This window comes from Mesobacillus maritimus, from assembly GCF_023715205.1.
GTDB classification, from domain to species: domain Bacteria; phylum Bacillota; class Bacilli; order Bacillales; family Cytobacillaceae; genus Mesobacillus_B; species Mesobacillus_B maritimus_C.
The window spans coordinates 115,343-161,672 of sequence record NZ_JAMBNR010000014.1; the positions used below are offsets into that span (position 1 = coordinate 115,343).

The 46,330-nt window shown below is 38.2% G+C and carries 46 protein-coding genes and 1 rRNA gene (1 of these 47 only partly in view); 33 read left to right on the top strand and 14 right to left on the bottom strand.

The features are described from left to right. The 3 genes from M3182_RS19085 to M3182_RS19095 form a co-directional block, all read left to right on the top strand. Positions 1-347, top strand: partial view of a DUF3231 family protein gene (locus M3182_RS19085; RefSeq protein WP_251559626.1) — the 3' portion only. It extends 703 nt beyond the left edge of the window; only the last 347 of its 1,050 coding nucleotides appear in the window; its start codon lies off the left edge, out of view; the stop codon is at positions 345-347. 475 nt (positions 348-822) lie between these two features. Beyond that, on the top strand, positions 823-1,305 hold the full coding sequence (locus M3182_RS19090; protein ID WP_251559628.1) for a hypothetical protein: 483 nt from the start codon (positions 823-825) through the stop codon (positions 1,303-1,305). Between the two features lie 597 nt (positions 1,306-1,902). Beyond that, positions 1,903-2,391 carry a DUF1097 domain-containing protein gene (locus tag M3182_RS19095; protein ID WP_251559630.1) on the top strand — a complete coding sequence of 163 codons (489 nt, stop codon included), beginning with the start codon at positions 1,903-1,905 and terminating at the stop codon, positions 2,389-2,391. Between the two features lie 203 nt (positions 2,392-2,594). Here the strand turns inward: M3182_RS19095 and M3182_RS19100 are convergent, their stop codons facing one another. Together M3182_RS19100 and M3182_RS19105 are read right to left on the bottom strand one after the other, a co-directional pair. Further along, positions 2,595-3,266, bottom strand: coding sequence for a DUF3169 family protein (locus M3182_RS19100; RefSeq protein WP_251559632.1), 672 nt, complete (start codon positions 3,264-3,266; stop codon positions 2,595-2,597). Further along, positions 3,263-3,469 (bottom strand): helix-turn-helix transcriptional regulator, encoded by a 207-nt coding sequence (locus tag M3182_RS19105; protein ID WP_251559634.1) that lies wholly within the window; start codon positions 3,467-3,469, stop codon positions 3,263-3,265. The genes M3182_RS19100 and M3182_RS19105 overlap by 4 nt, the downstream gene beginning before the upstream one ends. A 425-nt stretch (positions 3,470-3,894) precedes the next feature. On the opposite strand from M3182_RS19105, the gene M3182_RS19110 reads away from it, so the two are divergent. Continuing rightward, the gene (locus M3182_RS19110) at positions 3,895-4,338 is read left to right on the top strand and encodes an SRPBCC family protein (protein ID WP_251559636.1); all 444 of its coding nucleotides are present in this window, start codon (positions 3,895-3,897) and stop codon (positions 4,336-4,338) included. A gap of 476 nt (positions 4,339-4,814) precedes the next feature. On the opposite strand, the gene M3182_RS19115 is transcribed toward M3182_RS19110, so the two are convergent. After that, the gene (locus M3182_RS19115; RefSeq protein ID WP_251559638.1) at positions 4,815-5,387 is read right to left on the bottom strand and encodes a DUF421 domain-containing protein; all 573 of its coding nucleotides are present in this window, start codon (positions 5,385-5,387) and stop codon (positions 4,815-4,817) included. Between the two features lie 736 nt (positions 5,388-6,123). On the opposite strand from M3182_RS19115, the gene M3182_RS19120 reads away from it, so the two are divergent. Together M3182_RS19120 and uppS are read left to right on the top strand one after the other, a co-directional pair. After that, positions 6,124-6,915, top strand: coding sequence for a DUF817 domain-containing protein (locus M3182_RS19120; RefSeq protein ID WP_251559683.1), 792 nt, complete (start codon positions 6,124-6,126; stop codon positions 6,913-6,915). A 135-nt stretch (positions 6,916-7,050) separates the two neighbouring features. Then, complete coding sequence (gene uppS / locus M3182_RS19125) at positions 7,051-7,806, top strand: undecaprenyl pyrophosphate synthase (protein WP_251559640.1); 756 nt, start codon at positions 7,051-7,053, stop codon at positions 7,804-7,806. A 338-nt stretch (positions 7,807-8,144) separates the two neighbouring features. Here uppS and M3182_RS19130 read toward each other — a convergent pair whose 3' ends face one another. After that, entirely contained in the window at positions 8,145-9,068 is a 924-nt protein-coding gene (locus M3182_RS19130) for a DsbA family protein (RefSeq protein ID WP_251559642.1), read from the bottom strand. Continuing rightward, complete coding sequence (locus tag M3182_RS19135) at positions 9,065-9,646, bottom strand: NADPH-dependent FMN reductase (protein ID WP_251559644.1); 582 nt, start codon at positions 9,644-9,646, stop codon at positions 9,065-9,067. The genes M3182_RS19130 and M3182_RS19135 overlap by 4 nt, the downstream gene beginning before the upstream one ends. Positions 9,647-10,362: 716 nt before the next feature. Here M3182_RS19135 and M3182_RS19140 point away from each other — a divergent pair. Both M3182_RS19140 and M3182_RS19145 read left to right on the top strand, forming a co-directional pair. Next, on the top strand, positions 10,363-10,860 hold the full coding sequence (locus M3182_RS19140) for a P-loop nucleotide/nucleoside kinase family protein (protein ID WP_251559646.1): 498 nt from the start codon (positions 10,363-10,365) through the stop codon (positions 10,858-10,860). Between the two features lie 245 nt (positions 10,861-11,105). Further along, the gene (locus M3182_RS19145) at positions 11,106-11,549 is read left to right on the top strand and encodes an SRPBCC family protein (protein ID WP_251559648.1); all 444 of its coding nucleotides are present in this window, start codon (positions 11,106-11,108) and stop codon (positions 11,547-11,549) included. A 210-nt stretch (positions 11,550-11,759) separates the two neighbouring features. On the opposite strand, the gene M3182_RS19150 is transcribed toward M3182_RS19145, so the two are convergent. Then, a complete protein-coding gene (locus tag M3182_RS19150) occupies positions 11,760-12,425 on the bottom strand; it encodes a DUF421 domain-containing protein (RefSeq protein WP_251436612.1) in 666 nt (221 codons plus the stop codon). A 448-nt stretch (positions 12,426-12,873) separates the two neighbouring features. Between M3182_RS19150 and M3182_RS19155 the strand changes: the two genes are divergently transcribed. Together M3182_RS19155 and M3182_RS19160 are read left to right on the top strand one after the other, a co-directional pair. Beyond that, entirely contained in the window at positions 12,874-13,305 is a 432-nt protein-coding gene (locus M3182_RS19155; protein WP_251559650.1) for a GNAT family N-acetyltransferase, read from the top strand. 160 nt (positions 13,306-13,465) lie between these two features. Next, positions 13,466-13,888 (top strand): VOC family protein, encoded by a 423-nt coding sequence (locus M3182_RS19160; protein ID WP_251559685.1) that lies wholly within the window; start codon positions 13,466-13,468, stop codon positions 13,886-13,888. Positions 13,889-14,023: 135 nt separating this feature from the next. Here the strand turns inward: M3182_RS19160 and M3182_RS19165 are convergent, their stop codons facing one another. From M3182_RS19165 to M3182_RS26245, 3 genes are all read right to left on the bottom strand, one after another. Next, positions 14,024-14,416 (bottom strand): hypothetical protein, encoded by a 393-nt coding sequence (locus tag M3182_RS19165; RefSeq protein ID WP_251559652.1) that lies wholly within the window; start codon positions 14,414-14,416, stop codon positions 14,024-14,026. Between the two features lie 630 nt (positions 14,417-15,046). Continuing rightward, a complete protein-coding gene (locus tag M3182_RS26525) occupies positions 15,047-15,226 on the bottom strand; it encodes a Spo0E family sporulation regulatory protein-aspartic acid phosphatase (RefSeq protein ID WP_432806725.1) in 180 nt (59 codons plus the stop codon). Between the two features lie 128 nt (positions 15,227-15,354). Beyond that, the gene (locus M3182_RS26245) at positions 15,355-15,828 is read right to left on the bottom strand and encodes a CBO0543 family protein (protein ID WP_285868840.1); all 474 of its coding nucleotides are present in this window, start codon (positions 15,826-15,828) and stop codon (positions 15,355-15,357) included. Between the two features lie 320 nt (positions 15,829-16,148). On the opposite strand from M3182_RS26245, the gene M3182_RS19170 reads away from it, so the two are divergent. Further along, positions 16,149-16,298: a hypothetical protein gene (locus M3182_RS19170; protein WP_251436620.1), complete on the top strand. Its 150-nt coding sequence runs from the start codon at positions 16,149-16,151 to the stop codon at positions 16,296-16,298. A gap of 150 nt (positions 16,299-16,448) precedes the next feature. Here M3182_RS19170 and M3182_RS19175 read toward each other — a convergent pair whose 3' ends face one another. Next, positions 16,449-16,931, bottom strand: a complete 483-nt coding sequence (locus M3182_RS19175; protein WP_251436622.1) for an FUSC family protein — start codon at positions 16,929-16,931, stop codon at positions 16,449-16,451. A gap of 350 nt (positions 16,932-17,281) precedes the next feature. On the opposite strand from M3182_RS19175, the gene M3182_RS19180 reads away from it, so the two are divergent. Next, complete coding sequence (locus M3182_RS19180; RefSeq protein ID WP_251559654.1) at positions 17,282-17,956, top strand: HAD family hydrolase; 675 nt, start codon at positions 17,282-17,284, stop codon at positions 17,954-17,956. Between the two features lie 307 nt (positions 17,957-18,263). Then, positions 18,264-19,274: a DUF3231 family protein gene (locus tag M3182_RS19185; protein ID WP_251436640.1), complete on the top strand. Its 1,011-nt coding sequence runs from the start codon at positions 18,264-18,266 to the stop codon at positions 19,272-19,274. A 385-nt stretch (positions 19,275-19,659) separates the two neighbouring features. Here the strand turns inward: M3182_RS19185 and M3182_RS19190 are convergent, their stop codons facing one another. Continuing rightward, positions 19,660-19,848: a hypothetical protein gene (locus M3182_RS19190; RefSeq protein ID WP_251436643.1), complete on the bottom strand. Its 189-nt coding sequence runs from the start codon at positions 19,846-19,848 to the stop codon at positions 19,660-19,662. Positions 19,849-19,886: 38 nt separating this feature from the next. Then, a complete protein-coding gene (locus tag M3182_RS19195; protein ID WP_251559656.1) occupies positions 19,887-21,149 on the bottom strand; it encodes an endo-1,4-beta-xylanase in 1,263 nt (420 codons plus the stop codon). A gap of 709 nt (positions 21,150-21,858) precedes the next feature. Between M3182_RS19195 and M3182_RS19200 the strand changes: the two genes are divergently transcribed. From M3182_RS19200 to M3182_RS19240, 9 genes are all read left to right on the top strand, one after another. Beyond that, a complete protein-coding gene (locus M3182_RS19200; protein WP_251559658.1) occupies positions 21,859-22,524 on the top strand; it encodes a GntR family transcriptional regulator in 666 nt (221 codons plus the stop codon). Between the two features lie 109 nt (positions 22,525-22,633). Beyond that, positions 22,634-24,037, top strand: a complete 1,404-nt coding sequence (hydA, locus tag M3182_RS19205) for a dihydropyrimidinase (RefSeq protein ID WP_251436652.1) — start codon at positions 22,634-22,636, stop codon at positions 24,035-24,037. Between the two features lie 126 nt (positions 24,038-24,163). Then, positions 24,164-25,507 (top strand): MFS transporter, encoded by a 1,344-nt coding sequence (locus M3182_RS19210; protein ID WP_251436654.1) that lies wholly within the window; start codon positions 24,164-24,166, stop codon positions 25,505-25,507. Between the two features lie 8 nt (positions 25,508-25,515). After that, on the top strand, positions 25,516-26,259 hold the full coding sequence (locus M3182_RS19215; RefSeq protein ID WP_251559660.1) for a maleate cis-trans isomerase family protein: 744 nt from the start codon (positions 25,516-25,518) through the stop codon (positions 26,257-26,259). A gap of 930 nt (positions 26,260-27,189) precedes the next feature. Beyond that, positions 27,190-27,978: a carboxymuconolactone decarboxylase family protein gene (locus M3182_RS19220; RefSeq protein WP_251436660.1), complete on the top strand. Its 789-nt coding sequence runs from the start codon at positions 27,190-27,192 to the stop codon at positions 27,976-27,978. A gap of 63 nt (positions 27,979-28,041) precedes the next feature. Continuing rightward, positions 28,042-29,097: a TRAP transporter substrate-binding protein DctP gene (gene dctP, locus M3182_RS19225; RefSeq protein ID WP_251436663.1), complete on the top strand. Its 1,056-nt coding sequence runs from the start codon at positions 28,042-28,044 to the stop codon at positions 29,095-29,097. Between the two features lie 212 nt (positions 29,098-29,309). After that, the gene (locus tag M3182_RS19230; protein ID WP_251436666.1) at positions 29,310-29,843 is read left to right on the top strand and encodes a TRAP transporter small permease subunit; all 534 of its coding nucleotides are present in this window, start codon (positions 29,310-29,312) and stop codon (positions 29,841-29,843) included. A gap of 2 nt (positions 29,844-29,845) precedes the next feature. Next, positions 29,846-31,153: a TRAP transporter large permease gene (locus tag M3182_RS19235; protein ID WP_251436669.1), complete on the top strand. Its 1,308-nt coding sequence runs from the start codon at positions 29,846-29,848 to the stop codon at positions 31,151-31,153. A 474-nt stretch (positions 31,154-31,627) separates the two neighbouring features. Beyond that, positions 31,628-32,080 carry a CBO0543 family protein gene (locus M3182_RS19240; RefSeq protein ID WP_251436671.1) on the top strand — a complete coding sequence of 151 codons (453 nt, stop codon included), beginning with the start codon at positions 31,628-31,630 and terminating at the stop codon, positions 32,078-32,080. A gap of 321 nt (positions 32,081-32,401) precedes the next feature. On the opposite strand, the gene M3182_RS19245 is transcribed toward M3182_RS19240, so the two are convergent. Both M3182_RS19245 and M3182_RS19250 read right to left on the bottom strand, forming a co-directional pair. Further along, positions 32,402-33,148: an SDR family NAD(P)-dependent oxidoreductase gene (locus M3182_RS19245; RefSeq protein ID WP_251436716.1), complete on the bottom strand. Its 747-nt coding sequence runs from the start codon at positions 33,146-33,148 to the stop codon at positions 32,402-32,404. 60 nt (positions 33,149-33,208) lie between these two features. Further along, complete coding sequence (locus M3182_RS19250) at positions 33,209-33,964, bottom strand: SDR family NAD(P)-dependent oxidoreductase (protein WP_251559663.1); 756 nt, start codon at positions 33,962-33,964, stop codon at positions 33,209-33,211. Between the two features lie 661 nt (positions 33,965-34,625). On the opposite strand from M3182_RS19250, the gene M3182_RS19255 reads away from it, so the two are divergent. The 11 genes from M3182_RS19255 to M3182_RS19305 all read left to right on the top strand — a co-directional run. Beyond that, positions 34,626-35,693, top strand: a complete 1,068-nt coding sequence (locus tag M3182_RS19255; protein ID WP_251559664.1) for an LLM class flavin-dependent oxidoreductase — start codon at positions 34,626-34,628, stop codon at positions 35,691-35,693. A 135-nt stretch (positions 35,694-35,828) separates the two neighbouring features. Further along, positions 35,829-36,770, top strand: coding sequence for a phosphotriesterase family protein (locus M3182_RS19260; protein WP_251559666.1), 942 nt, complete (start codon positions 35,829-35,831; stop codon positions 36,768-36,770). 142 nt (positions 36,771-36,912) lie between these two features. Further along, a complete protein-coding gene (locus M3182_RS19265) occupies positions 36,913-38,853 on the top strand; it encodes a sigma 54-interacting transcriptional regulator (RefSeq protein WP_251559668.1) in 1,941 nt (646 codons plus the stop codon). Positions 38,854-39,256: 403 nt separating this feature from the next. Further along, complete coding sequence (locus M3182_RS19270; protein ID WP_251559670.1) at positions 39,257-41,368, top strand: acetate--CoA ligase family protein; 2,112 nt, start codon at positions 39,257-39,259, stop codon at positions 41,366-41,368. 217 nt (positions 41,369-41,585) lie between these two features. Further along, positions 41,586-42,821 carry an acyl-CoA dehydrogenase family protein gene (locus M3182_RS19275; RefSeq protein WP_251559673.1) on the top strand — a complete coding sequence of 412 codons (1,236 nt, stop codon included), beginning with the start codon at positions 41,586-41,588 and terminating at the stop codon, positions 42,819-42,821. A gap of 37 nt (positions 42,822-42,858) precedes the next feature. Further along, positions 42,859-43,653: an enoyl-CoA hydratase-related protein gene (locus tag M3182_RS19280; RefSeq protein ID WP_251436694.1), complete on the top strand. Its 795-nt coding sequence runs from the start codon at positions 42,859-42,861 to the stop codon at positions 43,651-43,653. A 36-nt stretch (positions 43,654-43,689) separates the two neighbouring features. Then, on the top strand, positions 43,690-44,220 hold the full coding sequence (locus tag M3182_RS19285) for an NADPH-dependent FMN reductase (protein ID WP_251436697.1): 531 nt from the start codon (positions 43,690-43,692) through the stop codon (positions 44,218-44,220). Positions 44,221-44,262: 42 nt separating this feature from the next. Beyond that, the gene (locus M3182_RS19290) at positions 44,263-44,532 is read left to right on the top strand and encodes a hypothetical protein (protein ID WP_251436700.1); all 270 of its coding nucleotides are present in this window, start codon (positions 44,263-44,265) and stop codon (positions 44,530-44,532) included. Between the two features lie 42 nt (positions 44,533-44,574). Next, complete coding sequence (locus tag M3182_RS19295) at positions 44,575-45,072, top strand: flavin reductase family protein (protein ID WP_251436703.1); 498 nt, start codon at positions 44,575-44,577, stop codon at positions 45,070-45,072. 88 nt (positions 45,073-45,160) lie between these two features. After that, the gene (locus tag M3182_RS19300) at positions 45,161-45,556 is read left to right on the top strand and encodes a PaaI family thioesterase (protein WP_251559675.1); all 396 of its coding nucleotides are present in this window, start codon (positions 45,161-45,163) and stop codon (positions 45,554-45,556) included. 691 nt (positions 45,557-46,247) lie between these two features. Further along, a 16S ribosomal RNA gene (locus tag M3182_RS19305) occupies positions 46,248-46,330 on the top strand; the annotation flags it as partial.

Sequence of the window (46,330 nt, forward strand, 5' to 3'; positions counted from 1 at the left end):
AGGCACTGTTCAAGCGTGGTTTAGATATGACTGATAAAGCAGTAAAGCAGTATAAAGAAAAACTGCATGTTGAACATATTCAATCACCGGTGTATCTTGACCACTTGGTTAAACCTTCTACATATTCTCCTTTTTCCGATAAGATTATGTTGTTCCATAAAGTGGACATGTTTGCAATGAAGATTCGATCATTCGGAAACTCAATGGCTGTAACGGCTAGAAGAGATATAAACTTTTTGTATAGCAGAACTCTTTTGAGCATTGGATTATTTGTTGACGACGGCATGAATATTTTAATTGATAAAGGTTGGGTGGAATCACCACCAAAAGCGTATTACAGAGGTTGAAGTTTCCAATATTATGTGTAAGCCCAGGGGTTGTTGAGGAAATTTGTTGTGAAGAAATTTTTGTTGTTCTTTCCTTTAGCTTTTTGTAGTTTTGCCTTCATTGCTTGTCAATCTCAGATGGATGAGATGACATTATTAGATGGGGGTTCGGATATTTCAATTTCTAAATCTAAAGGTTATGGAGGATTAAATGAAGATTATTTCGTTACCATTCACCGAGCAGAAGTCTATTGACTATTGAGTGGTTTTTAAAAAATGCTAAAAAGCATAATGGATGTTCAATAAACCCTATACAACAAAAAGGGGCTTTTGTTCAGGATGATGGTCGTTGTGGTGGTCATTTTTTCTTGTTGACTTAACGGGCAGGTTTGTTGAAGAAAATTTGGTATATTTTCCATTAAATTAATGAAAGATAAATGGAAGGGGTCACTTAATAAGGAATTCTTCTTTAAAATAATATCAATAAGGTGATTTAATGGAATTTATGAAGTATGAAGGTGAATGGTATGTATGGACGTTAGTAACGATATCGATATTATTTGTATTATTTATGCCTAAAAAAAATTTAACATGGGTAGGCATATTTATTACTTTTGTTTTTTCCGCTGGAATGACTTGGACTTTTGATACGATTTCAATGTCCACATTTAATCTATTTGACCTAGCAAAAAAAATATCCATTGAGTTAAGTGATTCTATTTTAATTGGCTTTGTCCCTGCAAGCATTGCCACTATCTTTGTAAATTTTTATAATCCTAAAAAGACATGGATGTTTGCGTTTGTTTTTACTTTCTTGTGTTTTGTCTTAGAATTAGGTTTAGTCCATTTCGGATATATGAAGAATAACAGTTGGAATACATGGTATGGAATACCAGTGTATTTTATTATTTTTAAATTCTTTTTTCCTTGGTATTATGAACTTACTTTCAAACCACTTAATAAAAATTCCTTAAATTGAAGAGGAGTTCATCTAACCAAGAGTCGTTTGCTGCGGCTCTTTTTTCCTGTTCCACTTAAGCTTTGTGGATAGATGAACTTTAGCGAACGGGTGCTTTTGCTTAGGATGATGGCCGCTGCGGTGGTCATTTTTTGTTGAGTTAGCGAGGAAAGTTGTTTCTATGCTAAAACCTATAGGGGAAAAACCTTGTGAATCTAGTTTGTGAAACAGATAAAATAAATGATTATTCACATGAATAAACCGAAGTTAATTATTCCTTTTTTACATTCTGTTGTTGCTAGTGATAGCCACCAGTGCTTTTCTCATCACCACAGTGATTTGGGCACTTCATCATCTCCTCTTAGCCCACTCCTGTTTTTTTAATCTCTTATATGATCAAGTTTCCATCCAAAAGGTAATGCCAATGGTTGTGGTATAGAAATAATGGTAGGGAATTATTGTGAAATAAAGGGAATCTGAATGTACCTCCCTATTTTTATGGAAATAAAATTACCTTGTGAGTGCTAGAAATATGACAATAAAAATGGTAAGAGATTTGTATTGATTTTTATGGTCAGTATTTTACAATATTAATTGTTCATCAGGAAGGTGGTCATAATGGCTAGTATATTGGCAACAGGATTGTTGTGTGGTTTGTGGACTTTCATTTCTACGCCTCTTGGGTTATTGGGCTGGGCAGGCTTTGCTGGGTGCACCACGTATTTTGCCCTCGGAGCAGGCGGCAGCAAAGATATGGGAAAAGCTATGCTTTGTAATATCGCGGGAGTAGCTTGTGGTATTTTGATTATCATTCTAACGAATATAACGGGAATTCCTAATGGTGCTGCTATTTTCAGCGGACTTGTTACTTGCCTTATGTGTGTATTGGGTGCAAAAGTATTGCCAATTAATTACACGCCGGGAATCTTTATGGGGTGTTTTTCGACGTTTGCTGCTAATGGGGACTGGGTCATTCTTTTGCTTTCTCTGTTATGTGGGGCTGTACTCGGATTCTCTTGTTCGAAACTTGGAGAAATTTTTTCAATTTGGGCCCAGAAGATTTTACCAAAGCATGACCAAATGGTAACGAATAAGTTGAAGCATTAAAGAAAGTATGGTTTAGCTAATAAATTGGTTAGTTGTAAAAGCTTCACGTATGTCATGAACTTATGTGAAGCTTTTTTATTAGGCTCTGTTCGTAAAGATTGTTGCTAACAATATTAAAGAGACAGTTTTTTTGCTGTCTCCGCTACTCAACTAACGCCCCATAAGCAACTATAAAGAATGTCTAAAAGCATCCTATTCGATTCTTAATTACTTGGTTTTAAACTAATTGTATAGCTTACTTGGATTAGTAGTAGCAATACACCAATGCCAATAATGCTAACTAATTGTGAATCACCTGTAAAGGCAGAATAAAACATCAAGATAAATGCTAAAAGAACAAGCCCCCAAGTTACAAGTGAATATAGCTTATACAAACCTTTTAGCATTACATACTTTTCACCATCATCAAATTGATTAAAAAATTCTTGTTCATAGTTTTTTGATTGAGGATTAGGAAAATTAAAATTAGGATTTGTAATCCTAATCATTTTTTCACTTGGAAATAAACTTAAAAACGAAACCACCAATAATATAAGACTCCAGAGAACAATATCTGGTTGGGTATCTCTCAACAGTAAAAATCCTACGAGGGAGGCAGTAAAAGATAAAGAAAGGGCAACTTGAATAGAGGTTAAAGCAGTATAAGCCATTCTTTCTAATGAGACTTGATGAGTATCTTCTACTTTTATATCTACTTTTATTACGCTACTTTTTTCGGCTTTATGTACGTTAAAACGAGCGAACATTAAACAAATAATAACCACTAAATTAGAAATCATCAGTAGATTTGCTTGAAGTAATAGTTGTTCGGAACCAAAAAACAATTTATACAACCCATATACAAAAAAGATAAGATAGATCATTAATATTTTCAAGACAATTCCTCCTCACTAAAAATAAATACATTTTCAATTGGTTCTTGAAATACATTCGCAATTCTTAAAGCAATCAGTAAGGATGGCATATATTCATTTCTCTCAATTAAACTGACTGTTTGCCGAGAAATTCTTGCTCTTTTGGCTAACTCCGTTTGATTAAGACCGTCCCTTGCACGTAATTCCTTGAGCCGAGTTTTCATTTTATCACCTCAAAAATATAGTAAACCATCCTTTTCATTTTGACAACTATAATAGTCAAAAAATAAAAGAATTTTCGGATAAATAAACAGTAGATTTCATGTATCATCAGCCTTTATTTCAAGATTATGAAATCGATTCTTTTAGCTCCTTAATTCCTTGTTCAACTAACCTGTCCGTTACTAGCACACGACTTTATGATAAGTAAAAAAGCAGATGACTCGCATTAGGATGCTACTCCTGAAATAAATGGTCTACAAGCAATAGAGAAAGAATCAATGTTGTACGGGATAAAGGGGACTATTATAAAATTGAATTTATTGTGCTAGGCAGGTTAGTAAAATAAAAACGGTAGAAGTAAAGGGGAGATTACCATTGGGTATAATGGAAGAAGTAATAAATATTCTGAAAGAGAGTTGATTTTGTTATGGATACTCAAGTAACTACGAAAATTAAAATACATAAACCAACTAATGAGGTGTTTGAAGCGATAGTAGACCCTGTAAAAATCGGGAATTTTTGGTTCTCATCGAGTTCCAATAGATGGGAACAAGGCAAGTCCGTGATATTGAGATATGATGAATACGAAGCAGAAGGGGCTATAAATGTATTGGAAATCGAGGAAAATAAAAAAATTGTGTTTTCGTGGGGTGGAGAATCTGATGAAGAAACGGTTGTTACAATTACACTAAAAGAGTTGGATAATGCGAGTACAATTATTGAGGTGAACGAATCAGGTCTTAATGAAGACGACCCTGAAATAGTAAACAAAATGCTAGGACAAAAAGAAGGTTGGGTATATATGTTAACTTGTTTAAAGGGATTTTTGGAAAATGATGTTAGTGACTTGAGAGCATCATTAATCCATTAGTGTTATCGGGGGCAAGAGTTGAAGAGCGGAGCTGTCATTGTGGCAGCTTTTTATTGTGCTAACGGGGCAGGTTAATTAAAGAAGAGAACAAAACTTGGTTTGTTATTTTGTATCAGTTCCATATGCGAACGAAAAAACTCAACCATCGAACATTATTAGCTGAAGTTTTAAAAATTTAAGATATGTAAACAACGTCAATATCAAACCTCGCAACATCATTCTAAGCCAGATTCACAGGAAGATAGCCGATATTCTATACGCTTTAGAGAAACCATACACCTTAACAAATTCATTCAAACGAAAGATTAACGCAGCCTCACTTAATGAAAAAAAGCCATGTCAAGATAATAAAATAAGCTGCTAAGCCATTTCTAAGGAGTAGCAAAAGGCCCTAAATAAAAAATAGGGTGGAAATAAGTCCACTCATGCAGTCGACCATCCAACCTATTCCTCATCCCGCCGATGGATATTGATTTTTAATTTTTTTCATCGACATAAGCCAAGAGAATATCCTTGACCTTCACATCTTGGTTATCAAGGTGCTCCATCAGCCATTCTTTGGATTTGCCAAGCAATTTCAGATTGCGGTGCTGAATTCGCCCGTCGACAATCACGCTAATCGGTAGTCCTTCGTCTTTGATCGGAATCTTCAAATGCTGGACGGTGACAGGGGTATTTTCCGCCTTTGGAATCACGCTGACTTCGCCAATCGGCTCGAGCAGGGCATACTCAATATCCGAGAGCTTAGGGTAACCTTTGCTGCGGAGAATTGACAGCAGCTGGGCATAAGACAAACGGGATTTCTCCATATTGTCCTCCACAATTTCCCCGTGCTTAATTAAAATCGTCGGCTCACCGAGGAAGAAGCGGTTTCCCCATTGCCACAAGGTCGCCTTTGAAAACAAGATGTGGAAAATGATGAGAACAGCCAGCGTCGAAATCGTTGGATAAAACTCAGTGGAGATCAGCGGTTCTGCGGCCACCGTCCCAACAATAATGATCGCCACTAAATCATAGGGAGTCATCTGAATGATCGTCGACTTTCCCATTAACCTCATAATCACAATTGTCGCAAGATAGAGGACAAGAATTCTGAGGATGAAGGTCATTTCTGTCACCTCGGGGGAGTACTGTAATAAAGATAAATTTCCCTAAACTTGTGTGTTTATTCAAGTGGGTTTCTGTGGAAAGGTCGTAGGGCTAGACGATCCTCTTTTTTGTAAATGAATTTCTTAATTAAATGGAAATAAGGTATTTTGATCATTAAAGGGAATATAAAACAAATTCAAGTGATTTCACTTTACACACCTAACTTTGAGCATTCTGTCGAATACTTTTGGAGCAAGTGAATAGATTCTCTCTTACCAAACGGACGGTTCTGCAATGGTAAGTTTAGCGTTTGCTGATGGAAGTACTGAGTTTGTTTTAAACGATAGTTAAAACTTAAAAGAGCCTGATATTGAAGTATTAGTTGAAGATGTGAATGAATTCTATAAGTATTCCGCTGTAATGAGGAATGCTTTTTATTTTGTCTAAAATCAAAATGATAATCAACAAACAATAATATTTTAATCAAAATCAATAATATTTTATTGTAAAACGATAAAATATATGTTAAATTCAACTCACAATAAATATGTGAGGTGTTCTTTATGATGAAACGAAGATCAACATTCTTTTTAAAGGTAGCTGACAGAAGTAATGAAAGCATTAATTATGGAGGATAAAAGGTACGCTTCTCCCGCTTGCAAGAGGAAGCGCTTGAACCTTTGCTTTGTACAAATCATGAGACCTATAAAACAACTTATTCATTTTGGGTGGGTGCAGGTAATATCCTGTTTGTTCCCTGGCGTTATTTTTCTCTCTTTGGCTATGACTAAAATTTTGCCACTTCCCTTACTGCCACGGTATGACTGGCTACTCATCATCTTCCTTTTGATGCAGTGGTGGATGGTACATACTGGTCTTGAAACACGTGATGAACTTAAGGTAATCACCGTTTTCCACCTGATTGGACTTGCGCTTGAAATTTTCAAAACACATATGGGCTCATGGTCTTATCCAGAGGAGGGATATTTCAAACTATTTGGAGTGCCCTTGTATAGTGGATTCATGTATGCAAGTGTAGCAAGTTATCTTTGCCAGGCCTGGAGGAGGATGAAGGTTGAACTAGTTAAGTGGCCACCATTTATGGTCATTGTCCCTCTTGCAGCTGCAATCTATTTAAATTTTTTTACGCACCATTATTGGATGGACATTCGTTGGTGGTTATCTGGTCTGGTTATCATCGTCTTTTGGAAGTCATGGGTCATTTACGAAGTGAATGGTACTTTTTATCGAATGCCACTTGCATTATCTTTTGTACTCATTGGCTTTTTTATCTGGATTGCTGAAAATATCGCAACGTTTTTGGGGGCTTGGGAATATCCAAACCAAACGGATGCCTGGAATCTAGTTCATTTAGGAAAGGTGAGTTCATGGCTTTTATTAGTGATCGTTAGTTTTCTGATTGTAGCCACGTTAAAACAGGTTAAGAAGAAAAATTCCACTAAGATAAAAAATTTAAATGTGAATTAGTCATCTCTATTAAAATGGACTCTTTTAAATCTATTCATCATCTGAATCTATACTGTGACCGGATCCCCGATTACTTTCCTGAATTGGATAGGGAGGGAATGGAGGAAAATAACATGTTGGGAGGAGGAAAATTCAATGAACATCCCTTTTTTCACTAATAAACCATCGGAGGAATCCTTCCGTTATTTGGAGGGAAATAAACCAAATCATATCGCTATTATTATGGACGGTAATGGACGCTGGGCGCAAAAGCGGGGAAAGGCTAGAGTTACGGGCCATAAAGAAGGGATCTCTACCGTCGTGAAGATTGCTAAGGCGGCAGTCAAATGCAAGGTGAAGGTTTTGACCCTTTATACGTTTTCCACGGAAAACTGGAAACGTCCGAAGACCGAGGTCGATACGATCTTGAGACTTCCGAAGGAGTTTCTGCATCTATATTTACCAGATCTTATGGCTCATAACATACGCATTGAAACAATTGGTGAGACAGAACATCTTCCGGCCCATACACGTGAAGCCATACGATATGCAATGGAGCGCACCCGGGATAATGACGGTCTTCAGCTTAATTTTGCACTCAACTACGGAGGCAGACACGAGATTATAAATGCCATGAAAAAGATGCTCGCTGATCTAAACGGTGCGAATTTGTCGCTGGATGAACTAGATGACCAGCAGGTTTCAGAATACCTGTATACAGCCGGTATGCCAGACCCTGACTTGCTTATTCGCACTGGGGGTGAAAAGCGCTTAAGTAACTTTCTGCTTTGGCAGCTCGCATACACTGAGTTCTGGTTTACCGATGTCCTTTGGCCGGATTTCTCCGAGAAGGAGTTTCTTCAGGCGGTCGAAGAATATCAACAGCGGAAGAGACGTTTTGGCGGATTATGAGGTGGTGAAAGGGAAGGACCGGAACGGTCGCTCCTTGTGTTACCAAGCAGAATCATTTAGCGATAGTCAATAAACATAAAATCAATATACAGAACTCCGGTAAAGTGGTAATCCTTCAACAAAACGTAGCTTCTTCCTAGTGCGACTACCGAACTACTTGTGAAAAGGTCTTAAATGAACGGGTGCAAGAGTTGAAGAGAAGAGCTGTCATTTATGGCGGCTTTTCTTATTGTGCGAAGAAAAGCAGGATCGTGGAAGCAGGAAATAGAATTAAAATAGAAAGGGAGTAGCCATTGAGCTACTCCCTTTCTAATCGGTGCCATTGCCATGCTCGATTGTTATTTTAGAGAAGTAAAGTAGGATTCCCCTAGAATTTCCTTCACTTGGTATGAGTTTGGCGAAAGCTCTTTTTCAACAAAAGCGTGAATATCCGATTTTTCAACATCATACATTCCTTCAATTTCTTTAGCGAAAAGGAGTTTTTCTTCCTCAAGTAAAGTTGATAATGCAGGTTGTTGTTTCGGAATTGGGTCTTCACCTAGAGCTTGGGTTAAACCAGCGACATAATGATCGAAAGGACGACCACCTACGATTTTAACACCTTTATTTTCTTCATTTACCATGATAATAGTAGGGAACCCTCTAGCACCAAGATTTCTAGTTAGGATGAAGTCTTCATTTAATAACTCGTGACCAGTTTGTTCGTTCGCTTCTTTTACAATTCTTTCACCATCTAGTTCCATTGCATTCACGATTTCTAATAGGACAGGTGCCTCACCAATGTTTTTATTGAAAACAAACAGGTTTTCTCTTGCACGACGTAGGAATTCGAATGCTTTTTCCTCACCATGATGTTTTTGAATGATTTTATAAACACGTGATGGTGGAAAAGAGGACTGAACTGGATTGTCAATCATTAACGAACCATCAATCGGCATGCGAGAATGTTCGCCAACTTCTCTCCAGTGACCTGCAACATCAGCAGGTCCGTGAATGCCGTTAGCAGGATCTACAGGACCACCATGCCATTTTTCTAATAAGCCACCCATGACGGTTTTGAAGTTGAAATATTGTCCATACTGCTTCATAAACCGGCGAAGTGTTGGTTCTATTGCCCAGCAATGGGAACAAATTGGATCGGTTACATAATATAAATCGATCTTTTTACTTGTTTGGTTCAAATCAATGATCTCCATTTCATTGTCCCCTGCAACACCACATACACCTGTTTCTAAATCACAGATCAAATTATTGTTTGTCATAGTATCACTTCACTCTTTTCTGTACGGATTGTTTTTAAGGCTGTTGACCAAGAAACCACTTCATCAAGTAACTTTTCTAGCGTATCTTTATGGAATGGAGCTGGGTTAAATGTACTCATATTTTCAAAATCAGTGAATAGGCTCATCCCTACATGTGTTCCAACTGTTGCAACCTTTGGCACGGATAAGATTAAGCGTAAGTCGTTTGCTGCTGAAACGCCTAGTGTGGAACCGTAGCTAACAATACCAGCTGCTTTGTTATTCCATTCTTGATACAAATAATCGATGGCATCTTTCAGTCCAGATGTAATCCCTTTGTTGTATTCAGCTAGTACAAAAACAAATCCATCAAGGGAGTCAATTTTCTCAGACCAAGGTTTCGCTTCTGGTGTTTGATAGTCTTTTGTAAAAATCGCTGGAACGGATTCGTTATATCTTGGAAGGTGATACTCCTTAATATCGACTAGCTCAAATGTAGCATCTTCTCTCTGGTCCGCTATCGATTTTACCCATTCTGCAACCTGTGTGTTTACCCTAGAATCTCTTGTACTTCCAGTAATAATTCCGATTTTAACCATGTGAATTTCCTCCTAATTCTTTGTAAGATTGCTGCAAACCTGAAGTTTAATTTGTATTCTGGGGAGTTTCTGTTTGCTCTTAATGCTAGTTTAGGGGATTAGATAATGGAAGAACACCAATACATTCGTAGAAATGTTGGATATCCAACACATTTCAAAAATTGTTGGAAAAGTAGGAGGGTATTTTCAATGAGGAAACAAAAACAGATATCCGAATGAATGATTTATTAAGGCTGTTTTCGTAAAGTTGGTTGTTGAAATTCTAAAGCCGATTTTAACGCGAAAGAAGTTTTTAGCTACGTTTCCTACTTAGTTTGTAAGCTCTTTGTCTCATCTTATAAACGGTCTTTGGAATGGAATCATAGATCAATTAATCTTTATTGAAAGAAGCCTTTAATAAAAAGAATTTAAGGATATTCCGATCTAGGATCTAACCCTTACGGATCAGGCGGTCACCGTTTATGTAACACTATTACGTATTGTGAAGGCATGTACTTAAAGTAACAGGTGCAAGAGGTGAAGAACGAAGCTGTCATTTTTTCGGTATTTTAATTGTACTAACGAGCAGGTTTGTAAAAGAACGAATATAAACAGAATTGGTAGAATAAGTAAATTAGATATAAATCTTACCGTCTAAATAGGAAATAAGAGGAGAATGTTTACGGGAACGAAACGAAGTAAAAGTTTATACTAAATAAGCGCGAGGGGTAAAAAAAATGAAACAATTGGGGACGCTATACTTTTTGTGTGGGAAAATGGGAGCGGGGAAATCAACGAAAGCAAAACAATTGGCGATCGATAAACATGCGGTACTATTGTCTGAGGATGAATGGCTTTCGTCTCTTTATCCCAATCAGATTGAATCCTTTGAGGACTATCTAAAATTCTCAGCGCAGCTTAAGCTGTTGGTGAAAAAGCATGTTCAAAACATATTAAGTGTCGGTACAAACGTAGTAATGGATTTTCCTGCTAACACTCAAAAACTGCGAAAGTGGTTTTTGGACATGGCATCTGAAGTCAATGCAAGCCATCAACTAATTTTCCTTAATCTAACTAACGAGCAATGCTTACGTCAAATTGCACTAAGGCGCAACGAACAACCCGAAAGAGCAGCTTTTGACACGGAAGAGGTGTTCATTCATGTGACTAAATTTTTTGAAGCACCAGGGGCAGACGAGGGTTTAAATATTATCGAGGTTAGCGGGAAAAAATAACAAGGAGTTCAATGATTCGTATGTATAGAGTACTTTTGTTCTCGGAGGTGCTCTATATGATAGAAAATGAAAGGTGAGTTAGAAAATTTTCAATGTAAATTTGGTAAAATCGATGTAACTTTGTGAAGTGGTACCCTTAAACGAACGAGCAGGTTCGTATAATAAAAACAATAGAAGGTAAGGGAGATTCCCATAGAGACAAATCAAAGAAGGAATAAATATTCTGAGAGAGAGTTGATTTTGTTATGGATACTCAAGTAACTACAAAATTTAAAATACATAAGCCAACTAATGAGGTGTTTGAAGCGATAGTAGACCCTGAAAAAATCGGGAATTTTTGGTTCTCATCGAGTTCCGAAAGATGGGAACAAGGCAAGTCCGTTATATTGAGATATGATGAATACGAAGCTGAAGGTACTATACATGTATTAGAAGTCGAGGAAAATAAGAAAATCATGTTTTCATGGGGTGGAGAATCTGATGAAGAAACGGTTGTTACAATTACACTAAAAGAGTTGGGTAATGCGAGTACAATTATTGAGGTGAACGAATCAGGTTTTAATGAAGACGACCCTGAAATAGTAAACAAAATGCTAGGACAAAAAGAAGGTTGGGTATATATGTTAACTTGTTTAAAGGGATATTTGGAAAATGATGTTAGTAACTTGAGAGCATCATTAATTCATTAGTGTTAAATAACTTCATGTTAAAAAAGAGCTTCTAGCTCTTTTTTTTTAAGAAATTACCACGATTTTTAATAAGATCAATAGAATGGATGCTCCAAAAAGCCATGTCAAGATAATGAAAATAAGCTGCTAAGTCTTTTCTAAGGAGCAAAAATGGCCTTAAATATAAAATAGGGTGGAAAAAAGTCCACTCAAGCAGTCGACCCATCCAACCTATTCCACATCCCGCTGATGGATATTGATTTTTAATGTCTTTTCATCGACATATGCCAAGAGAATATCCTTGACCTTCACATCTTGATTAGCAAGGTGCTCCATCAGCCATTCTTTGGATTTACCTAGCAATTTCAGGTTACGGTGCTGAATACGTCCGTCGACAAGCACGGCAATCGGCAGTCCTTCGTCTTTAATCGGAATCTGCAGATGCTGGACGGTGACAGGAGTATTTTCCGCCTTTGGAATTACGCTGACTTCGCCAATCGGCTCGAGCAGGGCATACTCAATATCTGAGAGCTTAGGGTAGCCTTTGCTGCGGAGGATTGAAAGCAGCTGGGCATAGGACAACCGGGATTTCTCCATATTGTCCTCTACAATTTCCCCGTGCTTAATTAAAATCGTCGGCTCACCGAGGAAGAAGCGGTTTCCCCATTGCCACAGGGTCGCCTTTGAAAACAAGATGTGGAAAATGATGAGAACACCCAGCGTCGAAATCGATGGATAAAACTCAGTGGAGATTAGCGGTTCCGCGGCCACCGTCCCAACAATAATAATTGCCACCAAATCATAGGGAGTCATTTGAATGATTGTCGACTTTCCCATTAACCTCATAATCACAATCGTCGCAAGATAGAGGACAAGAATTTTGAGGATGAAGGTCATTTCTGTCACCTCGGGGTAGTACTGTAATAAAGATAAATTGCCCTAAACTTGTTTGTTTATTCAAGGGAGTTTCTGTAGAAAGGTCTTAGGGCGAGGCGATCCTCTTTTTTGTAAATGAATTTTTTATAGTGTTGTGCAGGCTTGAGAAGGGAATGCCTTTAGGTACAGCAGGCCAATACCAGTGACCGAAAGCTCCATTTTAGGTTTGCAGTGAAATAATAACAAAAAGAATAAGGGAGATTTATTCTATTTATAGAACTAACGGGGGCAAGAGTTAAAAAGCAGAGCGGTCATTTATGTGGCTTTTCTATTTGTGCGAACGTGGCAGAGTTTAAGATCAATGTTTAACTTGTGTTCAACAATCAGGCATATAATGGTATAAAACGATTTGAACTGTGCTTTCTTTGAATAGTGAATGATCAGTGCTATCTTTTGAAAGGGTGGAAACATGAATATTCGAAAAAACAAGGAAACAGAAGTAAATAGATTAGTAGATATATGGTACGAAGGATCCTTACTAGCACACGACTTTATTGATAAAGATTATTGGAAATCACAGCGAAAGGAGATGGAAGAAAAATATATCCCCATGTCTGAAACCTATGTTGTCAGTAATGGAGAAGAGGTTGTCGGCTTCCTATCCATGGTCGATCACTATTTGGCTGCATTTTTTATTGATGTGAAGCACCAAGGCAAAGGATATGGAAAAGCATTACTAAGTTTTATGAAAGAACATAGAGAAAATATCCAATTAAAAGTGTACAAGAAAAATGATCATGCTGTTCATTTTTATTTAGAAAATGAATTTGAGATAATAGAGAAATTACGAGATGAACAGACCCTTGAGGAAGAATTTTTAATGGGATGGAAAAAGAGCTAAAATCGATTTGTATGAGATGATGATGTTGTGAAACAAAATTACCTAGGGTGGCCTGGTAACTAATAATTTGAATTATCAGAAATTCGGTGTGATTTACGCTCTTGTTGGTTATAATAAATTTGGAGGACAATTCCAAATTTTATCAGAGGAGCTGAAAAAAATGCAATTTATTCCTTATTTGCAGTTGAACGGAAATACAAGAGAAGCAATTGGATTTTACGAAAAGGTATTTCATGCAGAAACTTTAGGAGTTATTACATTTGGTGAAATGCCTTCTTCCCCAGATTTTCCTTTACCTGAGGATGCAAAAGACCTTGTTGCACACGCTACAATCAGGGTTGGAGAGTCAGTCATTATGTTTTCAGATACCTTCCCTGGTCAACCAGCTCAAGAGGGAAACCTGGTAACCATTTGTATTACGTTTGACAATGCAGACAAAGCTCGCCAGGTGTTTGATGCATTACAAGATGGCGGACAAGTTGAAATGCCACTTTCAGAAACAAGTTTTAGTCCTGCTTACGGGGTCATTAAAGATAAATTTGGTGTAACCTTCCAATTTTACACTGAAGGATCTCAAGGTTAGTACATACGATTAAAGTAAAAAAAACGGCTTTGTACGAATGACAAAGTCGTTTTTAAATGGCTCCTTTTTCTCAAACTTTTTCATATGAAATCATTCCCTCATATAGTTTGAAAATGCTTATACTGGTATTCCTCATCAATGACTCGCTAAACGTTTTTCAAGATTCGCCTTAAACAGCAGAATGGCATCAATATTTACGGCAAAATCGTGGTCACTGATATTAAAATTCGTTATAAACATACCAGATTTCTCGCGAACCATAATGGTTGGTCGGATATTGTCTCCAATAGCGTCCTGAGTTACAGCACTTCCATAGAAGTACCAGTTCGTTTCTGTCGGTGCATTTCCTTTATTCGTAGATAAGTCTTTTTTTATGATTTCGCATAGTTGATCCATAAAGTCTTCAGTCAGCTTAATGGATTTTCCATACATACCCTCAACAGAAATATCAGCATATCCATACCAAATATTTCTGCTTTTTTGCTTTCCGTCATTTGAAGTAAATGTCTCATCAAACAAAATCTTCATTTTCATTCCCCCGTAAAAAAATTCTTCCTACCCATATTTTACCCCAATTAGAAAATGTAAAATAGCTTGCTGTAAGTATAACGAACTCGTTTCAGTTAAGCTGGGTTAAAACACGAAGGATTAACGCTTTTCGTATTGAAAGTTATTTAAGTTTAAAAACAGGGATGTTTAATAAGGTAATGATATTTTTATGAAGAATTCCTATGGCAGTCATTTATAAAGGGGAGGAAAATGATGAAGAAATCAATTAAACATCTTATTTTCGGGATTTTAGGGGTTTTTGTATTATTTAGGGTTTTAGGAGTCGTTTCTTTTTATTCTGTATCCAAGACCGAGACCAGCTGCCAATTGAGATGGTAGCTTTTAATCGATTAACGGATGAAGAAAGTGCTTTAATACCAGTAAGCCCAATATACGCCGGTAATGATGAAGGATTCAATAAATTTACAGTGTACTACGCATTTCAAATAACATCTATTTGAGTGAAAAAATGTACTTAAAGTAACTGGGTGCGTTTATACAAGAACAGCAAACGCATATTCCTTATTGAAGTAACAGGGCAGTTTAGTGTAATAAAATCAACTTTATGTCGCATTTTGAACTTAATTCCGCAGTAATGAGATTCGCTTTCTAAGCAGTTATTTTTTGGTACTCATATATATAAAAATCCAGCTCCTGACTAGTTTGCATAGTCCGATAATCATTAAACCCGTAAGTTAATCCCGTCTTAATAAGTTGTTTTCTCAAAAATTCAATATAACTTAAAAGCTCACGGGGTTTTAAAACTGTTTTTTGTATGGTAGTTTCCACAAAGACCTTCTCCTTGCTTTTTTTCAAGACAAAAACATTTTACCAAATTATTGGGATTGACTAAATGGAATTTTTGTCCAAAATGTGACAAAAATTCCTTTGAAAACGTCGAAGAGATGCTAATAAGTTCACCTAGTCTCTTTTTTGAGGTAATTTTTTCCTTGATAAACCCTATAAATTTTGAGGTGAAGAAGCTGGATTAATAGTAAAAATGGATAAATAATCGCAGATATCCAAAGGTTCCAACCGTTGTAATAAAAATATCCAGATACAATGGAGAGATACTCAAAAAACAGGGAAAAGATCGTCCACCCTAATAGATATATTATTTGATTTCTGATTGATTTTTTAAAAGGATAGTAGTTCATAAATAATACGCCTGAAGAAGGAAAAAGGAACATAATTGGCAAGAAACCAGCGAAATCTACTCCAGGGTAAAAATATCCGTAAAGATTGTATTTGAGGTCTAAAACGATATCAGTAACAAGACCAAACACAATAGAGAATAAAGCGATTGCGTACAACTCGTTTCTAGGTAGTTTCTTTGGGACGAATAACGCAACGAAAATAAAGACAATAACAGAGAAGATTAAGAACAACATACGTTTTATTCATTCCTCGTCTTTAAACTATTACTAAATAGTCTTACCTAACTACCATTTGCTAAACAGGTTAACAGATTATGACACAGTAGAACCTAAGTGTAAATTAAGTAGTAAAAAAGACCTCACAAATAGTGAAGTCAAAAGATGTATGCATTAAAAGAAAACGAGTAGTGGAATGGGATCCCTAATCCCATAATTTATCTTATGTAAAAGAGTGTGACAAGTTCTGAGTAATAAGTATGATTTTTACTATTTATTGTCTCATAACGAGGGAAATCTTCACCACAAACCCGTTAATTTAGGGGCATATTCGACAAATGGAGCATCAAGTCAAAGGTTATGGAAAAGTCTTACTAAATTTTATAAAAGAACAAAGGGAAAATATCCGATTAAAAATGTACAATAAAATTGAAAACGCTGTTCATTTTTATTTAGAAAATGAATTTGAAAAAAAGAGAGATTATTAAATGAGCAGACCCTTGAGGAAGAATATTTAATAAAATGGATTAAGAGCTAAATAATTTTTTTCTTAAATGTCAGGATCTTCTCGACCGTAATGAAATTCTTTATAAAGGAGAGCGTAAATCTATTTTTGAACCATCATGCCCTTACCGAAATTAAGTTTTTCGCGAAGTGAGCCGAAAAAAAAGTAATTGGATAATCCCGGAAATCAATATACCGATTAGCGTGTCTCTCAACCTATCTGTGGCATACTGTTTTGATTGATGTTCAAAAACATAAACAAACAGAATCGTAAGTGAAACTTGATGAAGAATTTTTTTATCCAATTTCAAAAATATGGAGATGTAACAACCTAAAAGAATTAATATTCCTAAGCCCCAACCACTAACGGTTAAATGTCTTGCTAACATAACGGTAACCAAAATCCCGATAACGGTGCCAATAAACCGTTTTATTGAAAGACTTACCGTTTTATCAATTGTTGATTGAATCGTTAGGATCACAGAAAGCGGAGCTAAATAAGGATGGTCGGAACCTAAAAGTTTGGCCACTTCCCAAGATAAAGCAGAGCCAATTGACAATTTCCAGGCTAGGATCGATAAACTTTTATTTGAAAACTTGTCATTTTGTAATTTCATACGAACCTCGTTTTTTTGTATATTTTCAATTAAGCAATAAACTCCTATTATTCAGATGGACAGAAAAACTTTGCCCGTCTGGGTTATTGCGCCTAGCTTTTAACAAATAGAATAACCTTTCTCATATGTTTATATGTAAAAAATCCATATCTAATTTCATTAAGAGGGTAGGGAATGTATATATGATTTTCTTTCCGTGCTCCTTTTCATATCTCTTATTCTGGAAACGAATAGAAACAAATAGGTGTTTTCTTTAAATTAGTTTTTCGACTAACGTGCAGGTGAGCATAGCAGGTGTTTTTACTCATAAAGAGTGAAAAGAAAAACTGTATTCGGGGAGTTGGTTACAGATGATTAAGGCTGTCATCTTTGATTTAGATGGGACTTTATTGGATAGGGACGAATCGGTAAAGAGATTTATTGAGAACCAATATGAAAGATTCAATAAGTGGGTGAACCATATAGCTAAAGAGCAATATATTACTCGATTTATAGAACTCGATCAACGTGGTTACGTTTGGAAAGATCAAGTATATCAACAACTAACGGAGGAATTAGCTATTACCGGGGTAACTTGGCAAGACTTCCTTCAAGATTATATAAACCAATTCAATAATAACTGCGTCCCTTTTCCGAATCTTTATCGAATGTTAGATGAGTTGAAAAATAATAACCTTATCTTAGGGATGATTACAAATGGACTGGGACAATTTCAAATGGAGAATATAAAGGCTTTAGGAATCGAAAAGTATTTTCAAACCATCCTAGTCTCTGAATGGGAAGGGATAAAAAAACCTGATCCCGAAATTTTTAATAGAGCCTTGGGAAGGCTTAATGTTTCCCCTTATGAAACTATATATGTTGGTGACCATCCTGAGAATGATGTGAAAGCAGCCCAAAATGTTGGGATGAAAGGAATTTGGAAGAGAGATCTTTATTGGAATCATGTCGATGCAGATTATATCCTTGATGATTTGGCGGAATTGCCTTCCATTCTTGCAAATCTAAACAAACAATTAACCTAAAATTCATCTGGTAAAGTAGTGTTCCGTCAACAATTCGTAGCTTCTTCATAGGTTGAAAAAAGTGTACTTAAAATTACCGGGTGCAATAGTAAAAAGCCAGCGTAATATCCGTTCCTTTTTTACTACATTTTTAAAAATACTTTCTTTTAAAGTCTGAAAAGAAAACTCCATTCTTTTGTTCAAATCCTATAATTTCCTAGCTTTTGAGAATAACAAAATAATTCCTCCTTGTTGGTTTTATTATAGGCGTTATTGCCTATTATAGAAAAGAAAACGTTAGAAATCGTAAACTAATGGAGGAAAAGATATGAAGCTTAAAGAACCGTTAAGTGCTTCTGAATTAGGAACACTTTGGATTACATACCAAGAAAAAACAATGATATTAAGAATTTTAGAATACTTCTTGAAAAAATCCGATGACCAAGAAGCAAAGAATATTATGGGCATGGCGTGGCAGGAACTTGATTATTATGTTGAGTTAATGAAAGAGGTTTTTAAAGGTGAAGGTGCAGTCATTCCAAAGGGATTTACGGAGGAAGATGTTCATTTAGATGCACCCAACTTATACGGCAATGGATTTGATGTACTGATGCTCCGTGTATTGAAAGAGATTAGTATGGGAATGTACTCAATCGATATGAATATGGCGTACCGTAAAGATGTGATGACCATTTATGAAGGTTTGGCTACGGTTACACATAAGGTGTATAAATTAGCAACCCTTTATTTGCTTAAAAGAGGGATTCTTACTCGACCGCCAATTATGACGATGCCTAAAACAACTGAATTTATTGAAAGTAAAAGGTACATGAGAGGGTTTAAACCATTTAGTGAGAAAAGGCCATTAAATGCTGTTGAGGTTGGGATCATCCATCTTGGAATTGAAGCAAACAATGTAGGAATGCAACTCATTACCGGATTTGCCCAATGTGCAAAGAATAAAGAGGCTAGAAAGTATTTTGAAAAGGGAAAAGAACTTTCCAAAAAGCATATAAAGACATTTCAAGAATTACTTTTAAAAAACGATATTCAATTTTCGGCAACTTCTGGAAGTACCGTTACAAATTCAACAGTCGCCCCATTTTCTGATAAATTGATGATGATGCTTATAAACTACCTAAATGGTTTTAGTATGGTTGGAAGTAGTTTTGGAACATTTTTCACGTTAAGAAATGATATAACCATGAAAACAGCCTTGCTTGCCAAAGATGTCTATTTTTACGCTCAAGAAGGACTTGAAATTATGTTTAAGAACGGATGGTATGAAGAACCACCGCAAACGGAGGATAGAAATGAATTAATCAATCGGCCAGAATAAAATTAGTGGTTCATTTAACTCTAAACTACATTCGATTCTGAAAAGATGGATGCTAAATTAAAAATTTTGTGAAGAAGGTTTCCTTAGCCTTAGAATGGAGTCTTTCTTAAGGGATCATCTAAACTCACTTGTTATAAGAGGAAGGTAAGCAATCTATGATGCTTGCCTTTTTTATATGAATGAATACGAAAGTGCAAATGAAATATATATTGTCAAAACTTACACTTAAATTAACGGGTGCTTTCCTTGCACAAATCATTCCAATACATACCAAAAGGAGCTTGAAGATCCAAGCTCCTTTTACTGTTATTTTCAATGTTCTTTCATAATGGTTTTAAATGCAGTATTCATTTCAAATGAATCAAAAATCGCACGTCTGGTTTGTCTAATTAGATTGTGCTTTTCTTAGAACTACTCCGTTTACAACGATTCCAATAAACCCAGTAATGGCGAAAACATAAGCTACAAACATAGGTGCTGAAGAAAGTGATTCTGTAAGTATTCTAAACATACCAAAAGCAAAAACAAGAAAACTACCTATCAGGGTAAGAATGATTCTAGTTTTATTTTTCACTTTTTTAACCTCCTATCAGCTAAACCTTACCATAAACGCTACATGATCCTACTTCCAATTCGCTTTTCAGTAAGGACCATCAATGCCGTATCGGATTCTTCATTTAGATGAAAGCTTACCTTTTTACCATCACAAATAAGATCATACTCACCAAGGAAACCTTCAAATGAGACGATTCCGTGGTCATCGGTGATCTGCGTTACATTTGTGAACCAGTTCCCTTTTATGAGTTTCTTCAATACGTCATAAGCTGGTTTTGGACTATTGTCTTTCCGAATGAATCCGGCAGGGGCACCTAGCCAAGCGCCGTCGTCACTGAAGGACCAGGATGTAATTCCTTTTACAAGTTTATGTTTAAATAGAATGGAATACATTTCTTCCACTTCTTTTGCCTGACGTGCTTCGAATTCTGGGGTAGAAGGCCAATCGATTGGCTGATAGTCATTCAGGTCGACGATTTCTGGTGGCATAAGGTGGCCAGACGTTAATGTGTTTTCCGTAAAGTGAATCGGTAGACCGAATTGTGAGAAACGCTCTAACACTTCTTCTAGTTTTTCACGCCCCCAATATCCTTGATGTTGATGGGACTGGATCCCAATTGCATCAATTGGAATGCCTGCTTGTAAACATCCATCAATTAAGATTTCATAGTTGATCGAAGTATTAAAGTCATTTAATAAAAGAGTTGCTTCTGGATTGAATTCACGTGTTTTTGCAAACATTTCTTTAATGATTCCAACCCGGCCGAGGTCATTGGAAATTCTTGTGATTCCATTGTCATATTTATCAAAGATCGGCATGATGACCACTTCATTGATCACATCCCACATATCGATTAAGCCTTTGAAGTCAGAAACATCCCGTTCAATTCTCGCAAATTGTGCTTTGAGAATTTCCTCATTGCTCATATCCAATAGCCATGGAGCCGTTAACGTGTGCCAGCAAAGGGGATGTCCTTTTACAACAATGTTTCGGTCTTTCAACCACTGGGCAGCTGCCTTTAATTCTCTTGTTCTTGGTTTCCCTTTTTCAGGCTCGAAATTTTCCCAATAGAATGGAAGAGTCGCAAAGTTAAAGATTTCTAAGAATTGGTCCACTCCTTGTTCTAAAAAGGCCAGTCTGTCTTCTGGCACATTTCTATTTGCTACCTCAACTGCTTCAAACAATCCACACCCAAATAAGAATTGATGGTTAGTCTGTTTAAAGATGACTTCCTTTCCTTTAACTGGAGTCCCTGATGCATCTACTAGTTTTATGGTTTTGCTCGCTCTACGGTGTGCCAACTCATTCATTTTCCCCATTTTTGTTTCCTCCCATTCTATTCAATATGTACAGCTAATTATAGAAAGCGCTTACTTTAATCTCTAATTACAATTTTATCAAAGTTTGTATGGTCAGTAAACAAAGTTTGAAAACAGAATTTGGAAAGGGTCTTTCATTCGCTGGGCTATATCTTTAAACGCTTAGGTTGGGAAAGATATTGAAGATATCGCGATGGTGTATTTCTTTCAAAAGCAAATATCTGGGTCTTATAACATATAAAGTAATATATCCAATTAGCATGAGCGCGGATATGAGGATATATATTCAACTAAAGCCTTATTCAAATCGTTAAAACCCCCTTTGGCTAAAATAATTGGCTGATATGGTGGATGTATCAATGACTGTTTTACAAACAAGACTTTTGAATAATTCCTTCAACTCAAGCACTCTGACACTGTAGCGCTTAGGGTAGCGTAACCCTTCAAGTCCAACTAGATAATCCTCGCTGTGGGCCTTTTAACGTATACAATCTTTCAATGCCTGTGCATATATCAACCATCATGTTCAATTATCCTTAAAGAGTCAAATTAATTATCTGAAAATTCACAAAATGTGTTGAACGGATCCAGATGGGATGGTATGATTTGTTTAGGCAAAAACTGTTATGTAACAGATTATAGTGAAATACTAATATGATTTAAACAGAAGAATACAAGGTGTCGACAGCCGACACAGTGGGAGGAGACTATGAATACGACTCCGATTGACAAACCCGTTCGATATTATGATCAGGTCTATTATTCACTACGGGAGAAGATTGTTCAGGGAGTGTTACAACCTGGTGATAGTGTTTATGAGGCAAGAATCGCGAGAGAATTAAATATCAGCCGCAGTCCAGTCAGAGAAGCAGTGCGTGCTTTGGAAAAAGAGGGGCTGTTGGTCATCGATGGGAAGTCGAAAATCACCGTCTATAAACCAACGATGAAAGACTTTGAGGATATTTACGAATGCCGGATTGCTTTAGAATCACTTGCTGCAAGATTAACAACAAGGTTAGCATCGGAAAAGGAACTTGAAGAAATCGAAAAGTCCGTTGTCAATCCTACGCCATTTCTAGAAGGCGAGGAAGGCAGAAAAGAATTAATCGATAAGAATGGTTATTTTCACGAGTTAATTATTCAATACACTCAAAATAGAAGGTTAATGAAGCAGTTACGAGACTTAAACTCCTTAAGTCTTTACTATCGGACTCTCAATTTCCAAGGGGAGAACCGGGAATGGACAGTCTATAACGAACATAAAGAAGTCATCGAACAAATGCTACGACGAGATGAAGATAAAGCTTCACTCATGATGAAAAAACATCTGGAAACAGACTTACATCATTTGCGGGAGATTTTTGCAAGGAAGTGATATTTTTTTATCATGGGAAGTTCTTTAAGCTCTCAATCTAATAAAAAATAATATGCCATTCTTAACCTGTCGACAGCCGACACCTATTAAAAGGAGGAAGGGAATTCGAATGAAAACAATCATCCAAAATGGAACCATTGTGACTGCTACTGATATCTATAAAGCCGATTTGAAGATTGAGCAAGGGGCCATTACAGCGATCTCGAATCATTTTATCCCTGAAAAGGATGATCATGTCATTGATGCGAGCGGCCAATATATTTTACCAGGTGGAATTGATGTACATACTCATCTTGCATGGCCTTTCCAAAGTACCGGAACAGCGGACGATTTCGTAACAGGTACACAAGCTGCGGCTGCTGGCGGAATCACTAGTATTATTAACTTTACCAACCCTAAAAAAGGGCAAACCTTGCTCGACAACTTACAAGAATGGAAGAAGAAAGGAGAATCTTCACTCATAGATTACGGTTTTCACTCCATAATTAGTGAGTATACTGACCATGTTCTTGAAGAGCTTCCAATTTTAGCAGAACGGGAAGGGGTCACTTCGATTAAACTATTTATGGCCTACAAGGGAGAATTAATGGTCAATGACCGTGAAATGTATAAAATCATGAAAAAAGCCGGAGAGGTCGGGATCATCACTAGTATTCACGCTGAAAATGGCGATCTTATCGATGAATTGGTAGAAGAATCGCTCGCGAAAGGAAATACAGATCCCATCTTTCATGCTTATACACGGCCAACCATCACAGAATCAGAAGCAACAGGCAGAGCGCTTGCAATTGCAGAAGCCGCAAATGCACATGTATACATTGTCCATGTAAGCTGTGCGGATGCATTAGAAAAGGTAGAGCGGGCGAAAAAGCGGGGAGTTCAGGCCTTTGCAGAGACCTGTCCACATTATTTGGTCCTGGATGAAAGCTATTTAGCTTTGCCTGATTTTGAAGGAGGGAAATATGTTTGTTCCCCGCCACTTCGAGAAAAATGGAATCAAGATCATCTATGGAGGGGGATTTCATCTGGTCTTGTTTCTACCATCGGTTCTGATCATTGTCCATTCCGATTTGAAGGGCAAAAAACGTTAGGCAGAGACAATTTTGCCAAGATTCCGAATGGCTGTCCAGGGATTGAAGATATGTTCTCGATTCTGTATCACTACGGAGTTCAGGAAGGCAGAATTTCTCTTCAGAAATTCGTTGAAGTCATGTCGACCGGTCCTGCAAAATTATTTGGGCTGTATCCAAAAAAGGGCTCGATTTCCGTTGGGTTTGATGCGGACCTCGTCTTATTTAATCCTAAAATCAGAAGAGAAATTACAAAGGTAAAACAATATCAAAATCTTGATTATAACCTGTATGAAGGAACGGTTGTTCAAGGTGCGATTACTCGTGTTCTTTCACGCGGGGAGGAAATTGTCAGAGATGGAATCGTTGTAGGTCAAAAGGGACGTGGACAGTATTTGTTTAGAAAGAAGGTTGCCAATATTGAAAAAACAGTTACCAGTTAACCTATAAAGCGGCATAGACTCTCGGGTGTATTCCTGTTCGGCACTTTTAAGGAGGTGATGAAAAGGGTTTCTTGGAAACGTTTTTGTTGCGAATACACCAAACCATTTTTTTTTAGGGGGGATATTATGCCAAAGGGTAACACAAGCCTTAATGTTCCAAAGTCGAATCTCGATTTGAATCCAAAACCAACAAATGTACGTTGGCGAGTCTTTATTATGCTCCTTCTCCTCGTAACAATTAACTATGTGGACCGTGCCGTTCTATCGATTGCCATGCCAGAGATTCAAAAAGATTTATCGTTAGACCCAGCGATTGTCGGGTTAATTCTTAGCTCGTTTTTCTGGGGTTATGCGCTCATGCAAGTTCCGTCAGGCTGGTTAGCAGACAGATATCGTCCAGATAAAGTCGTCTATGGTGCGGCTATTTCATGGGGGATTGTTCAGACACTGACAGGTTTCATTATGGGTGCGAAATCTCTGATGTTTCTCCGTGTATTACTCGGAATCACGGAAGCACCAGTCATGCCTGGAAGTTCAAAGCTACAATCGATTTGGCTTTCTTCTAAGGAAAGAGGACGTGGCGCTACCATCATCGATAGCGGTGCCCCATTAGGAACAGCTGTTGGCGGTCCAATCATCATTGCCTTCATGGCATGGTTTGGTGGATGGCGGGGTGCGTTGATTGGAGCAGGGATTCTAACAATTATCATAGCTTGGTTGGTTTGGCGAGTCATTAAGGGTGGACCTGAAGGGAATCCAAAGGTCAATGAAGCGGAGAGAGAATATATAAGGAAAGCGCTCGAAGAAGAATACGAGGAACATAAAAGGAATTCAACGGGTATTAAAATCGGTGCAAAGGATTATTTAAAAGCACGAAATTTTTGGTGCATGTGTCTGGGCTGGTTTTCCTTTAACACGGTTTTTTATGGGTTAATGACATGGGGACCTTCTTATCTAGCTGTTACCCAAGATTTGGATATCGCTGCGATAGGTGGATCGGTTCTCATTATTTTCGGCTGTGGATTTATTGGGGAGATCATTGGTGGATTGATTACGGATAAATGGCGAGACAAAGGTGGAAGCATCAACACGGTTATGCGGACCATGCTATCCATTGCAGGAATCATGACGGCGTTATCCATTTTCTTTTTAACCAAGACGACCTCCGTCACAATGGCAATCACGATGCTTTCAATTGCGTTATTCTTCCTTCGTTGGGGAGGGTTATACTGGGCTGTGCCAGCGGCGATTTCACAGCGGGAACATGTTGGGACAATCGGAGGATGTATGAACCTAGCAGGAAATCTTGCGGGTGTGTTAACCCCCATTTATATTGGGATTATCGTATCTGTAACTGGTTCCTATTTCTTAGCACTAATGGTGTTTGTTGCTGCAGGGATACTTTTGGCGATTGTTTCCAGTTTAATTCGATACAATAAGAAAATTGGTAGTGAAAAAATAACAGTTTAGGGGGATGAATGATGAATGAACCAAAGAAAATCGGGATGTTAACTCCATCTTCAAATACGGTACTAGAGCCAATCTGCTCGAGAATGTTACATGATGTACCTGAGGTAACATGCCACTATGCACGGTTTGAAGTGACGAAAATCTCACTCGAACAAGATGCACTAAGCCAATTTGATTTTGAGCCAATGCTTCAAGCCGCAGAATTATTAGCCCATGCTGAAGTCGATGTGATCGCATGGAATGGAACTTCCGGAGGATGGTTAGGGTTTGATGTGGACCGACAACTTTGTGACGCCATTACAAAAAGAACGGGAATTCCAGCGACAACCAGCATGTTATCGCAGGTGAAAGCGTTTAAAGAGCATAACATAAAATCCGTTCACTTAGTTACACCGTATATTCCAGAGATTAATAAGTTGATAGTAGAACAATATAAAAAGCATTGTAATGTGGATACGGTCAATGTTTCAGGATTGGCCCAAACCCATAATCGTTCATTCAGTCAAGTATCACAAGAAAGAATCGAAGAGCAAATTAAATCGGTAACCGTTATGCCTGCAGATGCTTTAAGTGTTGTTTGTACGAACTTTCCTGCGGTAGGGAAGGTAAAATACTATGAGGAAAAATACAAAATCCCAATGTATGATACTATCAATGTTTTATTATGGGAGTGTCTAAAAATGGTAGATATTGAACCTAGTGTAGTGAAAGGATGGGGAAAAGTTTTTTCAAAAGTAGGGATTAATCAATAAATTCGGTAGCCATTGATGAGCATTTAACCTGTGGGGGGTTCAATGCTCTTTTTCTTTTTAGGCAGGACATCTACGTTTTACGTCTTTCGGACGACTCCATACATTTTACAGGACAGAAGGTTGCTGTGCCCAACCCTAAATGTATGCTGTTGTGCATGCAGATATCTTCCTTATTGTATCATGAAAATAGTGATATTTTTAATTGTTTATATAATTCTCGAGTGTCTAATTGATTCTCCTAAGATAAAGGACATTATAGGAATTAAACTTAGTAAATCCATTTTTATATGGCGAGAAGGTCACATGCCGAACACGGAAGTTAAGCTTCTCAGCGCCGATGGTAGTTGGGGATCCCCCTCTGGAGAGTAGGACGTCGCTGGGCAACAAAAAACACAGCTCATAAGCTGTTTTTTTGTTGTTTTATGAAGAAAGAAATTTAAAAGCTTTGCGGTTTTAATGAGGATTTTTAATATATTTGGTGTCAAACGATGATTTTAAAATCTGAAAAGGTTAAGTAACCTAGTAGCTGAGTGCCTCAAACCCGAAACCAAATGTTTCAATATTGATACATTTGGAGTGGAAATTTACCCAATGTCATTCGTTGAACATTCAATAAAAAAATTTGAAACGTAACAGAATGGTGAAAATAATGGGTTTCATTGCCAAGTCCATTATTTTTGTTTCGTATTTTAAACTTTTGGCACAATCATTGCATTATAAAAGTTGTATATGAAATAGAATCGGAATTTATTTCTTCTAATATCGGAAAAGAAAAGGCATCTAAGAAGATGGTTCGTCATTAAAATACTGAATATTTAAACATATCAACCTATGTTGAAACTTTCTAACAAGCTCTTACTATTCCATTTCACAAAAGTGAATGCAGAATATAGTTTTTAACTAGTAGAAAATAAAGGAGGAAAAATACGAATGAGTAGACTAGAAAAAGACCAGCTATACAATGCAAAGGGAATCGGAATTGACGATTCTAAAAAGACTCAAGAGGCTTCTTTTAAGGAAGAAGTCGGCTACTGGAATTCAACGTTAAATTACCTGCTAGATGCAGACGAAGAGTTTTTCGAGATATACAAAAAACTCGTTTCGACTCCTTATAAAAATAACATTCTGGATGCAAAATCGAGAGAATTAATCAATATTGCCTTAAGTTCGGCACCCACAAATTTAAGCAAAGATACATTAGAAACTCATATCGAAAATGCTCTTAATCAAGGTGCTACAGAAAAAGAAATTCTAGAAGTTTTTAAACTGGTGAGTGTCTTAGGGATGCATACCTGTGCAGTTGGGGTTCCGATTCTCGTAGAAGAAACTGGTCAATATGAAGGGGTGCCATTAAATCGTCACCAAGAAGAGTTAAAGCAAAAGTTTGTTGAGAAAATGGGTTATTGGCATGATTTTCGGAACACGCTTCTCCTCAACGATGAACATTTCTTTGAAAGCTATTATGAATTTCTCACAAACCCTTGGGAAACGGACATTTTAAGTCCGAAATTAAAAGAATTTATTTACATCGCAATTGATAGCGCTACCACGCATTTGTTTGATGTCGGGATTCGCGTTCATATCCGAGGTGCCTTAAAACACGGAGCAACTTTTGAAGAAATTATGGAAGTGTTGAAACTAACAAGTGCACAAGGGGTAGATACTTTTTACGCAGGGATACCGGTCTTAGAGTCGGTGTTAGCGAAGCGCGGGAAATAATGAAAAGATTACTAGCTAGGAATTTTCATAAATCAAAATGAAAAAGCGATGGGGGGATTTTTTATGCGTAAAATAGGAATGTTGGTCACCATGATGGCTTTGCTTTTGTTAGCAGCATGTGGACAATCAGAATCTTCATCTTCAGATGGGAAAGTATTCGAATTAAATTATAACAATTTGGCTCCACCAACACATCCATATACAAAAAATGTGGCAGAACCTTGGGCTGAATTTGTCGAAGAAGAAACAGATGGGAAAGTCAAGGTTCATGTGTTCCCTAGTTCTTCGCTAGGTACCACGGAAACGGGCTATGATGACATCAGTGGTGGAGTTTTTGATGTTGGTCTTTTGTATGCAAGTGCGGATCAAAATGAAATCTTATTCCCATTGTCTATTGGAGACTTGCCGTTTGCGATTCCTAATCCAGAGGTTGCGGTCAATGTTATGAATAAGTTTTATGACAAATTCGTGAAAGACCAGTTTCAAGATGTTGTATGGCTAAGTGCTTCCTCAACCGATACAGCACAGCTTTATACCACAGACCCAGTTGAAACCATTGATGATATCAAAAAGCGAAAAGTCAGCAATAGTTTATATTCTCGAAACGAATTGATTAGTAAGTGGGGAGCCATCCCTGTTACCAATACAAATTCGGAATTATACGAATCTGTTGAACGAGGCATCGTGGATGACGTTATTTACAATACAACAGGCGCCATCGGGTTTAGTTTAAATGAAGTAGCTCCAAACATGACCAAGCTTGATTTAGGGGTTTCCTCCAACGCGTTATTCATAAATGGAAACGTATTCAATCAACTGCCTGAGGAGATCCAAACATTATTTAAGGAAAAATTAGGTCCTAAACATCAAGAATTGATGGCAGAGCTGTACATGACGGAAATGGAAAACTCGATTAAAGAGTTTGAGAATCGAGTGAAAGACAAAGGCGGAAAAGTCATCATCCCTAGTGAAGCAGAACTAACAAAATTCAAAGAACCTGCAGAGAAAATGTGGGATGACTGGGTGAAAGAAGCCAATAAAAAGGGCTACCCTGGGGATGAAATGATGGAGTTCTTTAAACAATCTTTAGCGGAAGAAGGAGTGAAGATTCCGTTCTAATCGAATGGTAGATCGTCACATCTTGAGCAAAATAGCTGACTAGGGATCACGATCCCTAGTCGACTCTTTTCCCATTCATTCAAAGAAGGATTCTTTATCCCATATCAACTGCCAGTAAAAGCCCGTTGGTGAAAGATCCATCAGGCTATGAGTGACTGATTAAGAAAACTCCACTAAATGAAGTTTCACTCTATCGAAAGGAAGGTGTTGAAATGAAACTTTTAATGAAAACGGTCGATGGAATTACAGCGATTAATAAATGGGCTGCGTATGGGATTGCCTATTTAATGGTCGCAATGGTTTTTATCTTTGCGGCTGCCAGAACGTTAGGGAGTCCAATTATTGGAGATGTTGAACTTGTCCAATTTACGATGGTGTTGATGATTGTCTTTTCTTTAGCATATACAGAAAAAACTGATTCGCATGTTGCGATTACCTTAATTTATGATAAATTACCAGCCAAGTTTCAATTGGTTTTACGTTTAGTAGCGAAAATCCTTACGCTTCTGTTCTGTTTCCTTGTGTGTTGGGTGTTTGTCTCGAAAATGAATTACTTATCCACATCTAGTTTGCTTGGAATTGTTTTTTATCCTTTTCGATTTTTGTTAATTATCGGTTTCTTCGCATGGGGACTGGAGGCCTTTCGACTGTTTATTGTTGAACTAGCGAAAGTGAAGGGCAAGGAAGGGGCATCCGTTCAAGTGAAGAACGAAAATCCTAATCATTTGACAGTGGGGAGTGAGTAAACTTGTCGATTTCTACCGTTGGTCTACTGGTCATCCTCTTTGTATTTCTGTTAATGTTCTTCCGAATTCCGATTGCCATTGCGATGGCCATCCCTGCTAGTATTGGTATCCTCTATTTAAGAGGATGGGAGACGTTATTTTCAGCGTTAGATACCATTGTTTGGACCCATAGCTATTCATATACCTTAACGACCATTCCATTGTTTGTTTTAATGGGACAGCTTATTTACTCTTCTGGGATTAGCAATGAGTTGTATACGACCTTTCGAAACTGGTTAAGTGGTTTTAGAGGTGGACTGGGAATGGCAACGATCGGGTCGTCCGCGATGTTTGCTGCTGCATCTGGTTCAAGTTTAGCGACAACCGGAACCATTGGGGTTATGGCATCGAAAGAAATGTTAGCTGCAGGATACAGCAAAAGCTTAACAGGTGGATCGATTGCGGCTGGTGGGACACTTGGCATTCTGATTCCACCAAGTACCATGTTTATTATTTATGGGATGATGACAGAGCAATCGATTGGTAAATTGCTTATGGCGGGGATTCTCCCGGGCATTCTCTTAACTCTCTTTTTCATGATCACGATTTATGTTAGTTCCATCATCAAACCGGATTTAATCGCAAAATCAACGGAAGAAAAAGTAACTTGGAAGGAACGTTTTACTTCACTGAAGTCAACGATTTGGATTTTTCTTCTTTTTATGATTGTAATTGGCGGAATGTACCTGGGGATTTTTACTGCTACGGAAGCAGCTGGTGCAGGTGCGTTGGGTGCCTTTTTAATTGGGTTAGTGCGCCGAAAGTTAACCCTCGCAAAAATCAACGAAGCGATTTTTGAAACAATTAAAACAACCGGATTTATTTTCGCCATTGTTATTGGTGCATTTGTGTTGAACTATGTATTAACGATTACCCGTGTTCCACACTTAATATCTGACTTTTTGTTTTCAACCAATCTATCTCCGACCATGCTTTTTCTCATCATTGTCCTGATGTATATCATTTTAGGTGCGGTCATGGATACTCTCTCAATGGTGGTTGTGACGATTCCGATTATTATGCCATTATTAGAAGCGGTTGGATTTGATTTAATCTGGTTTGGGGTCATTATTGTCTTAGTTGTTGAAATGGGCTTAATTACTCCGCCTGTGGGCATGAATTGCTTCGTCTTGAACGGAGTGGTCAAAGAATTAGAACTGACCCAAATTTTTAAAGGTAGCTTAATCTTTATGATTCCGATCCTCTCGCTTGTCATCTTGCTGTACATCTTCCCGGAAATTGCGTTGTATATTCCACAATCGGTACAATAGCTGAGGCAAAAACGTTTTTTATGGCGAAGGAGAGAGGGATTGGTGAATGAAAGAACACCACCCCATATAAAGATGAAAGAGGTATATAGGAAGGAGACTCCTACATGTAACGGGTTCGTTTTCCATCAAAGTTAAAATGAGTGCCAATTTGCATATGAAATTGACACTCATTTTTTTATTGCTTAAAAGCCATTTGTGTTAAAATACATAAAAATTTGTTAGTAAAATGCACCACAAATTGTAGGGGTACACTGGCTGTTGTACCCTTACAAATTCACCCACAATTTTATTTACAAAAGTCATACAAATTGTTATTAAGCACATTATACTTGGATATATCTGTTAAGGTGAATGAAAGATTGTGAAGAAATGTACTCACGCTTACGGGGCAGGTTAGTTAAAGAATAATTCATCGAATAAATACTGACAATATGGTTGGTATTGTTGTTTTTAAAAAACGAGGTGTTCCTCTTGGTGAAGCTATTTATAGTGACAGTTATATTAGTTCTTTTAGTTGCCCTTAAAATGCCCAGAAAAAAAACTAAGCACGAGTTACTAGCTACAATACAGTTTGCATTGTTGATGAATTTTGTAACTGATTTGTATCTTGATTTAAAGTACAAACTTTACTGGTATTTCGATAAAGAACAAATAGAATGGTTGTACCTATCTGTAGCCCTTGGTGAGGTTGCTGTTCTGCTTATTATTTTTAATTATTTTCCTCTGAATTCTAATGCCCTTAAGAAATTTATATATATCTTGGGATGGACCTTCATTCTTGTATTACTCGAACTGTATGCAGTTTATATTAGAGTTTTACATTATGGCGAATGGAAAACAATCTATTCGGCGGGGGTTTACTTTATTTCATTGTACATCCTTTATTTCGTATTGGACTACACGGCGGATAAAAGAGAACCTCAGTAATAAAGTCCCAATTTTTTCTTGAACTAGCGGGTGCGTTCATCAAGCTCCCAAAAATGGATATGATAAACGGAACAGCAAGTGAACCGAGCCGTTTTATTTTTTATTCGCAAAAAACAGTTACAAAAGGAAGTATGCATTAGGCTACATTTTCTATTAAATTATCTAATTTTGTGACAGGAAACGGAAACCGTTATCCTAAATGCTATTCTTTTTATTATCCCGCATTAACTGGCAGTAAGCCCCCTACATAAAGACTTGAGGAAGACCTAAAAAGGTTAAGTGGGGGATATAGAAACCCCCCCACTGAATGTTAGTTTCACTTTATTGTGCTGTCGAGCCGCCATCAATGATTAACTCTGAACCGGTTACATACCTTGACTCATCTGAGGCTAAGTAAAGGGCCCCATAGGCAATATCAATCGGTTTTCCTAATTCTGGCCAAGGGATTTTCTCTTTTAAAAAATGCTCTCCATCTTTGGCACCTGACATCGCCGTTTCAATGACACCGGGGTGAATCGAATTTACTCGGATGAAACTTTTTGCGAGTTCGATCGCTGCGGATTTGCTCATGATGCGAACCGCACCTTTTGATGCGTGGTAGGCCGTGCTCCCAGGACTTCCAACCAATCCAGATCCTGAAGACGTGTTGATAATCGACCCTTTCCCTGATGTTTTCTTAATCAGTTCGACTCCATACTTCATTCCAAGAAAAGTACCTACCGTATTAATGGCTTGGATTTTATTAAATTCATCCAATGAGGTTTCTGCTAATCCCTTTCGACTCAAGATGCCCGCATTGTTTACGAGTATATCTAATTGGCCGAATTCTGCTTCTGTTCTTGAGATGACTTTTTTCCAATCTTCTTCCTTCGAAACATCGTGTTTGATGCCGATGGCGATCCCGTCCATTTTTTTAATCTCATCAAGTGTACCAAGAAGACCTTCTTCATCAATATCGGTCACAACCACTTTGGCACCGTTTTCGGCAAAAAGAATCGCTTCTGCTTGCCCAATTCCATTCGCTGCGCCCGTAATAATCGCCACTTTGTTCTCTAATCGTTTTGTCATCACGTTTTTTTTCCTCCTAATGAAGTTCTTTTAAAGATAGTTTGATCGACAACTGACAAATTACTGAGCGGTAAAGCCACCGTCGATGACTAACTCTGAGCCCGTCACATAGCGGGATTCATCCGAAGCTAAATATAGAGCTCCATAAGCAATATCCTCTGGTTCTCCTAATTCAGGCCACGGGGTTTTGTCTTTCAGATGGTGGACTCCATTGATTGCACCTGTCATCGACAACTTGGTGACAATGACCCCAGGGTGAATCGAATTTACGCGAATCCGGTCTTTCGCCAACTCAATCGCCGCTGATTTGGTTATCAGTCGAACCGCTCCTTTCGAGGCATGATAGGCGGTACTACCTGGGCTGCCAATGATGCCATACATAGAGGAAACGTTGATAATCGAACCGCCACCAGCCTTTTTCATGACCTCGGCCGCGTATTTCATCCCTAAAAACACACCAGCGGAGTTCACGGCTTGGACGTTTTCAAATTGTTCGAGAGAGGTTTCAGCTAAGCCAGTTCTTTTTCCAATGCCTGCATTATTCATTAAAATATCTAGCCGACCGTATTCATCCTCCGTTCTCTGGATCACATTTTGCCAACCTTCTTCTTTGGATACATCCTGTTTCAGCGCGAGGACATGGCCATCGTTTTCCTTGATGATCTGGGTTGTTTCATGAAGACCGTCTTCGTTGACATCGGTGATCACTACCTTTGCGCCATGGCTCGCAAATAGAATGGCTGTACCTCTTCCAATCCCACTGCCAGCACCTGTAATGATGGCAACCTTATCTTGTAATCGTAATGACAAGTTCAATCATCCTTCCTCCTACTAATTTGGTTTTCTTCTATAAAGGTAATTTGCAAGAAATGTGCCAAGTCTTATAAAAATGGCTAGTAACCTAGGGGGTTGCCTTTTCAGTCATACCTGAACATTTTGTCTTGAAGAATCATTGTTGTGAAGTTGGATATGGTCCAATCATTTGAAGAAGGGCCTTTATTTATAGGGCTGTAAGGGTGTTAGCCGGGAAGGAATTCCACCGTTTAAGCGGAATTAGTATTTGAGTCTTGCTCACTCAGGAAGATGGAAGAGAAATAGGGTTCAATATATGAAACTTCATCGTAGTGAAACGACTGTGTCTCAATTTTGAAACGCTGTGTCTTAGTTTGGAGACCGAATACGTCCGGCACTTGGATTGAAGTGATATTAAATGCATTAGAAAAAACTTTTATTTAGCAGTAGAGAATCACAAGAAAGTAGTTTTCTTCAAGCTTGAAAGAACTTTTAAAAAGATAAATGACTGAATTTTCCTCATTTTTTTCATTTTGGTACGCTACTTGCATTATGAAAGGTATATTGTATTTTTTGAAAAAGGGTAAAACTCCAAAGCTAGCATATTTGGATTTTGCATTTCAAAAAGTATATCATCAATTTTATAAGTGAAAAGGAAATTAAATGAAAAAGGGAGCTGGTAGAAATGGCAGTATTAGGGAAAGATATGACGTTTGGATTATTCTTTTTAAATTCAGTTGCACCATGGAAGACGGATGCTGAAGAACTTCGCAATGGGTTGGATCAAATTAAATTGGCGGATGAATTGGGGTTTCATTCTGCATGGATTGCCGAACATAATGCACGTGCTTATGGTGTTGTGAGTTCTACATCGGTTTATTTATCAGCCGCTGCGGCCACGACCAAAAACATCAAACTAGGTTCAGCTGTTTCAAGGCTACCGCTGCACCATCCATTGCAATTGGCGGAGGATATGGCACTGGTTGATATTATCAGTGATGGCCGACTGTATTTGGGTGTTGGAAAAGGGTACGACAAGTTAGAATTTGATGCCTATAATATCGATTTTGACGAGCGCCATGAAAAATATCTAGAATCTCTTGATATACTGACTACCGCTTTACAAAATGGGAGAGTCAATTATTCTGGTAAGTTCTTTGATATTAAAGACATCCCGGTTTATCCACGACCAGTTCAAAGTCCACGGCCACCGATTTTTGTCATGGTTTCTGGAAATGATGCGTCGATGATCAATGCGGCGAAGCAAGGACATTCCTTTGTTTTAGGCGGGATTAAAAATGACGATACAAAACACAAAATTGCTTTGTACCGTGAACAAGCGTTAGCGTCCGGTTTATCTGAAGAATATGTCGAAGAAGCCGTTGCTCGCTCAGGGAAACTCTTATTCTGTTTCGTAGGGGAGACAACTGAACAAGCGCAAGAAGATTATCGCCAAGGCTTAGAATGGTATATGAGTGAACGAGATAATCGACCTACGTTTGGAGTCATTAGTCGAGAAAGAGACATCGATTATGATAGCTTCTTAAAATCAGAGAATACATTGGTTGGTTCGCCAGAGAAGGTGATCCAAGATATCGAACGATATAAAGAGGAAACAGGGTTGAACAACATCATTCTTTGGATGAATATTGGCGGACAGTATCACGACAAAGTGGTGAAATCCATGAAATTATTTTCTGAGAAAGTAATGCCACACTTTGAAGGTCAATCCCTTTCGGTCGCAAAGAAATAATCAAATTAACAGCGCTTACAAGGGCATAGGAGAGAGAGCGGTGTTCAACTACTATTTTAGAAGGAAGTGTCATTTTTGAGATCGCTTTCTCTCTTCCGCAACTTGTAAAATGATAGAAAAGAAAGGGGGAAGACAATGAGTACCATTCAAACCGTAACTGGAGAATTGGCGATTGAAGAATTGGGCGTCACCTTAATTCATGAGCATTTGCGAACGCGAGATGAACGTGTGGTGAAACAATTTCCTCATTTATATGATAGTGAAGAAGAAGTGAGATTGGCCGTCGCACAAGTTCAGGGTGCGAAAGAACGAGGGGTGAAAACTATTTTTGATCCATCTGTTTTGGGATTAGATCGAGATGTCCGTTTTATGCAGCGTGTGGCGAATGTAACGGGCATGAACATTGTTGCTGCGACAGGAATTTTTACGTTTCATTATTTACCGACTCGTTTTGCATCAAATGATATAGAATTTATGGCTACCCAATTTATACGCGATATCGAGGTGGGTGTCCAAGATTCCACGATTCGTGCGGGTTTCTTGAAATGTGCAACCGATTATCAAGGTGTGACTCCACATGTGGAAAAAGTGGTTCGGGCTGTGGCTCAAGCGCATCATAGGACGGGTGTTCCAATCATGACCCATTCCCACCCAGCTTCAGGAACAGGTCTTCAGCAACTAGCTATTTTTAAGGAAGAAGGGGTCCCTTTAAATAAGGTCTTAATAGGCCATTGTGGAGATAGTGACGACTTAGACTATATTGAGAGAGTCCTAGAAACAGGGGCGTTTATTGGGATGGACCGCTATGGGTTAACGCATACGCTTTCGACGGAACAACGAAATGAGACCGTGATTTCTTTAGTGAAAAAAGGATATGCGAATAAGATGTTTTTATCTCAAGATTATTGTTGTACAACGGATGCTTATAAACCTGAAGCAGCTAAAAGGGCCGCTTATCCTGATTGGTCAATGACTTTTTTGATGGACAAAGTCCTCCCAACGCTAAAAGAGCAGGGAGTAACAGATGAACAAATTCATATGATGATGGTTGAGAATGTAAAATCCTGGATTTCCTAAAGGGTTTGTTTCAACTAAGTTAAAAATCTCGCATTTTTGCGGGATTTTTTATTCTAGTGAATATTCTATATTTTCCCACTATTATTCGATATAATCAGAAGAGTGAATGATTCTAAGGATCGGGAATAAAGGAGGATTCATTGTGCTTAAATTACTTGTTACAGGATCAGCTCCCTTAGATGATTATGTAAAGCGTGAAATCGATAAACGCAAAGGAACGATCAAGGATTTGGTTGTCCAAACACTTGAATCGATCTATATCTTAAACAATCCAACTTATATTACGGATGATGATGTGTTGATTTGTGGGGCGATGTTATTTGAAGATTTTAAAGAAATTGGAGTGCGTGGAAACCTGATTCCCCTACGAGTTCAGACGAATGATTTTTATAAGGCATTAGTGAAGGCTCGGAAAATTTGCAATGAAGTCAATGTGGTGAACTATCAGAAAGAGTATATCCAGCCTTTACCTGAAAATATCCCGAATATGAGAGAAGATCTCGATTCGATTTTTAAAATAAAACTGAATCAGTATACCTATGTGACCATTGAAGATGCGAGCAATCTTGTCAAGAAATTGAAGGAGGATGGCCAGAAGGTCGTGATCGGATCTGGACTGATTGTAAAATTAGCCAGAGATTTAGGGATGGAAGGCATCCTTTGGTACGGAAAAGAAAGTGTCGGGTTAGCGGTGGATATTGCCTTTAATGTGTTAACAGCTAAACTTGCAGAGCAAAGTTATCAAAAGAGGCAAAGCTATATTTTGGAAAATTTCAATGAAGGAGTCATTAATCTCAATGTAACAGGCAGATTGCTCAGTATTAATCACCATGCAGTTGAACTGCTTGGGCTTGAAGATCAAGCAGACCTCACGGCACAGTTGATTAGTGATATCTTGCCTCAAAGTGAAATTTTAGATGTGTTATCAACCAGTAAGGTCGTTAAAGATTTGGTTGTTCAATATAAAAAACGTACGTTGCTATTGAATACGACGCCCATTAATGTAAACGGTACGTTTAATGGAATTGTAGCGTTCTTATCAGATGCCGAGACTTTACAGCGACAGGAAAATAAAATTAGACGGAAAATGAACATTAAAGCCGATAAAGCCACCTATTCTTTTGATGATATTATTGGTCAAAGTAACCAAACGCTTCGAGCGATTCAGAAGGCGAGGAAATTTGCACGTTCTGATTCCAATGTTCTGATTCTTGGTGAATCCGGGACAGGGAAGGAGCTCTTTGCGCAAAGTATACATAATGAAAGCTCACGCTATAACCAGCCGTTTATCGCTGTAAACTGTGCGGCCATTCCTGAAAACTTATTAGAAAGTGAATTCTTTGGATATAACGATGGGGCGTTCACTGGAGCGAAAAAAGGAGGAAATCCCGGGTTATTTGAATTGGCGCATAATGGAACGGTGTTTTTAGATGAAATTGGCGAAATTCCGTTAAGTATGCAGGCAAAGCTTCTCAGAGTTTTACAGGAAAATGTTGTCAGACGTTTAGGAAGTCCCACGGCCATCCCCATTAATGTTCGCGTTATCTCTGCCACCAATGTTAATTTGATTGAGGATGTGAAGGAAGGCAAATTTAGAATGGACCTTTATTATCGGATTGCCGTTTTAAATCTGTTTCTTCCTAAATTAAGTAATCGGAAAGGCGATCTTGGTCTTCTTGTAAAATCCTTTACGAGAAAAAAATATCCTGCGTTTTCATCTGTTATCGAAGATGCATTACCGGAAATGCTGCCGTTCTTAGAGGCCCATGAATGGCATGGGAATATTCGTGAATTTGAAAATACAATGGAACGATTGTTTGCTTATATGGAAACCCCGCATCACTGTTCAAGAAGTGAACTGTTAACGTATCTACAAGAAGCGATTGAAGAAAACAACTTGCTCTTAAATCAAGTGAATTTTGAAAACGCTTCATACCAGGAAGTCATCAAAGATATTGAGGTAAGCAAAATCAAAGAAGTGTTGGAAAAAACAAATGGAAACAAGAAAGAAGCCGCGAAAATCTTAGGAATCAGTCGAAGTACACTATGGAGAAAGTTGAACGATCAAGTTGGAGCGAAATAAGGATAAAATTGAAGGTTGTCGTGTGGAATGAAACAAGCGCCAGTGTTGGTAGCTTGTTTTTTTATGCTCTAATCCAGTAGTGCAGTTATTCGTGGAATCGTGTTTCATTCTTAAAACATGAAATTCTTTCGTGAAACGTTGATTTGGATAAACAAGAAAATAGATGGATGTTTTAGACCGTTTTGAATGCTCTCTCGTTTTTCTATTAAAAAATTCCGCAGTGTGTATTGAGCGATGAAAGGCGATAGAAGTGCTGTTTTTCAACACATTCAGACCAATTCAGCTTTTCGTAAGAAAGCTAATTTTTTTATAAGGAAACAAAAATAAATGAATGACGGAAGAAGTTGGCACGGAAGTTGCAATAAAGAAAGTATAGAAGAAATTAAGTTAGGAGTGAGATTGGTTGGAGCAGGCTCATCTAAACGCACTATTTGATCCAAAGAGCATTGCGATTATCGGTGCTTCACCAGATAACCAAAAAATTGGCGGTAGACCCCTTAGCTATCTCCAAAAGTATGGCTATGAGGGAGTGATTTATCCGATTAATCCCAAATACGAAGAAATGAATGGGTTAACGTGTTATCCAGATATCAAGGCGGTGAAGGCGCAAATTGATTTAGCGATTATTGCGGTCCCTAAATCCGTTGTTCTCGAAACCATGAAAAAATGTGTTGAGCAAAAAGTCCGCTCGGTCATCATTTTTAGCGCTGGCTTTGCCGAAGTCGATGAAGAAGGGGAACAACTTCAGAATGAGATCTCTCGGTTAGCGAAACAGAACAATGTAAGAGTTTTAGGACCGAATTGCCTAGGGATGTTTAATGTCAGCAAAGGAGTATACGGGACCTTCTCGACAATCATTGAAGATGAAAAACCGTTAAAAAGCAATATTGGCTTTGTCAGTCAAAGCGGAGCCTTTGGTTCGCATGTTTTTACCTTAGCAAGACAACACAGAATTGGTTTTAGTTATTTTGTGGCGACTGGAAATGAATGTGATGTCGATGTTGCCGATTGCATTGAGTTTCTCGCAAATGATCCAGATACAGATGTGATTGCTTGTTATATCGAAGGAACGAAAGATGGAGACAAACTCATTCACGCATTGAAGTTAGCAAGAAAGAATGGGAAACCCGTCATCGCGCTTAAGGTAGGAAGAACAAGTGTCGGAATGAAGGCGGCGCTCTCTCATACAGGTTCTCTAGTAGGAGCGGATGAAGTTTTTGATACCGTCTTCAAGCAATATGGAGTATACCGCGCGGAAACAATTGAAGAATTTTTAGATGTGACCTATGCAGCCTCTACATTGCCTTTTCCTAAAGGAAATAGGGTAGCGGTGTTTACGGTATCAGGTGGAGTCGGCATTTTGTTAGCTGATCAATTGTCCGCAAACGGTTTAACTCTACCAGAAACTCCGAAACTAGTAAAAGAAAAATTAAGAGAGATTCTTCCGATTGCCGGCGTTCAAAATCCAATCGATACGACCGCACAAATTTCATATATGCCGACCTTACTTGAAGACTTTATGGATTCCGTGCTTTCAAGCGGGGAATATGATTCGGCCGTTGTGTTTTTAGGATTTGCAGGCTTGAAACTAGATTCATTGGAGGACCGGATTACCACTTTAAAGGCAATGAAGGATCGCTTTAAGGATATTCCACAGATTGTGGTGACCATCAATAGTAATGAGTCGAGAAAGATGTTTAGTGATGCAGAACTTTGTGTCATTGAAGATCCATCAAGGGCGGTTACGGTGTCTAAGGCACTGCAGTTTTTTGCAAATAGAAAAGAGGTTGATGCTGAGGAAACAGTTCTAGCAGAACAAAAAGATGTTTTTGGTGCTTCGACTCTTTTAACAGAGTATGGAAGTAAAAAAATTCTGAAGCAATTTGGCGTGCCGATTACTGAAGAGAAATTAGCGAGAACCGCTGATGAGGCGATTCAATATGCGAATGAAATTGGCTACCCGATCGTTTTAAAAGGGATGTCGCCACAAATCCTTCATAAAACAGATAAAGGCTTGGTCGTTCTTCGGTTAAAAAATAACGAGGAAGTCAGATCCGCATTCGAAAGATTGAAAACCATCATTGAAGAAACAGAAGGTGCTGAGTTTGAAGGAGTCTTGGTCCAAGAGATGTTGAATCAGGATTCGATCGAAATGGTCGTAGGCTCCAAAAAGGATCCGATCTTTGGTCAGATTGTTTTAGTTGGGATGGGGGGGATCTACATCGAATTGTTAAAAGATGTGTCGATGAGAAAAGCACCTGTAAGCATCCGTGAAGCTGAAAAAATGATTCATGAATTACAAGCAAGTCCGATTTTACAAGCTTATCGTGGAAAACCACCGTATGATGTTGCCGAACTTAGTCGCTTAATCGCCCAGTTTAGTCAGTTTATTGTCACACACGAAGAGAAGCTGCTAGAGGTCGATCTTAACCCTGTCATGGTCTTCCCTGAAGGTCAAGGCATCAAAGTGGCAGATGGGTTAATGAAACTCGAGAAACAAGTGATACATTCGTAGGTTGCTATTAGACAAAAAAATTGTGTTAAAGAGCAAAGATGATTTTTACATGTTGATTGAAGTGGAAGGCACGTAGACTCCTGCGGGAGTGCAAGGCCAAGGAAGACCCAGCGGGAGCAAAGCGACGAGGAGGCTTCCGGACTGCCCGCGGAAAGCGAAGTGCCTGGAGCGGAAATCAACCACAAATTTTAACAGGCCCAAAAAAGGAGAGAAAGAGATGAACTTCAATATTCCAGAAGAAACAGCAGAAATTATAAAAGGCATTATCCAATTTATTAATAAAGTCGTGATTCCTTTAGAGGAAGAGAACCGTGACTTGCTTTTCAACGAGCGAAATTATTATTTAGAAGACGGTCGCCGTTCACCGAAAGTGGAAGAATTGCGCCGAAGAGTTCGCAAAGAGTCATCCAAAGCAGGCTACTATACGATGTTTGGTGATCCTGAATTAGGGGGTGCAGGCTTCGGACCGATGACGTCCTTATTAGTGAATGAAGCGATCGGGAAACACTTTCCAAATTCGAAACTTATCGAGCATGTGGTCATTCCATCTCCATTTACAAATGGCTTAACACCAGTCTTGAAAGGATTGAGACAAGAACTTCAAGATAAATATCTCGAGGGCATTGGCTCTGGTGAAAAACAATTATGTTTCGGATTAACCGAACCTGATGCTGGGTCGGATGTGTGGGGAATCAAAACGAAAGCGGTAAAAGAAGGCAATGAATATGTGATCAATGGAACGAAACAATGGATTTCTCATGCTCATTATGCAGACTATTGCATGCTGTTTGCGGTCACCAACCCTGAATTGCAATCACAAAGAAAAGGGGGTATCACTTGTTTCTTCGTTGAAACCAATTCGCCAGGATTCCATGTGGATTCCGTAATTCCGGTCATGGGCTCACTCGGCGGGGATGCGACGATTATTAGTATTGATAATCTTCGCGTTCCGGAAGAAAACATTATTGGCGAGTTGGATCAAGGTTTCGGAAAAGCAATGAATGGAATCAATAACGGGCGTTTAGGCATGAGCGGAATTTGTATCGGCTCCTCACAATGGGCGTTAAGTAAGTCGGTTGAATATGCCAAAATCCGTCGAACATTTGGCAAAGCGCTAGAAGAGCATCAAACGATTCAAAACATGTTAGCGGAAATGGCGATGGACATCTATGCGGCAAGAAATATGGCGTTACACTGCGCATGGAAAATCGAAAATAGTAAGAAAACACCTACGAAAGAAATTTCGATGGTGAAAGCACATTGTACCGAAATGATGGGACGCGTTTACGACAAGGCCATTCAGATTCATGGAGGAATGGGGCTATCCAATGAACTTCAGTTAGAAGAAGGCTATCGCAGAGCACGATTGATGAGAATCCCAGATGGTACTTCGGAAATTCACCGACGTACAATTGCCAGAAGTCTATTAAAAGGGGACCTATCATTCTTATAAAATCGTAAAAAATACTATAAAAAAGGTTGGGTGTTTTATGTCTGAACAAACTGTTTTGACTGAGAAAGTTGGAAGAATTGCTTACGTGATTTTAAATCGGCCAGAAAAGTTGAATGCTTTGAATGCCGATTTATTCCGTGATTTGGATGCGGCGTTAGAGGATATTGAAAAAGATGACAGCATCAGTGTAGTGATTTTAAAAGGAAATGGGCGCGCGTTCAGTGTTGGCTATGATGTTGGCAAATATAAAGAACCGTCCGTTACAGACGACAGAGACAATCTAGAAGCCTTTACGAGAAGGTGGTTACGAGTTTGGGAGTATCCGAAACCAATTATTGCCCAAGTAGAAGGCTATGCATTAGCAGGAGGAACGCAACTTCTTGCGTGCTGTGACATTGTGATTACCGATGAAGAAGCGACTTTCGGTTTTCCTTCCTTACCTTTAGGTGGAGGGTTTGTCGGTATCTACTGGGGATGGCATGTTGGACCACAGCGTGCGAAAATGCTTGATTTAACGGCGGGAAGTCGAATTTCTGGGAAAGAAGCGACAGATTATGGCTTTGCTGCGAAGTGCTTTAAAAAGGAAGAACTCGAGGAAGAAACACTCAAAATCGCTCGTGGAATTGCAAAAACGCCATTAGATATTTTAAAGCTGAAGAAAAAAGCACATAACCGCATGATGGAATTGCAAGGATTTAGAACGGGCGTTATGTTCGGTCCGGAACAAGACGCGATCATTCATACCGCTGACGGAATTAAACTGGTTCACAAGAAAATCAAAGAGCTCGGACTTAAAGGAGCGATTGAGTGGTTTAACAGTCAAGAAGTCTAGTCGAATCTCAACAGGAAATGGAATGGAGGGGGAAGTTTGAAAATCTTAGGAATGAGCGGAACTTTAGTAGGTTCAAAGACCAGTATTGTAACGGAGTACCTGCTAAAACAAATCAAGAAACAGAACCCAGAAGTGGAAATCGAGTGGGTGGATTTGAAAGATTATAGTTTAGATTTCTGTGATGGTCGGCCAATTGAAAAATATAACGAAGATACCCAGAGAATCATCAGCAAGGTTGCAAGTGCGGATGGGTATGTTCTAGGAACGACCATCCTTCATGGCTCCATTCCAGGTGCGCTAAAAAATCTGTTTGATTTAATTCCTGGCCATGTTCTTGGAGGCAAACCAATCGCACTTGTGGCGAACGGTGGGAATCCGGAGCATCAACAAGCGATTGAGAAGCATTTAAAACCAATCTTATCGTATTTAAACATGAAGGTGCTTCCGAATGATGTTTTTGTGACATCAAGTGATTTTAATGAAAAGAACGAAATCAAGAATCCTGAAATACTCGAACAGCTGCTTTTGTTAGCAAGAGACTATGATGAGGTATGTACAAGGGTATGAATCGACCAGGTTTAAAAAATCTATGATTAAAGAGGGTAGCAGATGGAAAATAATCAAAATTGCCTTCATTTGACAGATTTTTCTTTCCAAAAAATGTGCGAAGAGGAATTTGGGATCAATCGTGGCGTTTACAACGAGATTGATAAGTGGTTCTACAACAAAGGGCTAATCGACATTATAAAGCGACGAAGAGCGATCCTAAATTTCATTCTATTTAATTTTAATGCAAATAATGGCCAGAATCGGGTTCGGTTCGGGAATGGCGGATTACGAAAAAAGTTAGTGGAGTATTATGACCAAGTTGCCATCTAAAAGAATGTTCTATGGTAAACCATTTAAAGGAGGAATGTAACAATGAAAGTAAAAAGCGATCCACAACAACTTTTTAAAGAAATTATGGGAAGCTATCCAACCGGCGTTACCGTCATTACAACCTTGGATGAAAACAATAAGCCAGTCGGATTAACGGTCAATTCCTTTGCTTCTGTTTCCATTGACCCGCTCATGGTACTATGGTGCATCGATAAAAACGCAGGAAGCTGCGGCGTATTTAAAAAGGCTGACAACTTTGCGGTGAATATTTTAGCTGGAAACCAACAGGAAGTTTGCTGGACATTTGCTAGTAAGTCAGAACCCGATCGTTTCGCGAAGCATCCTTGGGTTCTTTCGGAAAACAACCTACCAGTGATCAACAACGTCTTTGCCTCATTCGAATGCAAAAAGGTTCAAATGGTTGATGCAGGGGATCATTATATTTTGATTGGTGAAGTCATCGATTTGAATAAAAATGAGCAGGAACCAATGCTTTATTTTAGAAGGAAGGTAGGAAATGTCCCAGAGAATTGGGCGTAGAGGATGTAGATTTGCTTAGGAAAAAGAGAATTGCCTCTCTATTAGAAGATGGCATAGAAAAAAAGCTTTAGAAAAAGGAAGTGGCAGATTGAGTTTAATCGAAAGTTATGAGGCAATCCCTTATTGGAAATTGATTGGGATTAAAGTGGATTCAGTTGAAGAAAATTCCGCAAGAATCAAATTGAACATACATGAGGATTTGTTAAATGGCAACGATATCTTGCATGGTGGTGTTGTAACGAGCCTTTTGGATGCTGTCATGGGGATCAATCTCAAACTGAACATTGGCGAAGCCTCGTATGCAACCGTTTCTTTAACGTCACAATTTTTAAAAGCCGTGAAAGCAGATGAAACCATCTTTGCAACGGCTGTACCCGTTCAAAAGGGTAGAAGCATTGCTTGTATGGAAGCGCGGCTGTTTAACCAAAATGGAGACATCATCGGGATGGGGATTGGGACTTTTAAAATTCGTCAGCCTAAGTAGGTATCCATATTCCTATAATAATGTGAGAGAACCTTCATTATTTTATAAACCAGAAACCTGATATATATTATCCTATTAAAAAGAAATGACTAAAGGTATTTATGATTACGAAAACAGAACCTTCTATTTTATAGAGGGAAAGAGAAGCCTTCAATTTTGTGAAGGTTTTTTTTGTATTTTTCGTATCAGAAAATTTAGGGTAAAACTTAGCTTTCCTAGATTCCCAAATTTCTATTTGCTTTAAGGTTAACTTTCATAGCTTCTCGTTTCGGACTGAAGTCATTATTTTTTAAACGATGTATCTATTTGTTTAAGCTCAATAATGTAAAATATTACCGTTGATTTGATAGGAGGATGATGGTATTCTAATTTAGCTGCTTCGGTAGCACATCATTTTAAATCACTTCACAATTATTATTTTAAAAAAGTAATTGACGAAATGATTTAGATGTTATATATTAATATCCTGCTGTTAAAACAACGGCGTTTTACATGAATGATTCGTAAAATTTGGTATTGATTTTAAAGAATCGTTATGTTAAGATAATATTCCTGTCGTTGATACGGCAGTGAGTGATTGTTCTTTGAAAACTAAACAAACAAGCGTCAACAAACAATATTTATCATGTTCCTTCTATTAATATAGAAAAACATGAGCCAACGTTTTTATTATGAGCTTAACTCATACTCTTATTTGGAGAGTTTGATCCTGGCTCAGGACGAACGCTGGCGGCGTGCCTAATACATGCAAGTCGAGCGGACTGATGGGAGCTT

Coding starts and splice junctions, on each gene's coding strand:
- M3182_RS19090 (WP_251559628.1), top strand. CDS start 823: ATGGAATTTATGAAGTATGAAGGTGAATGGTATGTATGGACGTTAGTA.
- M3182_RS19095 (WP_251559630.1), top strand. CDS start 1,903: ATGGCTAGTATATTGGCAACAGGATTGTTGTGTGGTTTGTGGACTTTC.
- M3182_RS19105 (WP_251559634.1), bottom strand. CDS start 3,469: ATGAAAACTCGGCTCAAGGAATTACGTGCAAGGGACGGTCTTAATCAA.
- M3182_RS19110 (WP_251559636.1), top strand. CDS start 3,895: ATGGATACTCAAGTAACTACGAAAATTAAAATACATAAACCAACTAAT.
- M3182_RS19115 (WP_251559638.1), bottom strand. CDS start 5,387: ATGGGAAAGTCGACGATCATTCAGATGACTCCCTATGATTTAGTGGCG.
- M3182_RS19120 (WP_251559683.1), top strand. CDS start 6,124: ATGAGACCTATAAAACAACTTATTCATTTTGGGTGGGTGCAGGTAATA.
- uppS (WP_251559640.1), top strand. CDS start 7,051: ATGAACATCCCTTTTTTCACTAATAAACCATCGGAGGAATCCTTCCGT.
- M3182_RS19130 (WP_251559642.1), bottom strand. CDS start 9,068: ATGACAAACAATAATTTGATCTGTGATTTAGAAACAGGTGTATGTGGT.
- M3182_RS19135 (WP_251559644.1), bottom strand. CDS start 9,646: ATGGTTAAAATCGGAATTATTACTGGAAGTACAAGAGATTCTAGGGTA.
- M3182_RS19140 (WP_251559646.1), top strand. CDS start 10,363: ATGAAACAATTGGGGACGCTATACTTTTTGTGTGGGAAAATGGGAGCG.
- M3182_RS19145 (WP_251559648.1), top strand. CDS start 11,106: ATGGATACTCAAGTAACTACAAAATTTAAAATACATAAGCCAACTAAT.
- M3182_RS19150 (WP_251436612.1), bottom strand. CDS start 12,425: ATGACCTTCATCCTCAAAATTCTTGTCCTCTATCTTGCGACGATTGTG.
- M3182_RS19155 (WP_251559650.1), top strand. CDS start 12,874: ATGAATATTCGAAAAAACAAGGAAACAGAAGTAAATAGATTAGTAGAT.
- M3182_RS19160 (WP_251559685.1), top strand. CDS start 13,466: ATGCAATTTATTCCTTATTTGCAGTTGAACGGAAATACAAGAGAAGCA.
- M3182_RS19165 (WP_251559652.1), bottom strand. CDS start 14,416: ATGAAGATTTTGTTTGATGAGACATTTACTTCAAATGACGGAAAGCAA.
- M3182_RS26245 (WP_285868840.1), bottom strand. CDS start 15,828: ATGTTGTTCTTAATCTTCTCTGTTATTGTCTTTATTTTCGTTGCGTTA.
- M3182_RS19170 (WP_251436620.1), top strand. CDS start 16,149: ATGGAGCATCAAGTCAAAGGTTATGGAAAAGTCTTACTAAATTTTATA.
- M3182_RS19175 (WP_251436622.1), bottom strand. CDS start 16,931: ATGAAATTACAAAATGACAAGTTTTCAAATAAAAGTTTATCGATCCTA.
- M3182_RS19180 (WP_251559654.1), top strand. CDS start 17,282: ATGATTAAGGCTGTCATCTTTGATTTAGATGGGACTTTATTGGATAGG.
- M3182_RS19185 (WP_251436640.1), top strand. CDS start 18,264: ATGAAGCTTAAAGAACCGTTAAGTGCTTCTGAATTAGGAACACTTTGG.
- M3182_RS19195 (WP_251559656.1), bottom strand. CDS start 21,149: ATGGGGAAAATGAATGAGTTGGCACACCGTAGAGCGAGCAAAACCATA.
- M3182_RS19200 (WP_251559658.1), top strand. CDS start 21,859: ATGAATACGACTCCGATTGACAAACCCGTTCGATATTATGATCAGGTC.
- hydA (WP_251436652.1), top strand. CDS start 22,634: ATGAAAACAATCATCCAAAATGGAACCATTGTGACTGCTACTGATATC.
- M3182_RS19210 (WP_251436654.1), top strand. CDS start 24,164: ATGCCAAAGGGTAACACAAGCCTTAATGTTCCAAAGTCGAATCTCGAT.
- M3182_RS19215 (WP_251559660.1), top strand. CDS start 25,516: ATGATGAATGAACCAAAGAAAATCGGGATGTTAACTCCATCTTCAAAT.
- M3182_RS19220 (WP_251436660.1), top strand. CDS start 27,190: ATGAGTAGACTAGAAAAAGACCAGCTATACAATGCAAAGGGAATCGGA.
- dctP (WP_251436663.1), top strand. CDS start 28,042: ATGCGTAAAATAGGAATGTTGGTCACCATGATGGCTTTGCTTTTGTTA.
- M3182_RS19230 (WP_251436666.1), top strand. CDS start 29,310: ATGAAACTTTTAATGAAAACGGTCGATGGAATTACAGCGATTAATAAA.
- M3182_RS19245 (WP_251436716.1), bottom strand. CDS start 33,148: ATGACAAAACGATTAGAGAACAAAGTGGCGATTATTACGGGCGCAGCG.
- M3182_RS19255 (WP_251559664.1), top strand. CDS start 34,626: ATGGCAGTATTAGGGAAAGATATGACGTTTGGATTATTCTTTTTAAAT.
- M3182_RS19260 (WP_251559666.1), top strand. CDS start 35,829: ATGAGTACCATTCAAACCGTAACTGGAGAATTGGCGATTGAAGAATTG.
- M3182_RS19275 (WP_251559673.1), top strand. CDS start 41,586: ATGAACTTCAATATTCCAGAAGAAACAGCAGAAATTATAAAAGGCATT.
- M3182_RS19280 (WP_251436694.1), top strand. CDS start 42,859: ATGTCTGAACAAACTGTTTTGACTGAGAAAGTTGGAAGAATTGCTTAC.
- M3182_RS19290 (WP_251436700.1), top strand. CDS start 44,263: ATGGAAAATAATCAAAATTGCCTTCATTTGACAGATTTTTCTTTCCAA.
- M3182_RS19295 (WP_251436703.1), top strand. CDS start 44,575: ATGAAAGTAAAAAGCGATCCACAACAACTTTTTAAAGAAATTATGGGA.